At 67.7% G+C, this 48,638-nt stretch carries 42 protein-coding genes; 16 read left to right on the forward strand and 26 right to left on the reverse strand.

The window, feature by feature from the left end; translation table 11 throughout:
• Positions 1-372 precede the first annotated feature (372 nt).
• Together ACIQF4_RS19150 and ACIQF4_RS19155 are read right to left on the reverse strand one after the other, a co-directional pair.
• On the reverse strand, positions 373-1,287 hold the full coding sequence (locus tag ACIQF4_RS19150) for a TIGR01777 family oxidoreductase (protein WP_400517192.1): 915 nt from the start codon (positions 1,285-1,287) through the stop codon (positions 373-375).
• A gap of 26 nt (positions 1,288-1,313) precedes the next feature.
• Positions 1,314-1,970 (reverse strand): TetR/AcrR family transcriptional regulator, encoded by a 657-nt coding sequence (locus ACIQF4_RS19155; protein WP_400517191.1) that lies wholly within the window; start codon positions 1,968-1,970, stop codon positions 1,314-1,316.
• Between the two features lie 184 nt (positions 1,971-2,154).
• Between ACIQF4_RS19155 and ACIQF4_RS19160 the strand changes: the two genes are divergently transcribed.
• Entirely contained in the window at positions 2,155-2,898 is a 744-nt protein-coding gene (locus ACIQF4_RS19160; protein ID WP_350000758.1) for a queuosine precursor transporter, read from the forward strand.
• 132 nt (positions 2,899-3,030) lie between these two features.
• On the opposite strand, the gene ACIQF4_RS19165 is transcribed toward ACIQF4_RS19160, so the two are convergent.
• The 6 genes from ACIQF4_RS19165 to ACIQF4_RS19190 form a co-directional block, all read right to left on the reverse strand.
• Positions 3,031-3,780, reverse strand: coding sequence for a dienelactone hydrolase family protein (locus tag ACIQF4_RS19165; protein WP_400517190.1), 750 nt, complete (start codon positions 3,778-3,780; stop codon positions 3,031-3,033).
• Between the two features lie 79 nt (positions 3,781-3,859).
• The gene (tgt, locus tag ACIQF4_RS19170; protein ID WP_400517194.1) at positions 3,860-5,098 is read right to left on the reverse strand and encodes a tRNA guanosine(34) transglycosylase Tgt; all 1,239 of its coding nucleotides are present in this window, start codon (positions 5,096-5,098) and stop codon (positions 3,860-3,862) included.
• Positions 5,099-5,312: 214 nt separating this feature from the next.
• The gene (locus tag ACIQF4_RS19175) at positions 5,313-6,041 is read right to left on the reverse strand and encodes an SRPBCC domain-containing protein (protein WP_400517189.1); all 729 of its coding nucleotides are present in this window, start codon (positions 6,039-6,041) and stop codon (positions 5,313-5,315) included.
• Between the two features lie 83 nt (positions 6,042-6,124).
• A complete protein-coding gene (locus ACIQF4_RS19180; protein WP_400517188.1) occupies positions 6,125-7,168 on the reverse strand; it encodes a DUF6707 family protein in 1,044 nt (347 codons plus the stop codon).
• Between the two features lie 88 nt (positions 7,169-7,256).
• Complete coding sequence (locus ACIQF4_RS19185; RefSeq protein WP_066273708.1) at positions 7,257-7,796, reverse strand: NUDIX hydrolase family protein; 540 nt, start codon at positions 7,794-7,796, stop codon at positions 7,257-7,259.
• Positions 7,797-7,871: 75 nt separating this feature from the next.
• Entirely contained in the window at positions 7,872-8,600 is a 729-nt protein-coding gene (locus ACIQF4_RS19190) for a VOC family protein (RefSeq protein ID WP_400517187.1), read from the reverse strand.
• Between the two features lie 113 nt (positions 8,601-8,713).
• On the opposite strand from ACIQF4_RS19190, the gene ACIQF4_RS19195 reads away from it, so the two are divergent.
• Positions 8,714-9,316, forward strand: a complete 603-nt coding sequence (locus ACIQF4_RS19195) for a YdeI family protein (RefSeq protein WP_400517186.1) — start codon at positions 8,714-8,716, stop codon at positions 9,314-9,316.
• Between the two features lie 135 nt (positions 9,317-9,451).
• Entirely contained in the window at positions 9,452-11,410 is a 1,959-nt protein-coding gene (locus ACIQF4_RS19200) for a glycoside hydrolase family 32 protein (RefSeq protein WP_400517185.1), read from the forward strand.
• 79 nt (positions 11,411-11,489) lie between these two features.
• Here the strand turns inward: ACIQF4_RS19200 and ACIQF4_RS19205 are convergent, their stop codons facing one another.
• The 4 genes from ACIQF4_RS19205 to ACIQF4_RS19220 all read right to left on the reverse strand — a co-directional run bounded on the left by ACIQF4_RS19205 (position 11,490) and on the right by ACIQF4_RS19220 (position 16,732).
• Positions 11,490-12,647, reverse strand: a complete 1,158-nt coding sequence (locus ACIQF4_RS19205) for an ABC transporter ATP-binding protein (RefSeq protein ID WP_400517184.1) — start codon at positions 12,645-12,647, stop codon at positions 11,490-11,492.
• Entirely contained in the window at positions 12,644-14,233 is a 1,590-nt protein-coding gene (locus ACIQF4_RS19210) for an ABC transporter permease (protein WP_400517183.1), read from the reverse strand. The genes ACIQF4_RS19205 and ACIQF4_RS19210 overlap by 4 nt, the downstream gene beginning before the upstream one ends.
• Positions 14,234-14,237: 4 nt before the next feature.
• A complete protein-coding gene (locus tag ACIQF4_RS19215) occupies positions 14,238-15,296 on the reverse strand; it encodes an iron ABC transporter substrate-binding protein (RefSeq protein ID WP_400517182.1) in 1,059 nt (352 codons plus the stop codon).
• Between the two features lie 161 nt (positions 15,297-15,457).
• Entirely contained in the window at positions 15,458-16,732 is a 1,275-nt protein-coding gene (locus ACIQF4_RS19220; RefSeq protein WP_400517181.1) for a glycoside hydrolase family 76 protein, read from the reverse strand.
• Between the two features lie 134 nt (positions 16,733-16,866).
• Here ACIQF4_RS19220 and ACIQF4_RS19225 point away from each other — a divergent pair, with 134 nt between their 5' ends.
• Both ACIQF4_RS19225 and ACIQF4_RS19230 read left to right on the forward strand, forming a co-directional pair.
• On the forward strand, positions 16,867-17,664 hold the full coding sequence (locus ACIQF4_RS19225; protein WP_400517180.1) for an SDR family NAD(P)-dependent oxidoreductase: 798 nt from the start codon (positions 16,867-16,869) through the stop codon (positions 17,662-17,664).
• A gap of 26 nt (positions 17,665-17,690) precedes the next feature.
• Positions 17,691-18,881 (forward strand): acyl-CoA dehydrogenase family protein, encoded by a 1,191-nt coding sequence (locus ACIQF4_RS19230; protein WP_400517179.1) that lies wholly within the window; start codon positions 17,691-17,693, stop codon positions 18,879-18,881.
• A 19-nt stretch (positions 18,882-18,900) separates the two neighbouring features.
• Here ACIQF4_RS19230 and ACIQF4_RS19235 read toward each other — a convergent pair whose 3' ends face one another.
• Positions 18,901-19,722, reverse strand: coding sequence for a DUF1684 domain-containing protein (locus ACIQF4_RS19235; protein WP_400517178.1), 822 nt, complete (start codon positions 19,720-19,722; stop codon positions 18,901-18,903).
• Between the two features lie 178 nt (positions 19,723-19,900).
• Here ACIQF4_RS19235 and ACIQF4_RS19240 point away from each other — a divergent pair, with 178 nt between their 5' ends.
• The 4 genes from ACIQF4_RS19240 to ACIQF4_RS19255 all read left to right on the forward strand — a co-directional run bounded on the left by ACIQF4_RS19240 (position 19,901) and on the right by ACIQF4_RS19255 (position 24,501).
• A complete protein-coding gene (locus tag ACIQF4_RS19240) occupies positions 19,901-20,590 on the forward strand; it encodes an NADPH-dependent F420 reductase (protein WP_400517177.1) in 690 nt (229 codons plus the stop codon).
• Positions 20,591-20,595: 5 nt separating this feature from the next.
• Positions 20,596-21,138, forward strand: a complete 543-nt coding sequence (locus ACIQF4_RS19245) for a hypothetical protein (RefSeq protein WP_400517176.1) — start codon at positions 20,596-20,598, stop codon at positions 21,136-21,138.
• Positions 21,139-21,250: 112 nt separating this feature from the next.
• Complete coding sequence (gene ppc, locus ACIQF4_RS19250) at positions 21,251-24,082, forward strand: phosphoenolpyruvate carboxylase (protein ID WP_400517175.1); 2,832 nt, start codon at positions 21,251-21,253, stop codon at positions 24,080-24,082.
• 113 nt (positions 24,083-24,195) lie between these two features.
• The gene (locus ACIQF4_RS19255) at positions 24,196-24,501 is read left to right on the forward strand and encodes a hypothetical protein (RefSeq protein WP_400517174.1); all 306 of its coding nucleotides are present in this window, start codon (positions 24,196-24,198) and stop codon (positions 24,499-24,501) included.
• A gap of 23 nt (positions 24,502-24,524) precedes the next feature.
• Here ACIQF4_RS19255 and ACIQF4_RS19260 read toward each other — a convergent pair whose 3' ends face one another.
• Entirely contained in the window at positions 24,525-25,151 is a 627-nt protein-coding gene (locus tag ACIQF4_RS19260; RefSeq protein WP_350000727.1) for a VTT domain-containing protein, read from the reverse strand.
• A gap of 68 nt (positions 25,152-25,219) precedes the next feature.
• On the reverse strand, positions 25,220-26,203 hold the full coding sequence (locus tag ACIQF4_RS19265; RefSeq protein WP_350001569.1) for an RluA family pseudouridine synthase: 984 nt from the start codon (positions 26,201-26,203) through the stop codon (positions 25,220-25,222).
• 180 nt (positions 26,204-26,383) lie between these two features.
• On the opposite strand from ACIQF4_RS19265, the gene ACIQF4_RS19270 reads away from it, so the two are divergent.
• Complete coding sequence (locus ACIQF4_RS19270) at positions 26,384-27,007, forward strand: ArsR/SmtB family transcription factor (RefSeq protein ID WP_400517173.1); 624 nt, start codon at positions 26,384-26,386, stop codon at positions 27,005-27,007.
• Positions 27,000-27,692, forward strand: a complete 693-nt coding sequence (locus ACIQF4_RS19275) for an SRPBCC domain-containing protein (protein WP_400517172.1) — start codon at positions 27,000-27,002, stop codon at positions 27,690-27,692. The genes ACIQF4_RS19270 and ACIQF4_RS19275 overlap by 8 nt, the downstream gene beginning before the upstream one ends.
• Positions 27,693-27,734: 42 nt before the next feature.
• Here the strand turns inward: ACIQF4_RS19275 and ACIQF4_RS19280 are convergent, their stop codons facing one another.
• On the reverse strand, positions 27,735-29,246 hold the full coding sequence (locus tag ACIQF4_RS19280) for a PLP-dependent aminotransferase family protein (protein ID WP_400517171.1): 1,512 nt from the start codon (positions 29,244-29,246) through the stop codon (positions 27,735-27,737).
• A gap of 61 nt (positions 29,247-29,307) precedes the next feature.
• On the opposite strand from ACIQF4_RS19280, the gene ACIQF4_RS19285 reads away from it, so the two are divergent.
• Positions 29,308-29,979 (forward strand): YitT family protein, encoded by a 672-nt coding sequence (locus ACIQF4_RS19285; protein WP_400517170.1) that lies wholly within the window; start codon positions 29,308-29,310, stop codon positions 29,977-29,979.
• 3 nt (positions 29,980-29,982) lie between these two features.
• Here the strand turns inward: ACIQF4_RS19285 and ACIQF4_RS19290 are convergent, their stop codons facing one another.
• From ACIQF4_RS19290 to ACIQF4_RS19300, 3 genes are read right to left on the reverse strand one after another with little or no spacing between them, the layout of a single operon-like run.
• Entirely contained in the window at positions 29,983-30,834 is an 852-nt protein-coding gene (locus ACIQF4_RS19290) for an Fpg/Nei family DNA glycosylase (protein WP_400517169.1), read from the reverse strand.
• Positions 30,827-35,920, reverse strand: coding sequence for a DEAD/DEAH box helicase (locus tag ACIQF4_RS19295; protein WP_400517168.1), 5,094 nt, complete (start codon positions 35,918-35,920; stop codon positions 30,827-30,829). The genes ACIQF4_RS19290 and ACIQF4_RS19295 overlap by 8 nt, the downstream gene beginning before the upstream one ends.
• A gap of 52 nt (positions 35,921-35,972) precedes the next feature.
• Positions 35,973-37,493, reverse strand: coding sequence for an FAD-dependent oxidoreductase (locus ACIQF4_RS19300; RefSeq protein ID WP_400517167.1), 1,521 nt, complete (start codon positions 37,491-37,493; stop codon positions 35,973-35,975).
• Between the two features lie 178 nt (positions 37,494-37,671).
• Here ACIQF4_RS19300 and ACIQF4_RS19305 point away from each other — a divergent pair, with 178 nt between their 5' ends.
• The gene (locus ACIQF4_RS19305; protein ID WP_231457079.1) at positions 37,672-38,145 is read left to right on the forward strand and encodes a DUF4383 domain-containing protein; all 474 of its coding nucleotides are present in this window, start codon (positions 37,672-37,674) and stop codon (positions 38,143-38,145) included.
• A 97-nt stretch (positions 38,146-38,242) separates the two neighbouring features.
• Here the strand turns inward: ACIQF4_RS19305 and ACIQF4_RS19310 are convergent, their stop codons facing one another.
• The 3 genes from ACIQF4_RS19310 to ACIQF4_RS19320 form a co-directional block, all read right to left on the reverse strand.
• Positions 38,243-38,902 (reverse strand): DUF4232 domain-containing protein, encoded by a 660-nt coding sequence (locus tag ACIQF4_RS19310; protein WP_400517166.1) that lies wholly within the window; start codon positions 38,900-38,902, stop codon positions 38,243-38,245.
• Between the two features lie 150 nt (positions 38,903-39,052).
• Complete coding sequence (locus ACIQF4_RS19315; RefSeq protein ID WP_400517165.1) at positions 39,053-39,793, reverse strand: YcnI family protein; 741 nt, start codon at positions 39,791-39,793, stop codon at positions 39,053-39,055.
• A gap of 78 nt (positions 39,794-39,871) precedes the next feature.
• Positions 39,872-40,498 (reverse strand): hypothetical protein, encoded by a 627-nt coding sequence (locus ACIQF4_RS19320; RefSeq protein WP_400517164.1) that lies wholly within the window; start codon positions 40,496-40,498, stop codon positions 39,872-39,874.
• Positions 40,499-40,698: 200 nt separating this feature from the next.
• On the opposite strand from ACIQF4_RS19320, the gene ACIQF4_RS19325 reads away from it, so the two are divergent.
• The 3 genes from ACIQF4_RS19325 (at position 40,699) to ACIQF4_RS19335 (ending at position 43,241) form a co-directional block, all read left to right on the forward strand.
• Positions 40,699-41,046 carry a hypothetical protein gene (locus ACIQF4_RS19325; RefSeq protein ID WP_400517163.1) on the forward strand — a complete coding sequence of 116 codons (348 nt, stop codon included), beginning with the start codon at positions 40,699-40,701 and terminating at the stop codon, positions 41,044-41,046.
• 195 nt (positions 41,047-41,241) lie between these two features.
• Positions 41,242-42,459 carry an NRAMP family divalent metal transporter gene (locus ACIQF4_RS19330; protein ID WP_188731787.1) on the forward strand — a complete coding sequence of 406 codons (1,218 nt, stop codon included), beginning with the start codon at positions 41,242-41,244 and terminating at the stop codon, positions 42,457-42,459.
• Positions 42,456-43,241 (forward strand): putative hydro-lyase, encoded by a 786-nt coding sequence (locus ACIQF4_RS19335; RefSeq protein ID WP_400517162.1) that lies wholly within the window; start codon positions 42,456-42,458, stop codon positions 43,239-43,241. Before ACIQF4_RS19330 ends, ACIQF4_RS19335 begins: the two co-directional genes overlap by 4 nt.
• 193 nt (positions 43,242-43,434) lie before the next feature.
• Here the strand turns inward: ACIQF4_RS19335 and ACIQF4_RS19340 are convergent, their stop codons facing one another.
• From ACIQF4_RS19340 to ACIQF4_RS19355, 4 genes are read right to left on the reverse strand one after another with little or no spacing between them, the layout of a single operon-like run.
• Positions 43,435-44,133 carry a GntR family transcriptional regulator gene (locus ACIQF4_RS19340; protein ID WP_350000701.1) on the reverse strand — a complete coding sequence of 233 codons (699 nt, stop codon included), beginning with the start codon at positions 44,131-44,133 and terminating at the stop codon, positions 43,435-43,437.
• A 32-nt stretch (positions 44,134-44,165) separates the two neighbouring features.
• Positions 44,166-45,902: a biotin carboxylase N-terminal domain-containing protein gene (locus ACIQF4_RS19345; RefSeq protein WP_350000699.1), complete on the reverse strand. Its 1,737-nt coding sequence runs from the start codon at positions 45,900-45,902 to the stop codon at positions 44,166-44,168.
• Positions 45,903-45,904: 2 nt separating this feature from the next.
• The gene (locus ACIQF4_RS19350; RefSeq protein ID WP_400517161.1) at positions 45,905-47,629 is read right to left on the reverse strand and encodes a 5-oxoprolinase/urea amidolyase family protein; all 1,725 of its coding nucleotides are present in this window, start codon (positions 47,627-47,629) and stop codon (positions 45,905-45,907) included.
• A complete protein-coding gene (locus ACIQF4_RS19355) occupies positions 47,626-48,384 on the reverse strand; it encodes a LamB/YcsF family protein (RefSeq protein ID WP_400517160.1) in 759 nt (252 codons plus the stop codon). Before ACIQF4_RS19355 ends, ACIQF4_RS19350 begins: the two co-directional genes overlap by 4 nt.
• Positions 48,385-48,638 lie beyond the last annotated feature (254 nt).

Below are 48,638 nucleotides of genomic sequence, written 5' to 3' on the forward strand. Positions count from 1 at the left end.
CGGTCTAGACAATCACTATTCTTCCTGATCAGAGGGGCATTTCTGCGTCACGGCACCCGCTTGTCACCCAAGCTCATCGGTGGATCGAGGCTAAGCCCCACATCGAATACCACCGGGTGCCAATGAGGAAGAGAAGCGTCACCATGCCGGTGACGATGCCGGCCCCACCTATAGCGAGGATGTGAATCCATTGGTTGCGGACAGTCCGCAGAAGCATCCCCGCCAGAAGGGCCAGCGGCATGCCGAGTAGCAGGGCCGCTCCAATTGAGAATACGTACCCCGGGGGACCGAACGGCAGGCCAAAGACAAAGACAGTAAGGGCGGCGCCGAGGAGGAAGGCGGCGGGGCCGAAAGTCACCCTGTGCGGCCGGCTCACCTGGCTTTGGCGATCTGCTGGAGGGCGCGGCCCAGTTCTGGCTGGCTGTAGACGAAGCCCGCGTCCAGCAGCTTCTCCGGCTGGACCCAGCGGCTCTTCAGGACCAGTTCCGTCTCTGTCCGGATCAGTACGGCACCGAGCCGCAGGAGCCAGGCAGGAGTGGGGATGCCGAAGCGTGCCCCGTAGGCCCGGCGGACCATGCGCATCAGTTCGCGGTTTGTCACCACATCCGGCGAAGCCACGTTCACCGGCCCTGTGATGTCCTTTCGCGCATGCAGGAAACGGACGCACCGGTACAGATCCTCCACATGGATCCAGCTGAATTTTTGCGTGCCTGGTCCCATCCGGCCGCCGAGGCCCAGCCGGGCCAGGTTCGCGAACGGCCGCAGCGCCCCGCCGCCGCGGCCCAGGACGATGGCGATCCGCAGCGGAATCTTGCGTGTCCCCGGCGCCACGGCGGCGTCGAGTTCCGCTTCCCAGGCACGGGCAACGTCCACCGAAAATCCTGTCCCGAGTTCGCCGTCGCCTTCCGACTGCGGGCGGTCGACGGCGTTGCGGTAGATGGTGCCGGTGCTCGCGTTGAGCCAGGTGGACGGCGGCTGCCGGCAGAGTGCGATGGCACGGCCAAGTGCCGCCGTGGTGGAAACGCGGGACTCCAGTATGGCGGCTTTGTTCCGGTCGCTGTAGCGGCAGGAGACTGAGCGTCCGGCGAGGTTGACGAGAAGTTCCGCGCCGTCCAACGCGCGGGCCAGGCGGACGTCGTCGTCACCCCACGCGGCTGATGGTGCACCCTTGGCTCCTCTGCGGCCAATGGTGCGCACGGTCCAGCCGTCCTGCTCGAACCGGGTCCGAAAATACCTGCCAATGAAACCGGACGCTCCCGCCAGTACCACCGTCCTGGTGCCGCTCATTTTTCCCCCAATGTGTTTGTTTCGGTTTAACCGCGGATGCTGCGGCCCAGGCTCAGGAAGTCGTCCAGGATCCTGCCCACGCCCGGCATTCGTGCCAGTGAGAGCCCCCGTGTGATCAGCGGGACGGCGCCATCCACCAGCCGCCTGGTCCGCTGCTGTCCTTCGGAGGTGTCGTAAACCCAGAAGAGGGTGACGGCCATATAGCAAAGCCACAGCAGCTCCGGAAGATCGGACCGCAGTTTTTTAGGTGCGGGAGGTTTCGCCGCGTCGACCGCCGCGCGGAAGATGGCCAGCGACGCCTCGCGGGCCGCCGTTGAACCGGCGGCGAAAGGATTTACCGGGGACGTGGGGCGGATGGCCGTAGCTATGAAGTCGCCGCCAAACCGGTGGTAGGGGGCCATGGCATCCAGGCCTGTGTGGAGGGTGGCCTTGAGCCGGCCGGTGAGGTCGGTAGCATCCTCGAGCGCTTCGGCAGCCCTGGCCGCATGCTCCGCCTGTACCTGCAGATACAGCTCCTGGACCAGGTCATCCTTTGATGCGAAGTAGTAGTAGGCATTGCCCACCGAGATGCCGGCCTCGGCTGCGATGGCCCGCATGGTGGTCTTGGCGAAGCCGATCTCCCGGAACATCCGCAGTGCGACGTCGGCCACCAGTTGGCGCGTCTGCTCGCTCTTTACGGTCATGGACTTCCCTCAATTTGAACGTGTTCAAGAAAAGTACCACATATTTGAACACGTTCAGATTGAGGCCCATCGCACTGCCGCACAGCGGCCGCTCCAGCAGTGGGAGAATTGGGGGACAGTGCTAATACAGCCGGTGTTCCCGCCCTTCGGGTACCGAGCGAACCACTACGAACGGACCTCCGCAATGACCCCAGCTTCAGGCCACCACGCCCTGCCCCAAACCCCTCCAGTTCCGGACCGCCCCCGGTTCGCCTCAATCGGCTCCCCGTACTTCGGCATCATGCTGGCGGTCATGGCCGTGGTGCTGATCCTGTCCAACATCGGGGCGTCCAAGGGCGTGGCCATAGGGCCGATTATCACGGACGGCGGCTTCTTCCTCTTCCCGCTGGCGTACATCCTGGGAGACGTCATCAGCGAGGTCTATGGCTTCAAGGTGGCGCGTAAAGCCATCCTCACCACTTTTGCGCTGTCCGTCTTCGCATCGCTTTGCTACTGGGCGATCATTGCCCTTCCCGGCTTCGATGACGAGTTCGGAACGTCCAAGCAGGCCGCACTGGAGGGTGCGCTCGGCCCGGTCCCGCAGATTGTGCTGGCATCGCTGCTGGCCTTCCTGGCCGGGCAGACCATCAACTCCTGGATCATGGTGCGGATGAAGGCGCGCTCCGGCGAGAAGTCCCTGTGGGCCCGCATCATGGGCTCCTCGGTGGCCGGCGAGTTCGTGGACACCCTGATCTTCTGCAGCATCGCCGCCTCGGTGATCGGAATAACGGATGCCGCGACCTTTGTGAACTACGTGGTGGTGGGCTTTGTGTACAAGACGCTGGTGGAGTTCATCCTGGTCCCGGTGACGTCGCTGGTGATCCGGTGGGTGAAGAAGCGGGAACCCAGTTACGGGGTCCCGGCGGCAGCGGTGACGAACGCCGCTTAGCCGCCGCCCGGCGTCGTACCTTCCCCCTGCAGCGGGATCGCCGGAATGCTGCGGGCTCGCCGGAACGCACCGGCGAACTCGCCTTGTTCCGGCGATTTGGGCGACGTGCTACCGCCGGAACGCGCCGGCGGGTCAGCCCTTGAGCGTCCCGTCGAGCAGGGCCCGCAGCTCCCGGAAGTGCCGTTCCGTCGCCTCCTCGTGGAAGGCCGACGTGTCAGCCATGGAGTAGCCATGGGACGCGCCGCTGTAGACCTCGTTGCTATGCGCAAGGCCCGCCGCGTCGAGAGCCGCCCCCAGCCGGGCGACGGCGTCGGGCGGCATGCTTTGGTCATGGTCGGCGTGGCCGAACACGAACCGCGCCTTCGCCCGGCCCAGCCCCAGGTGCGGGCTGTCCGGCTCGTCTGTTGCCAGCCCTCCGCCGTGGAATCCGCCACAGGCTGCCACCACTTCCGGGTGTGCCGTGGCGGTGCGCACCGCGAGCCTGGCGCCCATGCAATAGCCAAAGGCTCCGACCGGACCCGGCGCAACGCCGTCGAGCGTTCCCAAGGCCGCCACCCAGGCATCGATGTCCGGCAGCGCCTTGTCCGTGGTGAGGCGCCCCACCCGGGGAAAGGCCACCTTGCCGGCAGCCTGCCTGCCCTCCGGCGTGGCCATGTCCCCGCGCGGCGCCAGTTCCGCCGCTGTCCCTTCGCGGTAGAAGACGTTGGGTGCCAGGACCACATAGCCCCAGTCGGCAACGCGCTGGGCCATGTCCCCGATGCGCGGCCGCAGGCCGAAGGCGTCCATGTACAGGATGACGCCGGGGAACGGGCCGGTGCCCGTGGACGGGCGCGCCACCAGGGCATGGGCGGTGCCTTCAGCGGCAGGGATCTGGATCAGCATCGGCTCAGGATACCGGAGCAATGTACGACGGCGGTCCTCCGGGGGCGTGCCGCCGCTTGCCAGGGCGTGCGCCCGCAGGCTACGAGTAGTACTGCCCCAGCGTCTCCGCCTTGAAGTCGAAGAAGGTCCCGTCCTCGATGGCCAGGCGGGCATCATCCACCATCTTCACCACGAACCGTTCGTTGTGGATGGAGATCAGCGTGGCGGAAAGCATCTCCTTTGCCTTGAAAAGGTGGTGGATGTAGGCCCGCGAGTAGTTGGTGCAGGCGTAGCAGTCGCAGCCGTCCTGGAGCGGGCCGAAATCGCGCTTGTACTTGGCCCCGGAGAGGTTGAAGCGTCCCTGCGGCGTGTAGAAGGCCGAGTTTCGAGCCACCCGCGTGGGGGAGACGCAGTCAAAGGTGTCCGCACCGTTCTCGATGGCCGTGAAGATGTCGTCCGGCTCGGAGATGCCCAGCAGGTGGCGCGGCTTGTCCTCGGGCAGTTCCTCGTTGCACCAGCGGACGATGGTGCCCAGGTTCTCCTTCTCGAGTGCCCCGCCGATGCCGAAACCGTCGAACGGCATGGCGCCCAGGTCCCGGCAGGCCTTCCGGCGCAGGTCCTCGTACTGCGCGCCCTGGATCACGCCGAACAGGGCCTGGTACGGCTTGCCCGCCCGGGACGACGTCAGCCGGAAGTGCTCCTCGAGGCAGCGCAGCGCCCACAGGCGGGTGCGCTCCAGCGACTCCTCCTGGTACCTGCGGGAGTTCTGCAGGGTGGTCAGCTCATCGAAGGCGAACATGATGTCCGCGCCGATCTGGTGCTGCACCTGCATGGAAATTTCGGGGGAGAACCGGTGCCGGTCGCCGTTGAGGTGGCTCTTGAACCACACGCCGTCGTCGTCAATGTGGGCGAGGCGTTCCTTTCCGGGGGCGACGGCGTCATCCGGGCCGGGCGCGCCCGCGGCAGTAACGGTGTTCATGTCGATGACCTTCTTGAAACCCGAGCCCAGGCTCATCACCTGGAATCCGCCGGAGTCCGTGAAGGTGGGCCCGGACCAGTTCATGAAGGCACCAAGGCCGCCTGCCTCGTCCAGGATGTCCGCGCCCGGCTGCAGGTACAGGTGGTAGGCGTTGGCCAGCACAGCCTGCGCGCCGAGGTCCGCTACGGCCTCGGGCAGCACCGCCTTGACGGTGGCTTTGGTTCCGACGGCGATGAACGCCGGGGTCTGGATTTCACCGTGCGGCGTGGAGATGGTGCCGGTCCGTCCCAGGAACTGGCCGCCGTTGGAGGCAACCTGGGCAGCGGATGGCGGGCAGCTCTCACCGAGGCGGGTGCCCACCCGGAAGGAGAATTCCGCCTGCCGGTCGGTGGCGGCGCCGGCCGCAGTCCACGGGGCCTTTCCAGTGAGGGCCGTTTCAGCCGTGGCGGCGGCAGGGAAGGGAGCAGGGGCAGGGTTGGCTGGCACCGTACAAGTGTGCCAGCATTCTGCCCCGTCCCGGCAACCTCACCGGCTACCGCCCGTTACCGCCCGGCAACCAAGGCTGTCAGCCCTGTCAGCTGGCCGGTTCGGACGCGGGGTAGTTCTCAGCCCGCCAGGCATCCCAGGAGGAGCGCGCCGATTCGAGCCTTGCGGCGCCCAGGTCGTAGGTGGAAACGATGACCAGGGACCCTTCACCTTCCTCGCGCACGTCCTTGATCGCCGGATGGTCGGCCACCACAAGGAGTCCCTCTCCATGCTCGGCATAGTCGTGGACAGTGAGCCCCACCTGGTGGCTGGTCTTGTACCAGACCTTCCCGCTGATCTCCCCGCCGGTTCCCAGCTTCACCTGGTAGTTTTCCCCTGGCGCCGGGAGATCGGAAAGCCCAAGCTTTTCGATCGCAGAGCCCTGCCCCTCCGTGAGGTGCAGGAACAGGGTGTGGCGCTTGCCGTGCGGATGGCGTTCCAGGGCAAAGCGGAGCTGCTGCAGGAACGTGAGCCAGCCCTGGGTGATGTCCTCGTCCCAGGCAGCCCACTCGGAATCGTGGTCCAGCGCACCCCGGGTCACGCTGACCTGCGTTCCGTTGGGCACGGGCTTCAACTCAAAGACGTCCCCGCCATGGACGGTAAGGCTGGTGTGGTCAGGCGACTCCTGGACATCGCCGGAGAAGTAGATCTCCTTGATCTCGGAGTCCAGGTCCTCTGCCTGCCAGCCATGCCATTGGGCTACCTTGGACGGTTCACGCAGCATGGTCCAGACCTGCGGCGCGTCGGCGTTGATCACTACGCTGAGATTGTTCGTCATAGCCCCGAATGTACAACTCCGGCCCGGCGCCGGGTAGGGGCCAAATTACCTAACCAGGCGCCGGCGCCCGGTGAGGCCCGGCGTCAGGCGCGGACGGCCTCAAGCTCATTGCTGATGCGCCGCTCCAGCTCGACCATGCCAATGGTTTCGGAGCCGCCGTGGGCACGCAAAAACAGCAGGGACTCCAGCCGCAGCAGTCGCCATTCGCGCTCGGCGTCATGGTTGGAGTTGTCGATGGAGCGGAAGATTTCCTTGTCATACAGGTTGGGCTCATTGAGCGAGCGCTGCCGTACCTTGGCAGCCATCCTGGCCTTGAACGGGTCCGTTTCCTGGTTTTCCGGGGTCCGGATCAGCTTCTCGTACACCTCGGCACGCTCCGGCTGGCCGTTCTGGCGGCAGATGTAGCTGGCGAGCGCCAGGGATGCCTCCACGGATGCCCAGCGGCCGGGGTTCCCGTCGAAGGGGAGGACGTTGAGGAGGTCCGCCACCGCCAGCGAGCCCTCGGCGTCCTTGAGGGTGATGAACAGTTCGTGGGCGAGATCGCTCAGGTCCTTCAGGCAGCTGCCGGACTTGAAGTTGACGCCCTTCGCCAGCCGGTCGGACAGCAGCAGGACGCCCATCGCGTCAGGGTGGGCTTCCGCCGCAGCCTCCACCACGGATTCCGGGGTCCCCTGCGGGGCGGGAATCAGTGCCAGGTCCTCTTCGCTGGGTCCGTTGAAGGCAGGCGGAACCGGCGGGAGGGGAGGCACGACGACGGCGGGAGCGGGGGCAGCGGCAGCAGGCTCTTCGCGGAGCTGCCTGGGCTGCTCCTGCCCTGAGCCCTGCCCAGCCTCCTGCGCTGAGTCCCTCACTGAGTCCTGCCCAGGGCGTGCTGCCCGCGGAAGCTGGGTGACGGCGTCGGGGTTTGCGTCCACCACGGTCACCGTGGTGCCCACGGCGATGCGCAGGGTTCCGCCGCCGGTAAGGCTGGCGAGCACCAGCGCGGGCGCTCCGAAGTCGTCCCGCTCAAGCTCAACCTGATGGACTTCCGCCGTCCGCTCGCCGTCGGGCAGGACGATGTGGGTGCCGGTGGTCAGAGATCCAGCCTGCTGTTCAAGATGGTGCCTGGCGGCTGGTGTTTCGGTCATGGGAGTCCTTAGGTTCTCTTGCGGTCCGCCCTACAGTCTACAAAGGCGGGCGCCTAAAATCGGGGACCCCCAGGTTCCGCGGTATGTGTCAGAAGCCAACGCCGGCGAAGGCCAGCGCCTGGCGGATGAGGCTGCCGCGGCCGCCCACGAACTCCATCTGGACGCCGGGGCTGAGGACTTCCTCGGGGGTCATCCAGGTCAGCTCCAGGGCATCCTGGCGGGGCTCGCATTCGCCCGTTACCGGGATGACGTAGGCCAGGGCCACGGCGTGTTGCCGCTCGTCCGTGAAGCCGGTCTGGGACGGCGCCGGGAAGTATTCCGCAACGGTGAAGGGGACCGGGCTGATGGGCAGCTGCGGGAACGCCAGCGGTCCCAGGTCCTTTTCCATATGCCGCAGCAGGGCAGCGCGGATGGTTTCGCGGTAGATGACGCGGCCCGAGACCAGCGAGCGGACCATGGTTCCGTCCTCGTCAGCCTGGAGGAGGGTTCCTACTTCGTTGACGAAGCCCAGCGGGTCCAGCCTGACCGGCACAGCCTCCACGTACACCATGGGCAGCCGCCCGCGTGCCTCAAAGAGGTCTTCTTCGGAGAGCCAGCCTGGATTCGGGTCAGGGGTGCGCACGTTCATGGTTAAGTTCTACCCCATGGGACGCCGCGTGACGGGTGGGACTCAGCTGCTGGCGGAATGCGTCGGTGCATTCCCTCATGCGTGTCGCTGGGAGACCCACAGCGTCGCCGGCACGTGCGCAGCGGCCCCGGCCCCGGCATCGGGGTTGGCAACGTGGAGGGTGCGCGCGAAGGCTTCCTCCGTGATGCTGGCCTGGATACCTGCCGAGTGGAGCCTTTCCCGCAAAGGCTCCAGCCTGCCGTCGTACTCAAAACCCAGGCCGGAACGCGGCGTTCCCGAGGCCGGGCGGACCATCAGGACGCCGCCGTTCTTGGCTATGAAATCGGCGGTGTCGTCCTGGTCCGGAACCGGGCGCGGCCGCGCGCCCACCTGGTGCAGGGTGCGGGAGGCGGACGCGGGATCCTCCGTGAACCAGACCGCGACGACGGCCAGGGCAGGATCGGCGTCGGCGTGCTGGACGGCGTCGCTGGCTTTGTCTGCGAGGAAGCTGAAACCGTCGGGCGCCGTGATCCGGCAGGATTCGCCGTGGTCCGCGGTGACCAGCTCGGCGGGTGTGGTGCCATCTTCCGCTGCAGCCAGGTTGGTCCGCCGGGCGAACTCCGCCAGGTCTCCCACCTCCACCGCCAGGGCTGTGCTGCCGTCCCCGGCCCCCTCGGGAACCGCGTGGAGGGCCAGGCGTCCCGCGCCTGCGTCAAAAACCCGCCAACCGGCGTCGTCCTCGGTCCGGACCATGCCCAGTGCGGTGAGGAGCCGGTCCCAGGAATCCATCCTGGACGTGAAATGGAGGGGGCGCACACGGAGCATCGGTTTTTCCTTAATCCTCGGTAGCCAGGACCTTTTAGGCCCATGATGCCACGCCGCTGGCACTTGTGGAGAGGGGCTGCAGCGATGCCCAGGTGCGGGGGCAGAATAGGGTCATGGCCGTTGAACTTGAGGAGTTGCTGCTGCCGGACGCGGCGGCGTGGCGCAGCTGGCTGGAGGCCAACCACAGCACCAGCCCGGGGGTGTGGCTGGTGCTGCACAAGAAGGGCGGAAACGCCACGGAACTGGATTACGCCGCGGCGCTGGATGAGGCCCTGTGCTTCGGCTGGATCGATGGCCAGGCCCGCCGCCGTGATGAGCAGACGTCCTTCCAGCGAATGACGCCCCGCCGGCCCAGGAGCCCGTGGTCCGCGAGGAACGTGGGCCATGTGGCGCGTCTGGACGCGGCAGGCCGGATGACCGACGCCGGATGGGCGGCCGTGAACAAGGCGAAAGCCGACGGCCGCTGGGACAATGCGTACGGCGGCCAGGCGGTGGCCGAAGTTCCAGAGGATCTGGCGGCTGCCGTCGCCGCGGTTCCCGCCGCCCAGGCGATGTTCGATGTCCTCACGGGGACAAACCGGTTCGCGATGATCTACCGGGTCAACTCCGCCGTGCGGCCCGCTACGCGCGAGAAGAGGATTGCCGAATTCGTGGCGATGCTGGCGCGCGGGGAAGCACTGTATCCGCAAAAGCAGCGCCCGGACGGCCTGGGCTGACCGCACAGGAGATCCGGGAATGCGTGCCCGGTTGGGTTCCGCCCGGCATGCCTGTAAAATTGACGGTTCACTTGCGCTGGTGCCGTTCCCCTGCTGGGGAGCGGCACTTGTGCGTTCAGCGACGGATCGAAAACCATGCCCCGAAAAACCTTCGGACCCGTACCCCCTGCCCTTAGGCGCCGGCCCCTGATCTGGGTGGGTGCCGCCCTGGCCGCTGCCCTGGTCCTGGTGGTTTCCCTGGTGCTCGCCGGCAATGCCCGGACAGCCCCGGCGGCCGTTGCCGGCCGCGTTTTGGCCAGCGTTGCGTCCGCGCAGGATACAGCCAGGGACGCCACCGGCAGCTACGCGACGCTCTGGCTGGAAGGCGGCGACACCACGCTGGTGGAACGCAGCGGCACGCTCGATGCTGAGGGCGCGGAGGATGTGCGCAGTATTGAATGCGGCGGGGGCTGGCTGGCGGGAGCGCGCGTGGACGGCAAGGTCTTCCTGCGAAGCAGTGCGGCCGCGGACACGGTTGAGGATGCTGCAGCGGTGCGTCTTCCGGACTGCGTCAGCGCTGAGGCGCGCGATGCCCTGCTCGCTGACCTCGGCGTGGACAGGACCTGGCCGGAGCCGGCTGCGGACCGCTTTGAGGCGCCCGCGGGGGAGTACCGCCCGGCCTACCACCTCACCCCGGACCAGCGCTGGATGAACGATCCCCAAAAGCCCTTCTTCCTGGACGGCCGGTGGCACTACTACTACCTGTACAACGCCGACTATCCGGAAGGGAACGGCACCGAGTGGTTCCACGCCACCAGCACCGACCTGGCCAACTGGAAAAACGAGGGCGTGGCCATTGAGAAGTTCCGCAACGGGCTCGGCGACATCGAGACCGGCACAGCAGTGGTGGATACGGAGGGCACCGCCGGATTCGGAAAGGGAGCCGTGGTCGCGGTCCTCACCCAGCAGCACGATGGAGTCCAGCGGCAATCACTGTTCTACTCCACGGACAACGGCTACAGCTTCCAGAACTACGATCAGAATCCGGTGATGGACAACCCGGGCGAAGAACACTGGCGTGATCCCCGCATCGTCCGGGACGACGCCAACAACCAGTGGCTGATGCTGCTGGCCGAAGGCCACAAGATCGGCTTCTACACCTCCCCGGACCTCAAGGACTGGACCTACGTTTCCGCTTTTGAGCGCGACGGGCTGGGAATCCTTGAGTGCCCGGACTTCTTCCAGCTGGACGTCGACGGCGACCCGTCCAAACGGACCTGGGTGCTGGCCGCCAGTGCCAACGGTTCCGGGGAAGGCCGCACCACGGGGCTGGCCTACTGGACGGGAAGCTGGGACGGAAAGACGTTTGCGCCGGATGCCGGAGGCCACCAGTGGCTCGACGGCGGAACGGACTTCTACGCCGCCGTCACCTGGGATGACCCGCGCCTGACGGACGGGCAGCGGAAGGCTTCGCGGCACGCCATCGGCTGGATGAACAACTGGGCGTACGCCCGGGAACTGCCCACCGGGGAGTGGTTCGGGGCAGCTTCGGTGGTGCGTGACATCCGGCTGGTGGCCGACGGCGGGCGTCCGGTTTTGGTCTCGGCGCCCACCCCTGCGCTGGAGTCCTTGGAGGGCAATCCGGAACAGATTCCCGCGGGCACCGTCCAGGAAGGTGCGGGGCAGGAGCTGCCCGTTCCGGACAGCGGCGCGTACAAGGTGGACCTGGAACTGGAAAAACCCGCATCGGGCAGCGGTGAAGCGCGCCTCCTCCTGGAAAGCGGCGGCAAGGCCTACGCCACTGTGGGCTACGACTTCACCTCCGGGCAGGCTTTTGTGGTCCGTGAAGGGGACGCGGTGGCGCAGGCTGCGGGAGGGCCGGCTGAGGAGTACCGGAAGGTGAGCTCGGTCAAGGGCAACACCGGCGGGGACACGGTTCGGCTGACCGCCTATGTTGACCGGTCGTCGGTGGAAGTGTTCGTGGACGGCGGCCGCGGGACGCTGACGTCGCTGGTCTTCCCGCCGGCGGGGGCCAAGGAAGTCCGGCTTGCGGCGTCAGGCGCTGCCGTCAGCGTCAGGAGCGGCACCATCACGCCGCTTGCTGCCATCCGCTGAACCGAAACCTCCCGTCCTGCCGTGCTGTTCAGGAAGCGGGCCTGTTCACGAATCCGGCCTGTTCAGGAATCCAGCCTGGTCAGGAATCGAGCGGGAAGGCCACGCCTTCGCCCACCACGCGCAGGCACAGCTCCATGCCCGGCCGGGCGATGGACGCGTTCCAGTGCCGGATGGTGATGATCTCGCCGCCGCCGGGGTAGCGGTGGTCGCGGCTGGCGGCGAGCTGCGGCGGAACCGAGAGCTTCAGCCGGACGGTGGTTTCCGGGCCGAAGTAGTCCGTGTCCACCACCACCCCGCGGATGGCTGCGTCCTCCGCAATCCGGATCTGCTCCGGCCTCAGCATCAGCTGCACCCGGCCCTGCGCCGGCGGCCTGCGGACGGGGATTGCCCCCAGGGAGCAGGTGGCCAAAGACCCCTCAAGCCAGGCGTCCAGGATGACGGCGTCACCAAGGAATTCCGCCGTGGCACGGTCCGCGGGGCGGGTGTACACCACGAACGGGTTGCCGATCTGGGCGAGTTTGCCGCCGCGCATAACGGCCACCTGGTCCGCGAAGGACAGTGCCTCGGCCTGGTCGTGGGTAACCAGGATGGTGGTGACCCCGGCCTCGTTCAGGACCTTGGCCACCGCACGGCGGGTAGCCACCCTGAGCCCCGCGTCGAGTGCGGAGAAAGGTTCATCAAGGAGCATCAGTTCCGGCTCGCGCGCCAGGGCCCGCGCCAAGGCAACCCGCTGCTGCTGGCCGCCGGACAGCTGGTGCGGGCGCCGCTTGGCCATGGCCGAGTCCAGGGACACCATCTCGAGCAGCTCGCTGATCCGTCCCGCCACTGCCCGCCGGCCGCCCGGCAGGCGGTCCTGGTCCAGTCCGAACGCGATGTTCTGCCCCACGCTCAGGTGCGGGAACAATGCGCCGTCCTGTGCCACGTACCCAATGTGCCGTTTGTGCGCCGGCACCCACACGCCGTCGCCCGCCACCTTGGTGCCGTTCAGTGCGATGCTGCCCGTCTCGGGATGCTCAAAACCGGCAATCAGCCGCAGCAGGGTGGTCTTGCCCGATCCGGAGGGTCCCACGATGGCTGTGGTTCCGCCCCTGGCCACGGAAAGGTTCACGCCCTTCAGGACGGCCTGGTTGCCGAAGTTCTTGGTGACATCGGTGATTTCCAGGTGGCTGTTGGTGGTGGGTGCCACGGACGGGGCTACCCGCGGCTCCGGCAACCTGGATGGGGCTTGTTCTGTCACTGTCCGGCTACTTTCTTGGACTGCTGGAAGAGGAGGTACGTCATGGGGGCGGAGAGCAGGATCATCAGCAGCGCATAGGGGGCGGCGCCGGCGTAGTCGATTTCGCTGCTCTTGCTCCAGAACTCGGTGGCAAGGGTGCGCGTCCCGTTGGGGGACAGCAGCAAGGTGGCGGTGAGTTCGTTGGCGATGGCCAGGAACACCAGCGCCGCGCCGCCTGCTGCCGCCGGCGCCGTCAGCCGCAATGTCACCCGGATGAAGGACACCAGCGGCGGCTTGCCCAGGGCCTGCGCCGCTTCGTCCAGTTCCTTGGGTGCCTGTGCCAGGCCGGCCCGGAGGTTGACCAGGGCGCGGGGCAGGAACAGCAGCACGTAGGCCGCCACCAGCACCCCGGCGGTCTGGTAGATGCCCGGAACCACCCGGATGCTCACCGTGACGAAAGCCAGGCCCACCACTATGCCGGGCAGCGAGCTGGTGATGTAGTTGGAGAGCTCCAGCGACTTGCTGAACCAGCCGGGATGGCGGACAGCGAGGTAGGCCATGGGGAACGCCACCACGGTGGTGGCAAGGGCGCCCGCCAGGCCGTAGCCGAGCGTTGTGAGCAGGGCCGGGAGGAATTCGTCCCCGGCCCAGGCGGCCGTTCCGCCGGAAGCCACCCAGCGCAGCACAAAGAACAGGGGCAGGCCGAACGCCAGCGCCGTGAGCGCGAGCAGGAACAGCTGCGCCGGAACCTGGTACACGTGCAGGGGCAGGCGCAGCGCCCTGGCCTGGGCTCCGGGGCCAATGCGTGCATACCGTGCAGTGCCGCGGCTCCGGACTTCGGCCAGCAGCAGGAGGAGGCAGAAAAACACCAGCACGCTGGCCAGCATGTTTCCGGCCGCACCGTTGAAGGTCGACTGGTACTGGACCATGATCGCCGTGGTGAAGGTATCGAAGCGGATCATCGCGAACGCCCCGTACTCGGCCAGCAGGTGCAGGGCCACCAGGAGCGCGCCGCCGGTCATGGCGATGCGGAGCTGGGGGAGGACCACCCGGAAGAAGGTCCGCCAGGCGCCGAGGCCCAGCGCGGCCGCGGACTGCTCAATGGCGGGGTCCAGCCGGCTGAGGGCGGCAGCGGCTGGAATGTAGACCAGCGGGAAGTAGGAGAGCGTGGCGATCAGGACGCCGGAGCCCAGGCCGCCAAGGGAAGGAATGGCGGAAACCCAGGCATAGCTGTTGACGAACGCCGGGATGGCCAGCGGTGCAGCCAGCAGTACCGCCCAGATCCGTGCACCCCGCAGCGTTGTGCGTTCCACGAGCCAGGCGCCTGCAACTCCCAGGACCAGGCACAGCGGGACGGTGCAAACCATCAGCAGGACGGTGTTCAGCAGCAGTTCGGCCACGCGCGGCCGGAAGACGAGTTCGACGGCGGTGTCCCAGCCGGTTGCCACGGTCATGTAGGCCACGTAGCCCAGCGGGACCAGCGAAAACAGGGCTATCAGCACTGCCAGGGCGGACACCGCAGAAACGCCGAAAGGCGGGCGGGGGCTGTTGCCCCGGCCCGCCGTCGTCGTGCTCCCCCGTGGGGGAGCCGATAGATCAGGTGTCACGAAATCAGAGGAGTCCTGCCGAGGTCATCAGTTCCGTGACCTTCTCGGAGTTCAGCTTGGCAGGATCCACGGTGGGCGCCTGCAGCTCTGCGATGGGAACGAGCTTCTCGTTCGCGGGAACGTCGGAGGCGATGGCGTACTCGAAGGAGGTGCCGTCCTTCAGGATTTCCTGGCCCTTCTTGCCGGTGACGTACTTCAGGAACTCCTGGGCAGCTTCCTGGTTCTTGGAGGTCTTCAGCACGCCGCCGCCGGAAACGGACACGAACGCACCCGGATCCTGGTTCTTGAAGTAGTACGGGGTGACGTTGTTGGAGTTCTCGCCGGTCTTGGCCTGGTCGCCGTAGTAGTAGTAGTGGTAGATCAGCGCGGCATCAACTTCGCCGGCGTTGACTGCCTTCATGGCGGTGCTGTTGCCCTTGTAGGCCTTGAAGTTCTCCTTCATGCCCTTCAGCCATTCCTCCGTGGCGGCCTCGCCCTTGAGTTCCAGGAGCGCCGAGACGATGGCCTGGAAGTCCGCGCCGGACGGGGATGCGGCCCACTTGCCTTTCCACTCCGGGTTGGCGAGGTCCAGCATGGACTTGGGCAGCTGGTCTTCGGTCAGCTTGTTCTTGTCGTACACCAGGACGGTGGAGCGGGCAGCGATGCCGGTCCACTTGCCGGTGGACGGGCGGAACTCTTCGGGCACCTGTGCGATGGTGGCTTCGTCCACGTCCGCAAACAGGCCGGCGTTCTCCACCTGGGTCATGGCCGGGGAGTTCTCCGTCAGGAACACGTCAGCCGGGGACGCCTCGCCTTCCTGGATGATCTGGTTGGAAAGCTCGGTGTCCGAGCCCTGCCGCATGGTCACCTTGATGCCGGTCTCGGCAGTGAAGCCGTCGATCCATTCCTTGGTCAGGCTCTCGTGCTGGGCGTTGTACACGGTGATTTCGCCGTTGCCCGCACCGGCGGAGGCGTCGGAGGAGCCTGTGGCTGCGGGGGTGGTGCTGCCGCCGCAGGCGGTCAGTCCAAGTGCTGCGGTGGCGGCGAGTGCGATGCCGGCCAGGGCGCTGTTGCGGATCTTCATGGAGGGACTGCTTTCTGGGGAAACGTCGGGCGGACGGGGTCCTGGTGGGCCTGGGGGAAGGATGCCCACGCTTGGAACTGTAGGGTAGGCAAACCTAAGCAACAAACCAGAAACCGCTTTAAGTGACGAGAGTCACAAGAATTACAGAACTATTGCGTGCCCTAATTACCGGCGTTGCCGGGCAGGGTGGCCGCAGCCTCCAGGACCATCCACGCCTGCAGCTGGGTGGAAAGTTCGACGACGGCCCCGGGCGGGTACGTCTCGCCCGCCGATATCGCGGCGTGCTGCGAGAAGACGATGGCGCCGTGGTGCCTGCCCGCAGCTTCGCCCGCCTGCACCGTGCGCTTCCCGGACCAGAAAGCCTCCGCCGTGCCTGCCACCAGTCCGGCGGCAGTGGCGCGTGTCTCCGCGGGGAGCCTGCCGTCGGCGGCGGCGAGGGCAAGGTAGCGGCAGAGGATTCCGGTGAACAGGCCGCCGTCGCCCGAACCTTCGCAGCGCAGCACCCGGCCCCTGACGCTGGCCGCGGCGGGGGTGGATGGTGCGCTGCCTGTATCTGCGGGAGAGAACTCCCCTGGCTCTGTGGGGAATGGAACTGTGAGCAGCCGGTCCACGGCATCCACCACCACGGCTGCCCTGGCCAGGTCCGCTTCCCCTCCCATTTCCAGGAGGGCGCCCAGCACCGGGCCCTGGTTGTAGGTGTAGACCGCCCGTTCCACCAGCACTTCCCCGGCCGGGCCAAGCCGGGCGCCGTCAAGGTACAGGCCCTGGGCCGGGTCGAAAAGGGTGGCATCCAGCCAGTCCAGCAGGGCCCTGGCCTTCTCCGGCTGGCCGGTCCGGGCAAAGTGGAGTGCTATGGGCGCCGAGGCCGGGGTGTTCTTGAAATCCCGTTTCTTGCTCCAGAAGGCACCGCCGTTCAGGTCATCCGTGCAGGCGGCCTCGAACTGCAGGGTGAGGGACTTGCGGACGCGGGCGTTGCGCCGGCGGCCGCGCCTGCGCGCATCCCCGGCGAGGGTGTCGAGCCGGTGGGTGGCCAGCGCGAGCCAGGCCATGTCGTCGTAATAGTTATTGACGAACGTAAAGGCGTTGCGCAGTCGGATTCCGGCGACCAGGCGGGATGCCAGCCGTCCGGCGCTCGGGTGCCCGGGGCCGTTGAACCTGGCAGCCGGCGTGGCGCCGTTGTCCAGTTCCCGCCGTCCGGCATCAACCAGGCAGTCGACATAGTGCGCCTGCCACCAGTAGTGCCACGGGCCGGCCAGGGCTCCCTTGGGGTCCTTGCGCCAGGCGGGGGAGGGCCACTGCACGGCGCCCAGATGGGTGCCCGGCAGGAAAAACAGCCTACGGCCGAAGAGGGCCGTCACTGATCGTGCGGCCTGGTCGGCCCGGTCATCCCGGCGTGCAGGGTCCTGAAGGGCGGGGGCAGGGTCCGGGCGGGTCATGGATTCCACCCTAACGCGTGCCTCCAGGCCGGTCCGGAACGGCTGTTGGTGCAGGCCTTCCGAATTTCAGTTAACATTCACTAACTAATACCGGGCGGCCTCAAGCTGCTGCGGGACCGCATCAAGGAGGATGTATGGACGTCAAAGGCGCTGTTGCACTGGTGACCGGGGGAGCCTCCGGCTTGGGGGCGGCAACTGCCCGGCGGATGTTCCACGATGGCGCTTCGGTGGTGCTGGTCGACCTCCCGTCCTCCGGCGGGGCAGCGCTGGCAGAAGAGCTCAATGCGTCCAGCAGCGCTCCGGGGCGGTCCGCCGTCTTTTCCCCCGCAGACGTGACGAATGAAGCCGAAATGCAGGCCGCCGTCGGCACCGCCGCCAGTCTGGGACCGCTGCGGATTGTGGTGAACTGCGCCGGGATCGCCACCCCCGGAAAGGTCCTGGGCCGGGACGGCGTGCTTCCTCTTGAGGCCTTCAGCCGCGTCATCCAGGTGAACCTGGTCGGCACCTTCAACGTCCTGCGGCTGGCGGCGGCCGCAATGGTTGAGACGGAGCCGGCCGTCACGGAACTGGGCGGCCCGGAACGCGGCGTGATCGTCAACACCGCCTCCGTTGCCGCCTTTGAGGGGCAGATCGGCCAGCCCGCCTATGCTGCCTCCAAAGGCGCCGTGGCGGCCATGACCCTGCCAATCGCACGCGAACTGGCGCGCTCGCTGGTGCGGGTGGTCACCATCGCCCCCGGCATCTTCGAAACGCCCATGATGGCAGGACTGCCGCAGGACGCCCAGGATTCCCTGGGCGCACAGGTGCCCCATCCCTCGCGCCTGGGCAAACCGGGCGAGTACGCCGCCCTGGTGGCACACATCGTGGACAATGCCATGCTGAACGGGGAGACCATCCGCCTGGACGGGGCCATCCGGATGGGACCGAAATGACGGGGCCGGACATAATGCCGGCCAGCATGCCGGACCTGCCCTCCGCGGACTTCTTCGACTTTGAATCTCTGCTGGACCGGAAGGAACGGGACAAGCTGGCCGAGCTGCGGGAATTCCTGGCGGCGGAGATCGCCCCTTACGCGGGAGACTGGTGGAACAAGGCCGAATTCCCGGCGCACATCCTGCCCAAGCTGGCTGCCCTGGAGCTGAGCACTCCCGCTGAGCGCGGCTACAGCCACCTGTTCGCCGGCCTGGTCATCGCCGAGATGACGCGCGTGGACACCTCGATCGCCACGTTTTTCATGGTCCACCACGATCTGTTCGTTCAGTCGCTGTACGACTTCGGCAGTGAGGACCAGAAGCGGCGGCTGCTGGCCGACGCCTCCAGCCTGCGCATCACCGGTGCGTTCGCACTCACCGAACCGAACCACGGTTCGGACGTCGCCGGCGGGATGGAGACACGGGCGCGGCGGATCTGCTCGGCCACCGGCGAGCCGGACGATGGCGGCGATGCCTGGCTGCTGAACGGGGCAAAGCGCTGGATCGGCAACGGGACGTTCTGCGACTACATGCTGGTATGGGCCCGCGACGAGGCTGACGGGTCCGTGCGCGGGTTCATTGTGGACGCCACCCTGCCGGGAATCAGCCGGACCCGGATCGAAAACAAGATCGCGCTGCGGACGGTGCAGAACGCGGACGTTGTCCTGGCGGACGTGCGCGTGGCCGAAGCTGACCGGTTCGCGGGTATCAGCAGTTTCGCGGACACCCGGGAGCTGCTGCGGGGTTCGCGGATCATGGTGGCCTGGCAGGCCGTGGGCCAGCAGCTTGCCGCCTTCGACGTCGCCCGGCAGTACGCCGTGGAGCGGCGGCAGTTCGGCCGGCCGCTGGCACAGTTCCAGCTGATCCAGCAGCAGCTGGTGACCATGCTGGGCAACGCCGTGGCCGGCATGGGGATGATGGCAGGACTGGCCCGGCTTCAAGATGACGGCGCCGCGGACATGCCGCAGGTGGCACTCGCGAAGTCGTACGTGAGCGCACGGATGCGGGAGACGGTGGCCCTGGGCCGGTCCATCCTGGGCGGCAACGGCATCGTCACCGACTACCGGATGGCCAAGATCTTCTCCGACGCCGAGGCCATCTACACCTACGAAGGGTCTTTCGAGATCAACACCCTCATCGCGGGGCGGGCCGTCACGGGCATCTCAGCCATCACCTGACCCGCCTACCGGTTGCAGCTCAATCAGAAGCGGGCAGCTTTTCCCCCGCCTCCACCCTCACGTCCAGTGAGTTGTTCTTAACGGGCATGGGGCACGTTCCGTAGGGGGTAAAGGCGCTGGGATAGTTGATGGCACGGTTGAAATCCAGGACCACGGAACCGTCGGGCCGGGGGCGGGGCACGGCCAGCTTCCGCCAGTCATCCGTGGTGTCCCCGTTGGTCTCGTCATGGAACGTTACGGTCAGTGCTCCGAGCTTCTCCTCTTCCGCCTGCAGCCGGAACTCGTGGCCGCTGCCAGGGACCCGGAACGCCACCTCACCAACGGTCCGGTGGACGCCGTCCACCAGGGGGTTGGCGGTGGCGATGGGAACGTCCACGGGTTCTGGGTACGGCTCGAACCGGCCCGTCACTTCCCACTCCGGTTTGTATCTGTAGGTGGGGACGCCGGTGAATTCCGTGAGCACCGGCGAGGCCGAGTCCCGGGTCCGGATGGCGTAGCGCCCGGCGCGCATGGCCAGTTCCATCACCACCTGGTCCCCGACGGGGCCGCCGAACTGCACCCACATCAGGGACTCCTCGTCGGCGAGGGCCGCCGTGATTGTCCCGGCTACAGCTTCGCCTGTCTCCACCAGGGACAGCCCGTCGGCGGGCACTGCGGTGAGTGACGCCGTCGTGCCATCCGTTGACCAGAGGCCGGGCGCCAGTTCGACGGCGGCGGGAGAGTCCTCCAGCCACTGGAACGAGGTGAGGGTGAGCCAGCCGTGGCGGGCGGCGAGGGCCTGGTTGCGGTTGTCGCGGAAGCGCTGCCAGCGCTCCACCTTGGCGGCCGGGACGGTAGTCATGGTTCCTCTCGAACGTTCGCTTGCCCCGGCTACAACCGCTCCACGCCCGAGTTCATTCCGCGCTTGCCTTGTCCGGGCCGGGGAGTACCCTCGGAACCAGCAGGACAGGTTGCTTCGCGGACCCCGCACCTGCTTTCCACACTACTTTCAAGCTGTCTGCTTTCCAGAGGGGGAAGCCATGAAGATTGCGGTGCTTGGCACAGGCATGGTGGGGCGGACCCTCGCGGGTGCGTTCAACGCGGTGGGGCATGCTGCGGAAATTGGAACCAGGGATCCGGGCGCCACGTCCGCCAGGACCGGGCCGGACATGACGGGTGCACCGCCGTTCAGCGAATGGCATGCGGCGAACCGCCACATCCCGCTGACGACTTTCGCCGAGGCCACGGAGGCCGCTGAGCTGGTGGTAAACGCCACCAACGGCGCGGGAACGCTGGAGGCACTGGGCTCGGCCGGGGCAGCAAGGCTTTCCGGCAAAGTGCTGATGGACGTCTCCAACCCCCTGGATTTCTCCCAGGGCATGCCGCCCGTGCTCAACCCCGTGAACACGGACAGCCTCGCCGAGAGGATCCAGCGGGCCTTCCCCGGCGCCCTGGTTGTAAAAACCCTCAACACGATGAATGCCGGGCTGATGGTGGACCCGCGCCGGCTCGCGGACGGCGACCATTCCGTCTTCCTGTCAGGAGATGATGCGGGCGCGAAGTCGGTGGTCAAGGGCCTGCTGGAGGAGCTGGGCCACCGCGATGTGATCGACCTGGGTGACATCACCACGGCCCGCGGAGCCGAGATGCTGCTGCCGCTCTGGCTGCGCCTCTACTCCGCCCTGGGCACGCCCGATTTCAATATCAAAGTGGTCCGCGCGGTTGAATAGGTGCCGTGGACATACTTGCTGGAGTAAGCACCGAGTGGCTCAGGGCCCTGACGTGGATCACGGCCGCGGCCGCCGGGCTGGCTGTCCTGCTGTGGTGGCGGCGGCTTGACCTGGCGGCGCTGGCCGCCGTCGAGGCCTTCCTGGCCGCGAGCCTGGGGGCGGGGATCTACGTCCTGAACCACCTGGGCGACGGACGATGGGGAGGTGACCAGCAGGCAAAGCTGAACCCGCCGCCGCTCTCTGACACCCCTATGGTGGGGAAGTTCCTGGAACCGCTGGAGGGCATGCTGGGCAGTGTGACCGATGGCATGAACGAGTTTGCGGACTTCCGTTCTGCCCTGCCGGTGGCACTGGGCTTCTTTGTCTCCGCAGGCTGGGCACTGGCCTTGTCCGTGCCCGTGGCGTTGGTTGCCCTGGCGGCCGGTGCCAGGGCCGCCCGGCAACGCAAGGCAGAATTCGCCGCGTACCAGGCGGACGTTGAACAGCTCCGGAACGAGCTGGAACACCTCAAGCGCCACGTAGGTTACCCGGCGCGCGACACTATCTGAGACGGATTCCCCCACGGCGCCGCACTGCGGGTAGCATCTTTAGCTAGTTACGTGGCTCACAGTATCCAGCGCAGTGTACGAGCCAAGTCCGAACCCTCGAAAGATAGTTTCCATGGCTCACACTGCAACGAATCCCGAAACCGATCTTGCCTCCGAACTGAGGGCAGACGTCCGCCGCGTGTCCACCCTGCTGGGTGAATCGCTCGTCCGCCAGCACGGTCCTGAACTCCTTGACCTGGTGGAACAGGTCCGCCTCCTCACCAAGGAATCCAAGGAAGCCGCCCGCGGCGGCGCCGATGCCACCGGCCCGTGGAGCGCGCACGACGTCGTCGCCCAGGTCCGAGAACTCCTGGGCTCCCTGCCCATCGAGCAGGCCACCGACCTGGTCCGTGCCTTTGCCTTCTACTTCCACCTCGCCAACGCGGCGGAACAGGTGCACCGGGTGCGCGGCCTGCGGACCCGCGCCGAAAAAGACGGCTGGCTGGCCAAGACCGTAGCGGACATCGCGGAGCAGGCGGGCTCCGGTGTCCTGCAGGAAGTGGTCAACGGGCTGGACGTCCGTCCCATTTTCACCGCGCATCCCACCGAAGCCTCCCGCCGTTCGGTGCTGGACAAGATCCGCAAGCTCTCTGACGTGCTGGCCCAGCCCAGTGCCGAGGGCACCACCGCCCGGCGCCGCCAGGACCGGCAGCTGGCCGAAATCATCGACCAGATGTGGCAGACCGACGAACTCCGCCAGGTCCGGCCCACCCCCGTGGACGAGGCCCGCAACGCGATCTACTACCTGAGCAGCATCCTCACCGATGCGATGCCGGAGATGCTCACGGAACTCTCGGAACTGCTCGGCGAGCACGGAGTCACCCTTGCCTCACAGGAAGCTCCCGTCCGCTTCGGCTCCTGGATCGGTGGTGACCGGGACGGCAACCCTAACGTGACCGCGGCAGTCACCCGCGAGATCCTGCAGATCCAGAACCAGCATGCCGTCCGCATCAGCATCGGGATGATCGATGAACTGATCTCCATCCTTTCCAACTCCACCTCGCTGGCCGGCGCCGACCAGGAGTTGCTGGACTCCATCGACGCCGACCTGAAGAAACTCCCCGGCCTGGACAAGCGTGTCCTGGAGCTCAACGCCCAGGAGCCGTACCGGCTGAAGCTCACGTGCGTCAAAGCCAAACTGATCAACACGGGCAAGCGCGTGGCGGCAAACTCCAACCACGAGCACGGCCGCGACTACAGCGGAACCGGCGAACTCCTTGCGGACCTCGAACTCGTGGAACTCTCGCTGCGCAACCACTCGGCGTCGCTGGCTGCCGACGGAGCGCTGGCCCGGGTCCGGCGCGCCATTGCCTCGTTCGGACTCCACCTGGCCACCTTGGATATCCGCGAACACGCGGACCACCACCATGACGCCGTCGGCCAGCTGATGGACCGGCTGGGCGGGCCAGGCGTGCGGTACGCGGAACTCAGCCGCGGGCAGCGGCTTGAGGTGCTCGGCTCCGAGCTCGCTTCCCGCCGGCCGCTCTCCGGGCACCCCATCAAGCTCGACGGCGCCGCCGACGGCACGTACGACGTCTTCCGTGAGATCCGCCGCGCCCTCCGTGCGTACGGCCCGGACGTCATCGAGACCTACATCATCTCCATGACCCGCGGCGCCGACGACGTGCTTGCCGCCGCGGTCCTGGCCCGTGAGGCCGGCCTGGTAAACCTCTTTGGCGAGAAGCCCTACGCGAAGATCGGGTTCGCGCCGCTGCTGGAGACCGTGGAGGAGCTGCGGGCCTCGGCCGAAATCGTGGACCAGCTGCTGTCCGATCCGTCCTACCGCGAGCTTGTGCGCCTCCGCGGCGACGTGCAGGAAGTCATGCTGGGCTACTCGGATTCGAACAAGGAATCCGGCGTGATGACCAGCCAGTGGGAGATCCACAAGACCCAGCGGAAGCTGCGCGACATCGCCGCCAAGCACGGGGTGCGCGTACGCCTCTTCCACGGCCGCGGCGGCTCCGTGGGCCGCGGCGGCGGGCCCACCTACGACGCCATCCTGGCCCAGCCCAACGGCGTCCTGGAAGGTGAAATCAAGTTCACCGAGCAGGGCGAGGTAATCTCGGACAAGTACTCGCTGCCCGAACTTGCCCGCGAAAACCTGGAACTGTCCCTGGCTGCCGTGCTGCAGGGTTCGGCCCTGCACCGCGATCCGCGCACCTCGGCCGACCAGCGGGAACGGTACGGGCACGTCATGGAGATGATCTCCGACGCCGCTTTCGAGAGGTACCGGAAGCTCATCGATGATCCGGACCTGCCTGCCTACTTCATGGCCTCCACCCCGGTGGAGCAGCTGGGCTCGCTGAACATCGGCTCCCGCCCGTCCAAGCGTCCGGACTCCGGCGCAGGGCTTGGCGGGCTGCGCGCCATCCCGTGGGTATTCGGCTGGACGCAGTCACGCCAGATTGTGCCCGGCTGGTTCGGCGTCGGCTCCGGCCTCAAGGCTGCCCGCGAGGCAGGCAACGCCGCGCAGCTGGTGGAGATGTGGGAGAACTGGCACTTCTTCCGGTCGGTGCTCTCCAACGTGGAAATGACCCTGGCCAAGACTGACCTGGACATCGCCGGGTACTACGTCTCCACCCTGGTCCCGGAAGAGCTGCACCACATCTTCCGCGCCATCCGCGAGGAATACGAGCTGACCGTGGCAGAGGTCCAGAAGCTGACCGGCGAGAACCTGCTCCTGGACGCCCAGCCCACGCTCAAGCGCTCGCTGGAAATCCGGGACCAGTACCTGGACCCCATCAGCTACCTCCAGGTGGAGCTGCTCCGCCGGGTCCGGGCCGAAGCTGCCGAAGCCGCTGAAAAAGCTGACGGCATCAGCGGCGCCGAGATCGACGAACGCCTGCAGCGGGCCATGCTCATCACCGTCAACGGTGTGGCGGCGGGCCTCCGCAATACCGGCTAATCCCGACGCTCTCTCACTCAACGCCGGTTTTTCCGGGACCCTCTCTCCCTCGTGAGAGAGGGTTTGCGGTCTTCCAGCATTAATTGAGAGAGCGTTTGGATAAGGTTGAGGGCATGCCTTCCTTCCAGACCCGACTAAAAATCACCGGGCTGCGGCCGGGCAACCCGCCCGAGGCCGTCATGGACACCGCGGTGGAAGCCCTGGGGATCCGCCACCACGTGGAGGCCCATCAGCTGCAGCTCGCCGGGGGAGTGCCGCAGCTGAACCTGCGCTTCCTCGTTGACGCCACCGAATACAGCGGGGAGAACCGGCAGGCGCGGGATTCTGCAGCCATGATGCGCGACGCCGTCGAACGTGTTGCGCTGACTGGAGCACTGGCCGTGCTGCGCCGCAGCCGCGGCCGGTGGACTCCGGTCTAGCCAGCGGGGCGTGATCCGGCGCTTCAGGCCTCCGGAGCCAGCGGGCCGGGTTCTTCCACGGGGGACGGATTGCCACGCCGGCGCGTGGCAATAACGCCGACGACGGCCCCCACCACCAGGCCGAGCAGCACCCCGATGAGGGAGCTTGCCCAGAAGGGCAGTCCGGTGGCCGAGCCCGTGAAGTAGCCCAGGCCCACCAGCCAGCACGCCCACAGCACCGCCCCGATCCCGGCGCACAGGCTGAAACCGCGGACGGCTACATTGGCGATGCCCGCCGCGGCGGAGGTAGCAAGGCGGCCGCCCGGGATGAACCTGGCGCCGATGATGGTCCCGTAGGTGGAGGACCGGCCGGCCCTGGCAATGGCGTCGTGGATCCCGCGGTGGACCTTGCGGCCCCAGGCCCAGCGGTCCAGTACGTGGCTCAACCGCCGCCGGAAGAGCTGGAAAACCACCATGTCGCCGACCCAGGACGCAACGGCGGCAAGGAATGCCACCAGGAACACGTTGGTCCGGCCGTCCGCAGACAGCGCCCCGCCGGTGATCACCACCATTTCCGAGGGGACCAGGGGGAAGATGGCGTCGCCGAGGACCACGGGGATAATCCAAAAGTAGATCGCCGCCCCCCAGCTCTCAGCGCTGCCGAAGTCCATGGCCACAAGGTACCGCAGATATAGCCGGCCCCGCAGGAGCCCCGGACCACCCAGCCAGGGGGCAAGGGTCAGGGCTGGGCCCGGAGCGCCTCGCTGAGGTCCAGCCCGCTGCGGTACTCCACCGGCTTGCCACTCATGGGATCCACGAACCGGATGCCTCGGGCCAGGAGCTGGAGGGGCCGGGTGTAGTCGTCCGGAGCCTTGTCCAGCAGGTCCGGGTAGAAAGCGTCGTTGACGATGCCCAGGCCCAGCGACGCCATGTGCACCCTCAGCTGGTGCGTCTTGCCGGTGTGCGGCTCGAGCCGGTACCGGGCCAGCCGCCGGGGACTGCCCGGTGCCGCGGCAGAGGCGCCGGCGGCACCCGAAGGAGCGCCGGCGTCGAACGTTTCCAGCCGCTCGATCCGCGTTTCCGCGTTCGGTTCGCCGTCAATGACTTCAGCGAGCAGGTAGCTGCGCGACTTGGTCATCCTGTTGCGGACCACCATGGGAAAGTCGACGGCGGGATAACCGTCCGCGGGGCGGGCGGCGGACACGCACTCGTATTCCTTCTGCACCTGGCGCTTCTCGAAGAGCACCTGGTACCTGCCGCGGGTCCGGGCATTGGTGGAGAACAGCAGGACGCCGGCCGTCATGCGGTCCAGCCGGTGCATGGGAATCAGGTCCGGAAGCTCCAACTGGTTGCGCAGCCGGACCAGCGCCGACTCCTGGATGTAGGTGCCGCCGGGGGTGGTGGGCAGGAAGTGCGGCTTGTCCACCACCAGCAGGTGTTCGTCTTGGTGGAGGATGGTGATGTCCACCGGAATCCGGGTCTCCGGCGGGAGGCTGCGGTAGTACCAGATGAACGTGTGGTCCTGGAGCGGCGTGGTGCGGTTTAGCGGTACCCCTCCCTCGCCCACAATCTCGCCGGCGTCGAACCTGTCCTCGATGCCCTGCGGGTCGATGTGCCCCCAGCGGTGCATCATGTAGTCCATCGCGGTGTCCCACGGACCCTCTCCGGGAAGGCGCAGGCGCGTGGCATTGACGCCGTCGCGCACGGGGAGGGGGGAATGCATCACCGGACCATTCTACCGGCGGGCCCTGCTGGCTCCGGCGGAGCCTCCTGGTGCCCGAATTCGCCGGAACCGTGCGGGGTCGCCGGAAGCTTCCGGCGATCGCGCACCGTTCCGGCGAGCCGAGAACGGACGATAAAAAAGTTCTTGACAATTTAAATTGTCGGTAACGATACTTGAAGCATGTTGGAGATAGCGGTCATCGAGGACCCCGCAGCGGCCGAGGCGTCCCTGGATCCGATTCGGACCCGAATCCTTCGCGAACTGGTGCAGCCGGCCTCGGCAACCCAGCTCGCCGTGAGGCTGGGCCTGCCGCGGCAGAAGGTCAACTACCACCTCAAGGCCCTGGAAAAGCACGGTCTGGTGGGGCTTGTGGAGGAGCGTCGCAAGGGCAACATGACCGAACGCATCCTCCAGGCCAGTGCGTCGTCCTACCTGATCTCACCCCAGGCGCTGGCTTCGGTGTCCCCGGATCCGGGACGCTTTTCGAGCCATTTTTCGGCATTCTGGCTGCTCGCCCTCGCCGGGCGGATGGTCCAGGAAGTGGGAAAGCTGATCGCCGGCGCAGCGGCCGCCCGCCAGAAGCTGGCCACGTTCGCGGTTGATGGCGAGGTCACCTTCCGCAGCGCGGCTGAGCGGGCCGCCTTTGCCGAGGAGCTCGGCGTGGCGGTCACGCAGCTTGTGGATAAATACCACGACGGCGACGCCTCCTCACGCGGCCGGCGGCACCGGCTGGTGGTGGCGCTGCACCCGGCACTCAAGACAACCAACCACACCCTTTTAGGCAAGGAGCAGGGCAATGACTGACAACCGCAACTTCGAGATCGCCTACGACACCGAACTGCCCGGCACGCCGGAGCGTGTGTGGGAGGCCGTCACCACGGGAACCCCGGCATGGATGTTTCCCACGGACCAGTGGCCGGACGTCAAGACCGTGAACGAATACCCCACCCATCTCGTGTCCAGGATGGACGGTCCCGACGGCTGGTTCAACCAGCTGGAGCATGTCCTGGAACCGCTCGACGGCGGCCGCGCCCGCCTGCACTATGTCCACAGCGGCATCTTTGCGGACAACTGGGACGAGCAGTACGACGGCGCCAGCCGCCACACGCAGTTCTACCTCCACACCCTGGGCCAGTACTTGGAACACTTCGACGGCAAGCCGGTGGTGTTCACGGACATCCAGGCGCCGGCAGCGTCCCAGTCGCCGGACGGCTTTGAGCGCCTTCGCGCAGCGTTGGGGGTGGACTCCGCCGGGCAGGGCACCCACGTTGATGTGGAGCTCGACGGCGTGGGTCGGCTTTCGGGAGACGTGGACTTCTCCAACGAGCACTTCCTGGGCCTGCGCACTTCCAGCGCCATGTACCGTTTCTTTGGCCGCAACGCCTGGGGCGCCCCCGTGGGGATGACGGTGCACGATTTCAGTGGCGCAGGGGACTCGGACGCCACGGCCAAGGCCTGGAGCGGCTTCCTGGACAGGGTCTACGCGTAGGAGTCCGGGACGGGGCGGCCGGATGGCGCTGGCGTCGGCTGCTCACGCAATGGCCACGGCAGGTGCGCTCTTGAGGGTCCGGCGGAGCTGCGGGGCGGCATCGAGCCGGTCCTGTGCTGAACGCAGGGCCCGGACGGCGGCCTCGAGCTTGTCCGGCGGCAGGGTGAAGGGCATCCGGAGATAGCGCTCGAAGGCCCCGCCTACCCCGAAACGCGGCCCTGCGGCCAGCCGGATCCCGAAGTCGGGGGCGATGACGGTCAGCGCAGTGCTGATGGGGGCGGGCAGCCGGCACCACGCGGACAGGCCGCCGGAGGGGTAGGCCGCCTCCCACTCCGGCAGGTGTCCGGCAAGGAGTTCCAGGAGGGCGGCGCGGCTTTCCCGGAGGGCGGCAAGCCGTGCCGGCAGCGGCTCGTCCAGTGCCCTGACCAGGTGGGCGGCAGCGAGCTGTTCCATGAGGGGTCCGCCGAGGTCAAGTGAGGTCCGGGCCGCCGCAAACCGCTGGACCAGTTCCTCCGAAGCCCTGATCCAACCGGTGCGCAGCCCGCCCCAATGGGACTTGCTGAGCGAGCCGATGGTCACCACTGCCGGACTGAAGGCAGCGACCGGGGAGGTGCCGGTGCCGTCGAGGTTAAGCTCGCGGAGGGTCTCGTCCACCACCAGGACCGTTCCGGCGGCCGCAGCCGCCCGGACCAGTTGGCGGCGCTGGAGGTCCGGCATCAGCTGGCCTGTGGGATTGTGGAAGTCGGGCACCACGTAGGCCAGCCTGGGCCGCTGCAGCAGGGCGGCCTGCAGTGCGGCCATGTCCCACGCCGGCGCAGCCCCGGCGCCATGGCTGCCGCCGCCGGCATCGATAGAGAACGCCACCGGGACCGGCCGGCAGCCGGCAGCCCGGATGGCATCCAGGGCGTTGGGGTAGCTGGGGTGTTCCACCAACACCCGGTCCTGCCTGCCGGCCAGGGTGCGCAGGATGATGTTCAGCGCGTGCTGCGCCCCCGACGTCACCAGGATCTGGCTGGCCGTAGTGGGCGCTCCGGCCGCCGTGTAGCGCGCCGCAACTGCCTCTCGCAGCGGAAGCAGGCCTATAGCGTCATAGCCAAACCCGGGAAGCAGGGCCGGAAGTTCCGTAAGGGCAGCCGCGAACGCACGGTGCACCACCTCCCCGCTGGCGGGAAGGGAGGCATACGCGAGATCAATCAGTCCCTCCGGCGCAGCCAGCCCGGGGGCGGTCAGCGCGGGATCGTTCCGTGCCGGGCCCGTGAAGAGCGTGGTCCCCGCCGGGGTGATGCGGGGGATCCGTGTCCGGCTCCTGCTGCCCTGGCCGCCGGTCAGGAAACCCTGCTCGCGGAGCAGCCCATACGCGGCAGTCACCATGGTCCGGCTGACCCCCAGGGCTTCGGACAGGGCGCGCTCGCTCGGCAGTGCCGTGTCCAGGGCGACGCGGCCGTCCAGAACCAGCAGGCGCACGACGTCGGCCAGCTCGCGGTAGCCGGGCGTTGCGCCGACATTCCACTCGCCCAGGAGACGCGAGAGGCCGGCAGCAGTGAGGGAGGACATCAGGCCAGTATCCCAGACTGGCTATATAATTTCATGCCAGTTTTCTGCGAGAGTCGTTTTCATGTTGACCCGCAGACTCCTCCAGCTTTTTATCGGCCTTGCCATGTACGGCGTCTCCCTGGCCATGTTCATCCGCGCCGGGCTGGGCCTGGACCCGTGGGACGTCTTCCACCAGGGTGTGGCCGGCAGGACAGGACTCAGCATCGGTGCGGTGGTCATCATTGTGAGTTTCCTGGTGCTGCTGCTCTGGATTCCGCTGCGGCAGTGGCCCGGGTTCGGCACTTTGTGCAACGCCGTCCTGGTCGGCGTGTTCGCGGACATCGGCCTCGCCCTCATTCCAGACGTATCCCACCTGGGCGGGCAGATCGGCCTGCTCGCAGGCGCCGTGGTCCTGAACGGCATTGCTTCAGCCTGCTACATCGGTGCCCGGTTTGGTCCCGGCGCCCGTGACGGCCTGATGACGGGCCTGGCCCGGCGCACCGGCTGGTCCGTCAGGTGGTCCCGCACGCTAATCGAAGTTGTGGTCCTGGCCGCCGGCTGGTTCCTTGGCGGCTCGGTGGGCGTGGGCACTGTTCTCTACGCCCTCGCGATCGGGCCCCTGGTCCAGCTGCTGCTCCCCGTCTTTATGGTGCCGGCCCCTAAGGTGCCCGCGTCAGCCGCCGTGGACAAAGCCTCGGATGAGGCCAGCAGTGCCGCGACTCCTGCGCTTGCGCCCCTGGCCGGCAACAGCTGAAAATTACGCCGGGTGCGGGTCATCCGGGGCCAACAACGGCTGGCACTGGGGGCAGAAGTAGATATCCCGCTCCTCGTCACCGTTCAGCTTGCCCAGCACGCCGCGCCGGATGGGCGTTCCGCACTTCAGGCACGGCTGGTGTTCCCGGCGGTAGACCCAGTAGCCCGGCCGTCCCGCCATCCGGCCGACGGGCAGGCCGCGGGCGTTAAGGATGGTGACCCGGCGGCCGGGGCCCAGGTTGACCTCAAGGAGCTGCTTGGCGTCGGTCATCATGGTCCGCACGTCCTGGACCGCGGAGACGGGCGAAGCCGGGTGCACGCCGGACAGGAAACACGTTTCGCAGCGGTAGATATTGCCGATCCCGGCCAGGTTCCGCTGGTCCAGCAGCGCCACTCCCACAGGGACATCCGGAGCGGACCGGACCCGCCGCTCTGCCTCGTCCAGGTCCCAGTCCGGTCCCAGCAGGTCAGGACCCAGGAAGCCCACAATGGAGTCCTCGCTGGCCGTGGCCACGACTTCAACAAGGCCCAAGGAAAATCCGACGGCGTCCGCAGCCGCGGTGCGCAGCACGCACCGCGCGGTGTAGCCGGGCTTCCGCCACCGTCCGCCGGGCGGGTACACCTGCCAGGTTCCCTCCATTTTCAGGTGGGAATGGATGGTGAGCTTTTTGTCGTCCGGCCCCACCACGCGCATCAGCAGGTGCTTGCCGCGGGGCACCACCTCAGCCACGGTCCAGCCGGCAAGGTTGAGGGTTGCGAAGCGGGGCACGCGGAAATCGGAGGCAAGGAGTTTTTGTCCTGCCAGGGCCTGGTGCAGCTGGTTGGCTGCCCGCCAGACGGAATCACCCTCAGGCACGGATCCTCAGTCCTTTCGGGGTGGAGTAGGCGCCGGCCGAGCTCAGCGCGGAAGCAATGGGGGTGTCCAGGATGCCGTGGCCATTAACCTTCTCCATGATCAGTTTGTCCACGGCTCCCCGGGTCACCACGCCCACCAGGGCAGCGCCGGCGGCCGCCAGGACGGCTTCATCGTCGCTGAAGGCCAGCAGTGTTTTGCCGCCCCGTTCCACATAGAGGACCAGCGCCCCGTCCACCAGCACCACCAGGGCACCAGCCTTCCGCCCGGGACGGTGCCCCGTTCCGGCGTCGTCATGGAGTGCAGGCCAGGGGAGGGCCGCACCGTACGGGTTGGCAGGGTCCGTGGCGGCCAGCGCGAGGGCAACGGGTTCGGGCCTGGCGAGCTGCGTGTCCTCGGAATAGGAGCGCAGCCGGTCAACAGTGGCCGGGACGGCGAACTGGGCCGCACCCAGGTGCTCGATGAAGTAGCCCCGCCGGCAGCGACCGGCCTCCTCCAGCCTGGCGAGGACCTTGTACATCAGGCCAAAGCCGCCCAGGATCTGTTCCGCCATCACCGAACCCCTGGTGACCACACCGTAGCGGTCCAGCAGGAGTTCAGCCGTGGCCCGGGCATGGATGGTGGGGTCCAGTTCCGGCTGCGGCAGGGCAGACCAGCGGCCTGCGGCCATCGGGGGAGTTGCCGCGCCGCCGGCGGACGCGCTGTAGCGGCCGCCCGCCAGGCCCGGCGAACCCAGCAGCCCGCTCCCGTGGGACCGGCCCAGCCTGCTGAGCCGGGGCGCCCGGGCCCGGGGTGCGCGGGCCACCTGCCGGTGCGCGGTGTGGCCGCCGGCGATCAGCGCCCGGACCGGGGCGAAGGTATCCCCGGTGATCCGGCCCGCCCAGGCGAGGTCCCAGAGCGCGGTCACCACTTCCTGGTCGCTGAGGACGGAGTCCATGCCGCCGGCAACGTCCGTCAGTTGCCGGAAGAAGTAGCCGCCGCCGTTGGTGCGCAGGTGCTCCAGGAGGCGCTGCTGCGCGTCCCCGGGTTCGTATTCGATGGCAGGGTTCAGCGTCAGTTCGGCGGAGTCGGCGAGGTGGAGGCTGATCCAGCCGTCATTTCCCGGCAGGGCTCCGGCGCCGGACCACAGGACCTCCCCGGCCGCCATCAGCTCATCGAGCATGGCGGGCTGGTAGTTGGAGACCCTGCCGGCGAGGACCAGCGGCTCCCAGGCCGACGCCGGAATGGGGATCCCGGACAGTTGGTCGATGGCGGTGATGATGCCGTCCAGCCCCCGCAGCGACGGCTGGCCGCGCCCTCCGCCGGGCGTCCTGACGTGCTGCCAGGCGGGCAGGAAGCGCCCGTAGGCTGCCGCGTCCACCGGCTCCACTTCCGCGCGGAGGGCTGCCAGCGAACGACGGCGGAGCTTCCGCAGGACCTCGGCGTCACACCATTCACTGGTTACCGGGTGCTGGGAAAGGCTGGACGTGGGTGGATCACTTGCCGGTTGGCCCTCTTCCGGTCCATTGTCACGACCGGTGGCGTCACCCGGGGTTTCGCCCGTGGCTTCCGGGGCGTTTTCCGGCGGCCCCGCATGCGGCCGGAATTCGCCCTCCACGACGCGCCCGTCTGCCGCCAGGCGTTTCAGGGCGGTGCCTACCACTGCCACGCCCAGGCCGAGCCGCGCTGCTGCCTCGGCCGCGGTAAAGGGTCCGTGCGTACGGGCGTACCGCGAAACAAGATCACTGAGGGGATCGGCGACAGGCTCGATGAACGCGAGCGGGACACCCATGGGCAGCGGAACGCCGATCGCATCCCGAAGCCGCGCGGCATCCTCAACAGCGGCAAACCGTTCCACCCCGCCGATGTTCACCTTGATGGCCCGGTTGGCGCGCTGGAGCGCCACCAGGTGGGTGGTTGCCTCCGCCGGCGGGGCGTGGCCGGCGTCCACCGGGGTTTCAACGTGACCGGTGTCCTCAGAGCCACTGGCGTCCGCAGCGCCAACGGCGGGGATGTCGGCTGGTTGATCGAGTGCGACGGGTTCCAGCCTGGCCGCTACTTCCTCGGGCGCCAGGGGGCCAAGAAGCCGCAGCAGGTCCGCCACCCCTTCCATGCCCCGCACACGCCGGTCCGGTGCCAGCCGCTGCAGTTCGCGTTCGGTGGCGTCGATAACCTTGGCGTCCAGCAGTTCCCGCAGCTCAACGCGCCCCAGCAGTTCGTTGAGGAGCGTGGAGTCCAGGGCCAGGGCGGCGGCACGGCGCTCTGCGAGCGGGGAGTCGCCCTCGTAGAGGAACTGGGCCACGTACCCGAACAGCAGGGACTTGGCGAACGGGGACGGCTGGGACGTGGTGGTCTGGACAATCCTCAGTTCACGGCGCTCCACGGAGGCCGCGATGTCCTTCAACGCCGGGAGGTCGTAGACGTCCTGCAGGCATTCCCGGACAGTTTCCAGCACGATGGGAAAGGTTGGATACTTCCGGGCGACATCAAGCAGCTGGGCGGACCGCTGCCGCTGCTGCCACAGCGGCTGCCGCTTGCCGGGGGTCTGGCGGGGCAGCAGCAGAGCCCGGGCGGCACACTCCCGGAACCGCGAGGCGAAGAGCGCGCTGCCGCCCACCTCGGCGGTGACGATCTGTTCCAGCTCCTCGGGATCGAAGAGGAACAGCTCCGCTCCGGGCGGCTCGTCCTCCATCATGGGAACGCGCAACACAATGCCGTCGTCCGCAGCCATCGCCGATCCGTCCAGGCCGTACCTCTGGTGCAGGCGCTGCCCGACGGCGAGTGCCCAGGGCGCGTGCACCGGCATCCCGAAGGGGCTGTGCAGGATCACGCGCCAGTCGCCCAGTTCGTCATGGAACCGCTCCACTACCAGCGTGGTGTCGCTGGGTACCACCTCGGTGGCCAGCTTCTGTTCGGTGAGGTACTGGATCAGGTTGTTCGCGGCGAACTCGTCCAGGCCGCTGGCTTTGCAGCGCTCGATGGCAGGGCCGGCGTCGGACGCTGAGAGTTCGCGCACGAACGCGCCCAGGGCACGGCCCAGGTCCACGGGCCGGCCGAGCGAATCGCCCTTCCAGAAAGGCAGCTTGCCCGGCTGGCCGAAGGCGGGCGAGACCAGCACGCGGTCATGGGTGATGTCCTCGATCTTCCAGCTGGTGGCGCCCAGCGCAAAGACGTCCCCCACCCGGGATTCGTACACCATCTCCTCGTCCAGCTCACCGACCCGCCGGCCACCCTTGGGGGCAGGTGCTGGTTTTCCGTCTGTGGAGGGGGAGGCTGATCCTTCCACCTCCGTGCCGATGATGTACACGCCAAAGAGGCCGCGGTCCGGGATGGTTCCGCCGGAGGTCACCGCCAGGCGCTGCGCACCGGCCCGGCCTTCGATGGTGCCCGCGTTGCGGTCCCAGATGATCCGGGGGCGGAGTTCGGCGAATTCGTCGGACGGGTAGCGTCCGGCCAGCAGGTCAAGGGTGGCTTCGAACGCTGAGCGGGGGAGGGACGCGAAGGGCGCCGAGCGGCGCACGGTGGCGAACCATTCCTCGACGTCGATGCTGCCCAGCGCGGTGGCGGCCACGGTCTGCTGCGCCAGGATGTCCAGGGGGTTGGCTGGGATGCTGAGGCGTTCGATCTTTCCGCCGAGCATCCGTTCCACGGTGATGGCGGTGTGGACGAGGTCTGCGCGGTGCTTTGGGAAGAGGACACCCTGGGAGACTTCGCCCACCTGGTGCCCTGCCCGGCCTACCCGCTGCAGGCCGCTGGCCACGGAGGGCGGCGATTCCACCTGTACCACCAGGTCCACGGCGCCCATGTCGATGCCGAGCTCCAGGGAGGACGTGGCCACCACGCAGCGCAGCCTGCCGGATTTAAGGTCGTCCTCGATGAGTGCCCGCTGGTCCTTGGAAACGGAGCCGTGGTGCGCGCGGGCCAATACAGGGTCCGCTCCCGCAGAGCTTCCGGCCTGCGCCATCATGTGCGCCGGCGTGGCCGTGGAGGCGGGAACGCCGGGCACCGCCGCCAGCTGGTCCGGGTCATCCCAGCCGCCGCCTGCCGCGACCAGCTGCCGCTCCGCGTAAATCTCGTTGAGCCTGGCGGTCAGCCGTTCGGAGAGCCGCCGGGAGTTGGCGAACACGATGGTTGACTGGTTGGCCAGCACCAGGTCCACGATCTTCTCTTCCACATGCGGCCAGATCGATGCCTGCGGCTGCAGCCCGGAAGCGGGGCCGGAGTCGAAAGCCCCTGCGGCGCCCTGGAGATCGGACATGTCCTCCACCGGGACGGAGACGGTGAGGTCCCAGTTTTTCTTGGCAGGAGGGGCAACAATTTCCACCGGCGCTGAACCCGCGAGGAACTGCGCCACGAGCTCCTTGGGTTCCACGGTGGCAGACAGTCCAATGCGCTGGGCGGGCTTGGGCAGCAGCGCGTCCAGCCGCTCGAGCGAGACTGCCAGATGGGCGCCGCGTTTGGTTCCGGCCACGGCGTGGACCTCATCGATGATGATGGTGTCCACTTCGGTCAGCGTTTCCCGCGCCTTGGACGTGAGCATCAGGAACAGGGATTCCGGGGTGGTGATGAGGATGTCCGGCGGGTTGCTCAGCAGCGCGCGGCGGTCGGCCGTCGTGGTGTCCCCGGAGCGGACGCCCACGGTGGTCAGCGGTGCCGGCAGTCCAAGGCGCTTGGCGGTCTGGGTGATGCCGATCAGCGGGGAGCGGAGGTTCCGTTCCACGTCCACACCCAGGGCCTTCAGGGGTGAAATGTACAGGACCCGGGTCTTGCGCTTCGGCGCCCGGGCGCGCTTGCCTTTCGCGGCGGCCTTGGTGTTTCCCGCAACTCCGGCATCGACCGGTGCTTCCGCTGCTTCCGTGGAGGAGGCCAGCAGCCGGTCCAGCGCCCACAGGAAGGCCGCGAGTGTTTTTCCGGAGCCGGTTGGCGCCACCACCAAGGCGTGTGAGCCCGAGGAAATGGCACGCCAGGCGCCCTCCTGGGCAGGTGTTGGTTCTGAAAAGGCACCGAGGAACCAGTCGCGCGTGGGCCTGCTGAACTGGGCCATGGGCGCAGCCCCGGTGTCCTTTCCGCCGGTGCCGCTTTCAGTTGCGGAGGGCCGTTCCTCGATCATGCCTCCATCATGCCCCAAGGCACCGACACTGATGCCGGACGCCTGCCAGGGCTCACGCCTTGCCCGCGGACGGAAGGTCCTTGGTGGCGGGCCCCTCCAGGAGTTTGCCGTCGCTGCTGAAACGGGAGCCATGCAGCGGGCAGTCCCAGGTCAGTTCACTGTCGTTCCAGTGGAGGATGCCGCCCAGATGCGTGCAGACGGCGGAGAGCCTGCAGGTGGTGCCGCCGACGGTGGAGACGGCCACCGGTTTGGGTCCTTCGCTGTACACCTTGCCCTCGCCTTCGGCCGGAACCGCAGGGGAGGGCGCATGCTCCTTCTTGTCCTTGCGCAGGCCTTCTGCGGCCACCTGCCCCCAGCCGGAAGCGAGCTTGGCTGCCACGCCGGCGTTAAGGGCGACGGCGGACAGGGCGCCGGAGGGCGAGGTGACCCTGTGGTGGATGGTGTCCGCCCAGGGCACGTTTCCGCCGAGGATGTCGGCAGAGATTCCGACGGCGGCCGCCACCGCGTTGGTCATCCCCCACTTGCTGTAGCCGGTGCCGAAGTGGATGTGGCCCCTGCCCCGCGGGAACCTGCCGAAAAAGGGCATGAGGTTGGTGGGCATGTAGTCCTGGGCTGACCACGTGTGGGTGGCAACGGCGCCGGGGTAGTGCTGTACCGCCCAGTCCAGGAGGCTGCCAAGGTGGTGTTTTTCGGACCTGGCCCGGCCCACGTGGTGCCCGTGGCCACCCACCAGGAGCAGGCGCCGGCCGTCCTCTTCATAGTCCCTCAGGGAATGGGTGGGCTGCTCCACGGAAATGTACATGCCCCGGGGAGGAGCCTGGTCCTCCTGCAACTGCAGGGCTGCCGCGTAGGAGCGGCTGGGCTTGAGCTTGGCGAAGTACAGCCCCCGGTCCAGCACGGGAATGCCGGTGGCGAGCACCACCTCGTTGGCTGTGACGGTGCCGTGGTCGGTGTGCACGGTCGCCGGCCCGCTGCCGGTGACGTCCTGCAGCCGCACGCCGCCCACCACGGATCCTCCCCGGCCCCGGATATCGGACACCAGCGTCTCCAGCACCCTCACAGGGTGGATCTGTGCCTGGTCCGCCAGGCGTACGGCACCGTGGACGGGAAACGGCAGGCCGGCGTCGCGCACGTATTCCAGGTCCAGCCCGCCGGTGGTGCCGGCACTGACTTCCTCGCGGAGCTTTTCCGTCCCCTGGGCGGAGGCTGCATAGGTATAGGCGTCCCTGCGCTGGTACGGCACACCTTGTTCGTCGAGGTACCGCAGGAGCCAGGCCTGGCCCTCCCGGTTGGCATCCACGTATGCCTGCACCTGGCTCTGGGAATACTGGCGGGCGAGCTGTGACAGGAATGTCCCCTGGAGCAGGCTGACCTTGGCGGTGGTGTTTCCGGTGGTTACGGCACCGGGGTACCTGGCCTCCAGGACAAGCACGTTCTGCCCGGAGCGTGCCAGCAAAAGTGCGGTCACCAGGCCGGTGAGTCCCGCACCGGCCACCACGGTGTCGTAGGCGCCTCCCGGCTCGAACGGATCAGTTGCGAACGGTTCCCTGCGATCCAGCCAAATGGACGTCATCCCTGCTCAGCCTGCCTTCGCTCCAGGGCCAACGGCCCAGTTTGTGATGGGTCTGTTATGAACCCCAACCCAGGTACAGCGCATTTGCTAAGTATACTTACGATGTCGGGGATTAAGTCTATGGTCAGGTGGCAGCCCGGCAGCCAGTGAACATAAACGACAAACATCAGGAGAAGTCATGACAAGCATGAGTTCCGACGGCCGCACACTAGGCCGGACCACCATCCAAACAGCAGCCCTTGCAGTGGGAGCTGTATTCCTTCTTGTGGGCGTCCTCGGGTTCATTCCCGGTATCACCACCAACTACGAGACCCTGGGTTTCGCCGGCCATGAGTCCGAGGCGCTCCTGCTGGGCATTTTCCAGGTGTCGATCCTCCACAACATCGTCCACCTGCTGTTCGGCGTGGCCGGTATTGCCATGGCACGCAGCGCAGCCCAGTCCCGGAACTACCTCATTGGAGGCGGCGCCGTCTACCTTGTCCTGTGGATCTACGGCCTGCTGATCGGCAAGGACACCGCGGCAAACTTCGTGCCGGTAAACACAGCGGATGACTGGCTGCACTTTGTCCTTGGTGTAGCCATGATCGGTCTGGGCGTTGCCCTGTCCCGCGGCACTGCCCGTACCGGCCGGACCACCACGGCCACCAGGTAACCCAGGCCCCAAACGGGTCCCACAAAAGAAAACTGCAGGCGGTCCGGCATTTGCCGGGCCGCCTGCAGCGTCTATGGTCGAGTCCTCCGCAAGGGAACTAGGCCGGCTGGAACGGACTGATTGTCAGCAGCGTAATCGCGCCGTTGCTGCAGGCCCGGGTGGGCTGGGGCAGGAACAAGGAATCCGTGTCCTCCGGCGGATAGATGCGGTAGCCGGCCGCATCCACCATGGCGCAGTCGGAGTAGTTGCCGGCCTGGGTGTAGCGCAGCACGGCCGTGCCGGTTTGCCCGGGGGCAAGGAGGACGTCCGACACCGCCGTAGATTCGTCACGGACCGCGGGCGCGCCAATGGGAGCCCCGGCAGCATCAGCAGTCAGGGACACCCCGGCATACCCGCGGAGGATGCACGGCCCGGAGCCGGTGTTGGTGAGGTTGAGCTTCATGTAGACGCTGCCGGCTGCTCCGCCTCCTGAAGCGTCGGTGGCCGCCGTGAGCCCTGACGCCTTGCAGAGGGCCGGATCTCCCGGTACGGGAGCTGCGGAAGACGGGGACGTACCGGTGGACGACGGCGTGGCAGACGGTGTTGGCGCCGCGGACGGGGTGCCCGTGCCGGCTGGGCTGCTGGACGAACCGGTGCCTGTGTTTGCCGCGGTGGGCTGCGCTTCTGGCTGGCCCGGCCCGCAAGCACTGAGCATCAGTGCCGCCGCCGCGGCCGCCGTGGACATGACCAACCCCTGGAAAATTCGCTGAGACCTCATGGCACCACCTTCGCGGCAGCGGGTGTCCGCGTCAACGCCGCAACGGGCCGCCACGGCATTTTGATGCCCGGATCGTGATGATCCGGGCATCAAAAGCGGCGGCATCGGGTGTGCCGGGCCTCCTTTGGTGCGGCGTTGCGGGGCTGGGCCCTACTTCGCCGCGGGTTCTGCCGGGCTGCGCCGTGCCGTGCTCCGGACCAGCGCCGTACCGCCAAGCACCAGCCCGCCGACGCCCGCTGCCAGGCCCGCCCAGCTGCGCGCGTCCGCCCCGCCGTCCGTGACAGCCGAGGCCTGTTCGGTGGAGTGGGAGGCGGCCGGAACCGCCCCGTGGCCGCCGGTGCTTGCTGCTTCCGTCACCGTGACTGACGGCGCGGGTGCCTTCAGGGAATGGGGGTCCTGGCCGTCCGCCGGAATTTCTGACCAGTCAGTCTGGCCCGTTTCGCAGGTCTGCAGGGTGGGGAAGTAGAGCGTCGTTCCGGCCGCGTCGGGCAGCTTCGCAGAGAGGACCAGGGTGTCCCGGAGCTGGTGCTCCAGGGGCGCCTTGGCCGTGTAGACGATCTGGCTGGTCCGCTTGGTGATGGACGTGCCGTCGGCAAGCTTCTTCGGTTCAGCGAGCTGTTCAGTCACCTTCTCCACGGTCCAGTTCGGGTTGACCGTGGGCTGGGCATCGTTCAGCTCAGTCGGCAGCGTGATGGCCACCTTGGTGGTGCCGGCTTCGTCGCAGCCGTGGGGAACCGCGAACGTGAGCAGGGCATAGGAGTTGGCCGAGGTCTTGTCCGGCGTGACGCCTACGTGGGCGGCGGCCCCGCCCGCTGCTGCGAGCAGCAGCGCCGCGGCGCCTCCGGTTGCTGCTGCCGCTGCCAGGGAACGTCGAAGGATGGAGGTATGCATGGGTTGCCTTTCTGGCGCACGCCCGGGTACGGGGGTGCTAAAAGTTTGTGGGCCCGGTGCCGCAGGATGCGGAGCGGGTTAGGAAGAAAGCACGACGGCGGAAGGCGGGCCGCGCCGGCTGTCCTGCCGCAGGTTGCGCCAGGGACGCAAAGGGACGGCGGCAGGTGGAAAAGCGGCGACAGGCGGGGTGCCGCCGTCGCATGCCAGTGGCTGGGGGAGGGCAACCAAGGGCCGCAGCCACGCGGCAAGGGCCCACAGTGCGGCCTCGCCCTTGGCGAGCAGCAGTGCGGACGCCAGCGTCGCCAGGATGTGCGCCGAGAGCATCAGGGGGCCGGCTGTTGCCGCGGCCCCGGCGAGATGGTCCACTGCCGGCGCGAGGATCCCGGCTCCGGCCAGGTGGCTTTCATGGGGCGCCGCGGTGCCGGAACCTGGGTCCCCGCCGGGGGAGCTGAAGGCCGAGAAGACCTCATGCAGGGCCAACTGCCCGCCGCCCAGAAGCGCCGCCAGCGCGGGGAATCCCAGGCGCAGGCGTGTTGCGGCCGTGCTGCCGAGAGCGGTCAGGGACAGCGCAGCGAGCATGATGGCGGGCGTCGGGAGTGCCCCGCCGGCAGCGAGGTGTGCCCCGGCGGCAAGCGTCAGGATGACGGTGGCCACGGCCGTGGCGCGGAGGAGGTGGAAGGGCGTACGGGGACGATGCGCCGGCACGGACGGTCCCCCTCCCCATGACGGAACGGGCCGCGGACAGCGGCGCCGTGTTGAATGATGGCCGTTCAGATTCTACGCGTGGGAGGGGCTGCTTCGCGCTCCGGGGCGGGCCAGTGCGGCCCCGCCTACGGCTATGTACCGCCTATTCGGGTCCGCGTAGACTGCGAGCGTAACTGCCAGGCGATCTTGAGGAGAAGTTCATGGACTACACCGGAAGCCAGTCAGAAAAGTCCGTCCCCGCCGGTGAGCTTGACCGCAGCCACGTGGGCCACACGGTCAGCTTCCAGCCGAACGAGTTCACCGTTGTGTTTGGCAAAATCGCGGGGATAGCCCGCACGGAGGCCATGGTCTACCTGTCCCTGGATGGCGTCTCCGGCGGCACGCACCTTAAGGATGAGTACGATCTCCCGGTGGGCCACCCGGTATACCTCCAGGTGGATGTCATCTCCAACGCGGAGTCCACCATCAAGGACCTGTTCGGCAAGGTGCAGGAGAACCTGCGGGGCTCGACGCACAAGGGCGGCGGGGACCCCACCGACCGGCTGTAGCAGTCCGGCCTCCGGGTGCGGTTGGGGATGGAAAGGCTGGGATCTACGGGTCCTGGCCTTCTTTCGTCCGGTGAGGAAGGTTGACGGCCAGGCCAACAATTGTTCAACAATACCTTGCGCTGATTGTTCAACAACCTGTATCGTCAATCGGGACGACCACTGTGACTCCAGTCACCCTTAATATTGGACGGACCCATGGCAGAAACCAGCACAAAACTGAACCTGAGCTCCTCGGCTCGGCGCACGGCCCTCCTGGGAGCCATGTTCCTGATGGCCACCAGCGCCATCGGGCCCGGCTTCATCACGCAGACCACGGTCTTCACCGCCCAGATCGGTGCGGCCTTCGCGTTCGCAATCCTGGCGTCGATCCTCATCGACATCGCGGTCCAGATGAACGTCTGGCGCGTCATCGGGGTTTCGGGGCTGCGGGCGCAGGAACTCGGCAACAAGGTGATCCCCGGCGTCGGGTGGTTCCTGGCCGGCCTGGTCTTCCTTGGCGGCGTCGTCTTCAACATCGGCAACATTGCCGGAACCGGGCTGGGTGCCAATGCCATGCTCGGCGTTGATCCCAAGATCGGCGGTGCCGTGTCCGCGCTCGTTGCGATCCTGATCTTCCTTAGCAAGAAGGCCGGGATGGCCCTGGACCGGATTGTGGTGCTCCTGGGTGCCGTGATGATCCTGCTGATGATCTATGTGGCCATCGTTGCCGCTCCGCCGGTAGGCGAGGCCCTTAAGAACACCTTCCTGCCGGAGACGGTGGATTTCCTGATCATCACCACGCTCGTTGGTGGCACCGTGGGCGGCTACATCACCTACGCCGGCGCTCACCGCATGCTGGATTCCGGCGCCACCGGAATTGAGCATGTCAAGGAGATCACCCGCAGCTCGGTACTCGGCATCATCGTCACGGGCATCATGCGCGTTCTGTTGTTCCTGGCCATCCTCGGCGTCGTGGCCGGCGGCACGGTGCTCAGCAGCAACAACATGGCTGCGGAAGCCTTCGGTGCGGCTGCAGGTGAGATCGGTACCCGCATGTTCGGCATCGTGCTCTGGGCCGCCGCCGTCACATCGGTCATCGGCGCCGCCTTCACCTCCGTTTCCTTCATCACCTCGTCCCGGACTCCCGAGCGCAAGCGCAACCTCATCACCGTCGTTTTCATCGCAGGCTGCGCCACGGCCTACCTGTTCCTTGGCCAGGCACCTCAGCAGCTGCTGATCTTCGCCGGTGCCTTCAATGGCCTGATCCTCCCGGTGGGCTTCGGGATCCTCCTCTGGGTTGCCTGGCGGCGCCGCGACCTGATGCACGGCTACGCCTACCCCAAGTGGCTGCTGATTGTCGGCGTCCTGACCTGGCTGCTCACGCTGTTCCTTGGCTGGAACTCCGTGCTGGGCCTGGCGAAGCTGTGGTCATGATCAGCCGCGCGTCCCTCCTTCCCGCAGAAGCCCGCGAGGCCTTCCGCGGCGGACTCGTGGAGCCGACGTCGGGCTGGTCCCGCGGCTACGCGCAGGCGAACGTCCTGTCGATTCCGCGTGAGCATGCCTTCGACCTGCTGCTGTTCGCCCAGCGCAACCCCAAGCCGTGCCCCATCCTGGGCATCCTCGAACCGGGCCAAACCACCGGGCCGCTGCTGGCCGGCGGAGACATCCGCACGGACGTCCCCAAGTACACCGTCTACAGGGACGGCGAAAAAGTGGACGAGCCCACGGACATCACCGGCTACTGGCAGGACGACCTGGTGACGTTCCTGATCGGCTGCTCTTTCACCTTCGAGTCAGCCCTGCAGGACGGAGGGGTCCGGATAGCGCACATCGACCAGGGAGTGAACGTGCCCATGTACCGGACCAACCGGCCCTGTGTCCCGGCAGGATCAATGTCCGGACCGATGGTGGTGTCCATGCGGCCCGTGCCGGCGTCCCAGGTTGCGGACGCGGTCCGCATCACCTCGCGCTACCCTGCCGTCCACGGCGCCCCGGTCCACGTGGGCAACCCGGAAGAGCTGGGGATCGCCGACCTGGGGCGGCCCGACTTCGGCGACGCCGTGGAGATCCCGGCTGGCCAGATCCCGGTGTTTTGGGCCTGCGGGGTGACGCCGCAGGCGGCAGTGATGCAGTCGCGGCCTCCGCTGGCGATCGGCCATGCTCCCGGCCATATGCTGATCACGGACGCCCGGGACAGCGATTACCTGGTGCCGTAGGCGCCGCTCTGAAAAGCCCGTGCCGTAGGCGCCGCTCTGAAAGGCCCGTGCCGTAGGCGCCGCTCTGAAAAGCCCGTGCCGTAGGCGCCCCTGGGAAAAGTCCGTGCCGTGGGCGCTTTATGGACAACTTAAAGAACAAGTGTGGGGCAGGAGGTTTCCTCCTGCCCCACACTTGTACGTTTCGGCCGTGTGCTTATCCGGCGCGCTGGCGCATTTCGGACCGGCGGTCCTGCTCCGCGCCCAGGTGCACCAGCAGCTCCGCTTCGGCCTCGTCCAGGTAGGCGCGCAGACCCTCTGCAGCCTCCTGGCGTTCGCCGGCGCGCAGTTGCTTCACCAGCGTCACATTGCGGTCCACGTAATGGCTGTGGAAGTCCGGGGCTGACGCCATGGAGTGGAAGACCAGCCGCATTTCGGCCAGCACCCGGTCCATGAGTTCCTGCAGTGAAGCGCTCCCGGTGAGGGCAACCACGGCCCCGTGCAGTGCCTGGTTGGCGTCGGCCATGGCAGGCACGGATCCGCTGTCCCGGGCCTGCTGCGCCCGCTCCACGATGGTTTCCAGCCCGTCCAGCACCTGGGGCGTCAGCTCGCCCCACAGGACAGCGGCAGGCTCGATCATCCGCCGGACACGGTAGATTTCGCGTACTTCCTCCACGCCTGGTGAGGCCACAAAGACGCCCCGGTTTGGAATGCGCGTCACGATGGATTCGCCCACGAGCGTGGTGAACGCCTGCCGCAGGGTGTTGCGGGAAACTCCCAGCGCTGCGCACAGCGGCTCCTCGGACAGCTTGGAGCCCGGGGTCAGTTCACCCGCGGCGATGCGGGTGCGCAGCACCGACGCGATCCAGGCTGTGGTGTGTGCGTGTTCGGCTGTACCGTCTGCCGGAGTGTTCATTGGTTTCCCCCATTCCCGTTCGACTAACGATGCTAGCCGACAGTACCCAGCACTTCGCCGCGGGCCACAGCGGCGCCCGGTTCCTGGCCGCCGCGCCGGAAGGTGCCGGTGGCAGAGGCAACCACCACGGTTTCCATCTTCATGGCCTCCAGGACGGCAACAGGTTCTCCGGCGCCAACCCCGGCGCCGTCACCGGCCACCCACTTGACCAGGTTCCCGCCCATGGGAGCGGTGACCTCGCCGTCCGCGTCGGCGGCCTCCGGGCCGGAGGAAGGTTCGACGGCGGCGCCTCCGCCATGGAGCAGGGCGTGGAAGACCTTGGCGGGCAGCCCGAGCTGGACGGCCTTCCCGTCGATTTCGACGGTCAGGGTTTCCCTCCGGGCCACGGGGCCCTGGGCGCCGCTCTGCAGGGAGGCAGCCAGGCGGCCGGCGAACTCGGTCTCAATCCAGGTGGTGAACACACCAAGCCGGTCCGCAGCGGTGAAGTCGGGATCCCGCACCACTGCGCGGTGGAATGGAAGGACGGTGGGGACGCCCTCGATCCGCAGTTCGTCCAGGGCGGCACGGGCACGGCGCAGGGCCTGCTGGCGGTCCTCGCCGTGGACAATCAGCTTGGCCATCAGGGAGTCGTACTCCGCAGGAATGACGGAGCCGGACCGGACTCCGGAATCGACACGGATCCCGGCTCCGGTGGGCGCCTCGAAAATGTCCACCGGACCGGGGGCCGGGAGGAAGCCCCTGCCGGCGTCCTCGGCGTTGAGCCGGAACTCGAACGCGTGGCCCGTGGGCGTGGGGTCCTCGGTGACGGACACCGGCAAGCCGTCGGCAATGCGGAACTGCTCCCGTACCAGGTCCAGCCCGGACGTCACTTCGGTGACGGGGTGCTCCACCTGCAGGCGGGTGTTCACTTCAAGGAAGGAGATCACGCCGTCGGGGGCCACCAGGTACTCCACCGTGCCGGCGCCGGTGTAGCCGGCCTCGCGGCAGATGGCGCGCGCGGACTCGTGGATCCGGCTACGCTGTTCCTGCGTCAGGAAGGGCGCCGGGGCCTCTTCCACGAGCTTCTGGTTGCGGCGCTGCAGGGAACAGTCGCGGGTTCCCACCACCACCACGTTGCCGTGGGTGTCGGCCAGGACCTGGGCCTCGACGTGCCGGGGCCGGTCCAGGAAACGCTCCACAAAGCACTCGCCGCGGCCGAACGCCACAGTTGCCTCACGGACCGCTGAGTCGAAGGCGTCGTCGATGTCCTCCATCCGGTGCGCGATCTTCAGGCCCCTGCCACCGCCGCCGAAGGCCGCCTTGATGGCTACTGGAACACCGTATTCCGTGGCAAAGGCGCGCACGGCGTCGGCGTCCGGCACCGGGCCGTCGGAACCGGGGACCAGGGGAGCGCCTGCACGGACCGCGATTTCCCGGGCGGTGACCTTGTTGCCCAGGCTGCGGATCGCGTCCGGCGAGGGGCCCACCCACGTCAGTCCGGCGTCGAGCACTGCCTGCGCAAAGTCCGCGTTCTCCGAAAGGAATCCGTATCCGGGGTGGACGGCGTCGGCGCCGGACCGGGCAGCGACGGCGAGGATTTTCGGGATATCCAGGTAGGTTTCCGAGCTGGCAGAACCGCCCAGCGCGTACGCCTCGTCGCTGAGGCGCACATGCAGGGCGTCCGCATCCGGGTCCGAGTACACGGCCACGGATGCCAGGCCTGCGTCGGTGCAGGCGCGGGCAATCCGGACGGCAATTTCACCGCGGTTGGCGATCAGGACTTTTTTCATCGTTACTTCTTTCGCGTGCTCGGGAGAGGGGCCAGGGGCTGCAGCGTTTCGGGGTCCACTTCCACGAAGCGGAGGGTGGCCCCCGGGGGAAGCTGCGCTGCGGCGGGAAGGTCTTCGGGAATAACGGCACCGATCACGGGATAGCCCCCGGTTACCGGATGGTCGGCCAGGAACAGGACGGGAAGGCCCGACGGCGGGACCTGCAGTGAGCCGGCCACCACGCCTTCGCTGGGGAGTTCTCCGTCCCGTGCCCGTTCCAGCGGTGTGCCGGCTTCCGCTCCGGGTGTGGCCGGCCCGGTGCCGAGCCGGACGCCGATGCGGTTCGATTCGGCGGTCACCGTCCAGACCTGGCCGGTGAGGGCCTCGAGGGAGCGGGGCGTGAACCAGTCGTGGCGGGGGCCCGTGGTGATGCGCAGGACCACGGGCTCGCCGCCGGCAGCTGAGAGCAAATCCTCGGGCAGGGCTGGCGGTTCGGCCTGGCCCACCGCCCGGGCGCTGTCCACGGCGCCGACGGGCAGCAATGTCCCGGCAGCCAGCGGGGCCGGGCCGATGCCCGACATCAGGTCCGTGGAGCGGCTCCCCAGCACGGGTGGAACATCGATTCCGCCGCGGACTGCGAGGTAGGTGCGCAGGCCTTTTTCCGGCACGCCGAGGTGGAGGGTCTCACCGTCGTGCAGCGGGAAGGGGGCGTACATCGGCGCCTGCCTGCTGGTGCCATCGCTTTTGGTGTCATTGCTGTTGGGGCCATCGCTGCTGCTGCCCTGGCCGCGGATGTCCGCCGTCGTGGCCGCACCGCTGAGGGCAACCGTCAGTTCGCCCACTGCCTGCACGGAGAGGCCGCCCATGACGTTTTCGATCACGGCGTCGGTGGGGAGGTTCCCCACCAGCCGGTTCGCCTGGCGCGCGCTCGCAGTATCTGCAGCGCCGGCGGGGGAGACCCCCAGGTCGCCCAGGCCAGGGCGCCCGAGGTCCTGGATGAGAGCCTGCGGCCCCGGTGAAATTACCTCCAGGGCAGGGCCTGCGGGAACAGGCTGCTGCGCAGTTGCAGCGTCAGCCTGGCTGCCCTCGGCCGGGTTCGTCTCCGCCCAGGCCAGTTCAATGAGTTCGCGCACCGCGACGTACCGCACGGTGGTGCCGGGGCGCACCAGGGCAGGCTGCTCGCGCTGGAGGTCCCACATCCGCGTGGCGGTATGCCCGATCAGCTGCCAGCCCCCGGGTGACCGCCGCGGATACACGGCGGAGAAGTTGCCGGCCAGGGCCACCGATCCGGCAGGTACGGCCGTGCGGGGGGTGCCGCGCCGGGGAACGTTCAGGGCGTCCGTTTCCCCCACAAGGTAGGCGAACCCGGGCGCGAACCCGCCGAACGCAGCGGTCCACAGCTGGCCGGTATGGGCGGCGACGACGCCCTCGGCCCCCATGCCGGTAAGTTCGCCCACCTCGGCGAGGTCTTCGCCGTCGTACACAACCTCAATGTGCACCGGCTTGTCCGCCAGGGCCGCGGCGCCTGCCGGCATGCTCCCGGGCCGTGCCAGGGGCCCGCGGGCCCTGCGGGCGCTGGCGCGGGAGTCGAAGACAACCAGAACCGTTTGTGCCGCGGCAAGCACATCAACCTGGCCCGCCACCGGATCCTCCCTGAGGCGGGAGTGCAGGGACAGCACTGCGTCAAGGGACTCCAGTTTCAGGAGCAAGGCCCGCGGCCCGGCCCAGCGGATCTCCGGGGAACTCACACGAAACTCCTGATGTCCACGCCGGATGCTTCCAGTTCGCGGCGGACCGCGGCTGCCATGGAAACGGCGCCGGCGGTATCGCCGTGCAGGCAAATGCTTTCGGCGGAGGTCTTGATGGTGGATCCGTCCCTGGCAACGATGGTGCCCTCGGTGGCAAGCCGCACCATGTTGGCCGCAACAGCGTCCTCGTCATGGAGGACGGCGCCAGGTTCGCGGCGGGACACCAGTGTTCCGTCCGGGTTGTAGGCGCGGTCCGCGAAGGCCTCGGCCACTCCGCGCAAACCGGCGGCCTCGGCGGCGTCCAGCGCCACCGAACCTGGCAGCAGCAGCATCGGCAGGTCCCCGCCGAAGGCCTTGACCGCATCCACCACTGCCTGCGCCTGCTCCCGGTGGGTCACGATGGTGTTGTACAGCGCGCCGTGGGGTTTTACGTAGCTGATCCGGCCGCCGGCTGCCCGGGCAATCCCTTCCAGGGCGCCCAGCTGGTACAGCACGTCATCTGCGAGCTCCGTGGGGGAGCAGTCCAGGAAGCGGCGGCCGAAGCCTGCCAGGTCGCGGTATCCCACATGCGCGCCGATGCTGATGCCGGCGGCTACGGCCTCGCGGCAGGTCCGGGCGATTGTGGAAGGATCACCGGCGTGGAAGCCGCACGCAATATTTGCGCTGGAGACGGAGCGGAAGATGGCGGCGTCGTCGCCCATGGTCCAGTTGCCGAAGGATTCCCCGACGTCGCTGTTGAGGTCAATGAAGGCCATAGTGATTCTCGTCTCGTTGAAGTGGTCTCTTTAGGATGCACGAGAATCACAGATTGTTCAACAATATTGGCCAAATTGTGCGCAGGGCACCTTCCGGGCCGGGCCTTCCCGGCCGCGCATGCAACAGGAGGAGCGGGGGGCCGCGGGCCCCCCCCCCCCCCCCCCCCCCCCCCCCGCCGGGGGGGACGTAAACGGTAAGCCCGGCGGCCACCCCCCCGGGGACCCCCCCCAAAAACCCCCCCCCCGCAAAGCCG

The sequence above is a fragment of the Pseudarthrobacter sp. NPDC092202 genome (genome assembly GCF_044755505.1).
Classification (GTDB): Bacteria; Actinomycetota; Actinomycetes; order Actinomycetales; family Micrococcaceae; genus Arthrobacter.

Coding starts and splice junctions, on each gene's coding strand:
- ACIQF4_RS19150 (WP_400517192.1), bottom strand. CDS start 1,287: ATGAGCGGCACCAGGACGGTGGTACTGGCGGGAGCGTCCGGTTTCATT.
- ACIQF4_RS19155 (WP_400517191.1), bottom strand. CDS start 1,970: ATGACCGTAAAGAGCGAGCAGACGCGCCAACTGGTGGCCGACGTCGCA.
- ACIQF4_RS19160 (WP_350000758.1), top strand. CDS start 2,155: ATGACCCCAGCTTCAGGCCACCACGCCCTGCCCCAAACCCCTCCAGTT.
- ACIQF4_RS19165 (WP_400517190.1), bottom strand. CDS start 3,780: ATGCTGATCCAGATCCCTGCCGCTGAAGGCACCGCCCATGCCCTGGTG.
- ACIQF4_RS19175 (WP_400517189.1), bottom strand. CDS start 6,041: ATGACGAACAATCTCAGCGTAGTGATCAACGCCGACGCGCCGCAGGTC.
- ACIQF4_RS19180 (WP_400517188.1), bottom strand. CDS start 7,168: ATGACCGAAACACCAGCCGCCAGGCACCATCTTGAACAGCAGGCTGGA.
- ACIQF4_RS19185 (WP_066273708.1), bottom strand. CDS start 7,796: ATGAACGTGCGCACCCCTGACCCGAATCCAGGCTGGCTCTCCGAAGAA.
- ACIQF4_RS19190 (WP_400517187.1), bottom strand. CDS start 8,600: ATGCTCCGTGTGCGCCCCCTCCATTTCACGTCCAGGATGGATTCCTGG.
- ACIQF4_RS19195 (WP_400517186.1), top strand. CDS start 8,714: ATGGCCGTTGAACTTGAGGAGTTGCTGCTGCCGGACGCGGCGGCGTGG.
- ACIQF4_RS19200 (WP_400517185.1), top strand. CDS start 9,452: ATGCCCCGAAAAACCTTCGGACCCGTACCCCCTGCCCTTAGGCGCCGG.
- ACIQF4_RS19215 (WP_400517182.1), bottom strand. CDS start 15,296: ATGAAGATCCGCAACAGCGCCCTGGCCGGCATCGCACTCGCCGCCACC.
- ACIQF4_RS19220 (WP_400517181.1), bottom strand. CDS start 16,732: ATGACCCGCCCGGACCCTGCCCCCGCCCTTCAGGACCCTGCACGCCGG.
- ACIQF4_RS19225 (WP_400517180.1), top strand. CDS start 16,867: ATGGACGTCAAAGGCGCTGTTGCACTGGTGACCGGGGGAGCCTCCGGC.
- ACIQF4_RS19230 (WP_400517179.1), top strand. CDS start 17,691: ATGCCGGACCTGCCCTCCGCGGACTTCTTCGACTTTGAATCTCTGCTG.
- ACIQF4_RS19235 (WP_400517178.1), bottom strand. CDS start 19,722: ATGACTACCGTCCCGGCCGCCAAGGTGGAGCGCTGGCAGCGCTTCCGC.
- ACIQF4_RS19240 (WP_400517177.1), top strand. CDS start 19,901: ATGAAGATTGCGGTGCTTGGCACAGGCATGGTGGGGCGGACCCTCGCG.
- ppc (WP_400517175.1), top strand. CDS start 21,251: ATGGCTCACACTGCAACGAATCCCGAAACCGATCTTGCCTCCGAACTG.
- ACIQF4_RS19255 (WP_400517174.1), top strand. CDS start 24,196: ATGCCTTCCTTCCAGACCCGACTAAAAATCACCGGGCTGCGGCCGGGC.
- ACIQF4_RS19260 (WP_350000727.1), bottom strand. CDS start 25,151: ATGGACTTCGGCAGCGCTGAGAGCTGGGGGGCGGCGATCTACTTTTGG.
- ACIQF4_RS19265 (WP_350001569.1), bottom strand. CDS start 26,203: ATGCATTCCCCCCTCCCCGTGCGCGACGGCGTCAATGCCACGCGCCTG.
- ACIQF4_RS19270 (WP_400517173.1), top strand. CDS start 26,384: ATGTTGGAGATAGCGGTCATCGAGGACCCCGCAGCGGCCGAGGCGTCC.
- ACIQF4_RS19275 (WP_400517172.1), top strand. CDS start 27,000: ATGACTGACAACCGCAACTTCGAGATCGCCTACGACACCGAACTGCCC.
- ACIQF4_RS19280 (WP_400517171.1), bottom strand. CDS start 29,246: ATGTCCTCCCTCACTGCTGCCGGCCTCTCGCGTCTCCTGGGCGAGTGG.
- ACIQF4_RS19285 (WP_400517170.1), top strand. CDS start 29,308: ATGTTGACCCGCAGACTCCTCCAGCTTTTTATCGGCCTTGCCATGTAC.
- ACIQF4_RS19295 (WP_400517168.1), bottom strand. CDS start 35,920: ATGATCGAGGAACGGCCCTCCGCAACTGAAAGCGGCACCGGCGGAAAG.
- ACIQF4_RS19300 (WP_400517167.1), bottom strand. CDS start 37,493: ATGACGTCCATTTGGCTGGATCGCAGGGAACCGTTCGCAACTGATCCG.
- ACIQF4_RS19305 (WP_231457079.1), top strand. CDS start 37,672: ATGACAAGCATGAGTTCCGACGGCCGCACACTAGGCCGGACCACCATC.
- ACIQF4_RS19310 (WP_400517166.1), bottom strand. CDS start 38,902: ATGAGGTCTCAGCGAATTTTCCAGGGGTTGGTCATGTCCACGGCGGCC.
- ACIQF4_RS19315 (WP_400517165.1), bottom strand. CDS start 39,793: ATGCATACCTCCATCCTTCGACGTTCCCTGGCAGCGGCAGCAGCAACC.
- ACIQF4_RS19325 (WP_400517163.1), top strand. CDS start 40,699: ATGGACTACACCGGAAGCCAGTCAGAAAAGTCCGTCCCCGCCGGTGAG.
- ACIQF4_RS19330 (WP_188731787.1), top strand. CDS start 41,242: ATGGCAGAAACCAGCACAAAACTGAACCTGAGCTCCTCGGCTCGGCGC.
- ACIQF4_RS19335 (WP_400517162.1), top strand. CDS start 42,456: ATGATCAGCCGCGCGTCCCTCCTTCCCGCAGAAGCCCGCGAGGCCTTC.
- ACIQF4_RS19340 (WP_350000701.1), bottom strand. CDS start 44,133: ATGAACACTCCGGCAGACGGTACAGCCGAACACGCACACACCACAGCC.
- ACIQF4_RS19345 (WP_350000699.1), bottom strand. CDS start 45,902: ATGAAAAAAGTCCTGATCGCCAACCGCGGTGAAATTGCCGTCCGGATT.
- ACIQF4_RS19355 (WP_400517160.1), bottom strand. CDS start 48,384: ATGGCCTTCATTGACCTCAACAGCGACGTCGGGGAATCCTTCGGCAAC.